Origin of the sequence: Acidovorax sp. A1169 (genome assembly GCF_030704685.1) — a bacterium.
Lineage (GTDB): Bacteria > Pseudomonadota > Gammaproteobacteria > Burkholderiales > Burkholderiaceae_C > Acidovorax.
Genome location: NZ_JAUZDX010000008.1, coordinates 168,849 through 222,690, shown reverse-complemented (window position 1 = coordinate 222,690; position 53,842 = coordinate 168,849). Strand labels below are relative to the sequence as shown.

Below are 53,842 nucleotides of genomic sequence, written 5' to 3'. Positions count from 1 at the left end.
GCACCGCGCTGGGCGGAGATCGAGGCCAGCACCATCAAGAAGCGGGGAGTGCGGGTGATGCCGGGGGCATTCAGCACGGCCACGCGGGGAGCGCCCTTGGCGACCGTGTTGGCCTTGATGGTGGTCGCGAACTGCTGGGCCAGCGCCTGCATGTAGGCGCCACCCACCTGGGCCTGGCCTGCGGCACCACCCGCCAGGGCGGCGCTGACCGTGGCTGCGGGCAGCACCGAGCCCAGCACGGCAGCATAGGCCTGGCCATTGTCGGTAGCCGCCCGAAGGTAGGCGCCGACCAGGTCCGCCGCATCGTTGCCGCCCCCATCGACCAGCACCAGATCCGAGGCGGTGTAGCCGCCGTTGCCCAAGTCCTTGAGCTGCTGGATGATGGACACGGGCGAGGTGGGCGCAGTGAAGTTGTTGATGCGCCCGCCGCCCACGGCGTAGTTCGAGCAGGCGGCATTGGCGGAAAACGCCGTGCCGTTGAAGACGTAGTGCGCGCACAGCGACTGGCCATAGCTGGTGGCCACGCGCTCGGGCCAGATCGGCGTCGATCCGGCACCGGTGGCGGCCGAGCCCTGCACGGTGAATTTGTAGCCGAAGGTGCCACTGTCGGCCAGGCTGTCACCGGCCACTTTCACCGAGGTCACGGGCGCCGCAGGCGTGCTGTCCGAGCCGCCACCACCGCATGCCGCGAGCAGGCAGGCCGTTGCCAGCACCGAAAGGGCGGCCTTGCATTGTCTTGTGTTCAAGGGAGTCTCCAGGAAAGAAGATTACAAAAAGCACGACCGTGCTTTTTGCAGCACCCATCCTAACTCCGCATGCGCTCCTTGCCCGCCCGGGAAACTACCAAGCCCTGCACCATGAAAAAAGCCGACCCGGAGGTCGGCTTTGGATGCTGGCGAGACGCTTCGCTTACTTCACGATGATGTCGAAGGCGGCGCGCGCCTGGGCATGGCAGAACGGTGGCTCATAAGTGCCATGGTAGGCACCGTAGTAGGTGGCAAAGGCCGCAGACGTCGGATCGGTAGGCGCGACGCCACCGGGGCCGAAGGTGGCCTGAATGGGCCCGTCCACATCCACCGAGATCACGTTGGTCACGCCACGGGCAGCGAAATCGGCGGCCATCACGCGCTGGTGCACGGCAGGCGGCACCGTGGGGTCGCCCGAGCCACCACACAGCAGCACGCGCGACTTAGGCGTCCAGCCGAGAAGGTCGTTCTTCTGGGCGGCCAGGTAGAGCGGGTCGTTCACGTTCGTCTGGCTGCTGGCGAGGAAGGCCGGCTGGAACAGCGCATCGCGTGCCTGGTTTGGCGTGCCGCCCGGCAGCGTGCCCGAGGTCACCAGCGTGGTGTAGTTCATCGTCGGGCTGGGCAGCAGGGTCTCGATGTAGTTGGAGTACGGTGCCTTGAAGGCCTGCTTCACATCGGAGTAGACGTTGCCATAGACCTTCTGCCAGGCCGTCACGAGGTAGGGCACGAAGAACTGCACGCCCGCGATCGCGTCCGGAATGCGCAGCGAGCCCGACAGGTTGTAGGGCCCTGCCAGGTGGGCGCCGGCCGCCACGTCGAATTCGTTGCCGTAGTCGCGCTCGGCGGCACGGTGCGCGGCCATCGAGGCATGTCCGCCCTGCGAATAGCCGGTGAACAGGATCCTGCCCGACAGGTTGGCCCCCACCGAGCCGGCGACCTTGCGTGCGGCGCGCACCGAATCGATCACCGAGGTAGCTTCAGAATCAGCGTGCAGGTAGGGGTGGTAGCTGTAGCCCGACTTGGCAAACCCGAGGTAGTCGGTGGCGACCACGGCATAGCCCTGGGAGGCGTACATGGCGGCCAGCAGGAAGGTCTCGCTGTCCTGCGGGTTGGCCAGGGTGCGGGGCTTTTGCACATCGGTGCCCTTGGCATAGGCCAGCAGGGCGGCCTTCTCGCCGTTGCAGCTGCCTGCGGGCACCAGCATCACGCCCGAGGCGTTGGTGAGTTCGCCCGCCTTGACGCCTGCCGTGTAGTAGTTGAGCGCAACGACCTTCACGTCGCACCGTGCCTTGCCGGCAAGGGCCCTGAGGCCGCTGGACGTGGTGCCCGCATCGATCTGGTCGGCAGTTAACGTGGTCAGGGTGACGGGGAGCTCTACCAGGTCGCCGCGTCCGACGTCGTCGGAGCCCCCGCAAGCGGCGAGCAGTGCCGCTACGGCGGCGATACAGGTCAGGCGAAAGTACTTCATGGTCGCAATCCTCTCTCTATGTGGGCTATGTCGGCGGATGGTAACGCAGCATCGTGCGCGCACCTGCGCCCTAGCGACCATTAGGGATAACGAGTGCCCCAGGACGCCTGGGCGACAGCTGCCTGCCCTGCGCGCCTGCGCCCTACTGGTCGCGCGCGGCCCAGTCGGTCAGCGCATCGAGCACTGGGCGGGCGGCCCCGGCGTTGGCATGGTTGACCATGGCCACCAGCACGTAGCGCCGGCCACTGGCGCCATGCACGTAACCAGCGATGGCCATCACGTCGCGCAGGCTGCCGGTCTTGAGGTGGGCCGCGCCCCGGGCTTGGCTGCGGCGCAGGGTGCCGTCCACCCCGGCGATGGGCAGGGAGGACACCAGCTCGGGCATCACCGGCGAGGCCCAGGCCGATTGCAGCATGCGCGCCAGGCCCTGGGCGGTGATGCGCGCATCGCGGGAGAGGCCGGCGCCGTTGTCGGCCACGGGCTGGTCGGCATCGCCAAAGCGCAGATGCCACCAGCGGCGCAGGGCGTCGCGCGCACCATCGAACGTGGCAGGCACACCCTTGTTCCCCAGCGCCAGCGTGAGGAACACCTGCTGCGCCATGACGTTGTTGCTGTACTTGTTCACGTCGCGCACCACCTCGGCCAGGGCGGGCGAGGTGGCCACGAAGACGGGTTTCAGCCCGGCCGGCACCTTGCCGTCGCGCACGCTGCCCGTGAGCTTGCCGCCCAGCTCGCGCCACATGCCCTCCACCGCGCGCGCCGCAAAGCCGCGCGGATCGGCCGGCGCGATGGGCCACACGCGCTCGCCGCAGCTGGCCGGGAACACGCCCTGGAAGGCAATGCGCGCCGGGTCGGAAAGCTCCGCGCGCAGGGCGCCGCGCCAGTCGCCGCAGTCCGCCCCGGGGGCGGCCAGCGCCACGGAAGCCTGGCGCTGCACGCCGGCCATCGGCGGGTCGTACTGGATGCGCGCCAGGCCTGCGGCCACGTCCGGCACGAAGGTCATCACCTGCGACTTGTAGTTCACCAGCAGCGCATCGGGCGAGGCGTTGTAGGGCCGCAGGGGCTCGTTGTCGAAGCTGCCGGGGTCCTGCTCGGGCACGTCGAAGGCGGTGCGGTCGAGCACGATGTCGCCCACGATGACCTGGATGCCCTGGCCCTGCAGGCGGCGCAGCAGCAGCCACAGCCGTTCCATCACCAGCTTGGGATCGCCCTGGCCCTGGATGTAGACGTTGCCGCGCAGGCTGCCATCCTGCACCGTGCCCTGCACGTAGACGGGGGTGTTCCAGGCATAGGCCGGGCCGAGCTGGTCGAGCGCCGCATAGGTGGTGACCAGCTTCATCACCGAGGCCGGGTTCATGGGCACCTGGGCGCGGTGCGCAAGCCGAGGCGCCTGCCGCGCACCGCCCTGGGCGTCGACCACCAGCACCGAGAGCGCCTCGCGCGGCAGGCGGGCACGGGAGAGCGCGGCCTCCACCTCGGGCGGCAGGGGCGAGGGGCTGGGCGCCTGGGCATGGGCGCCGGGAAGCGCCAGGCACCACCACAGCACGGCCAGCGGGGCGGCAAGGCGCCACGAAGGCGCGAAGGATGGCTGGGGCAGACAGGTCAACAGGCGTACGGACAACATGGGCAGGGAGTCTATCGCCCGCCACCGGCACGGCCTGCCCGACCCGCCGATAATCCCCCGATGCGCTTTTCTCCCCGGGCCAAGGGCCTGCTGGCGGCCCTGGTCACCGTCACCCTCTGGACCAGCTTCATCGTGATCGCCCGCGCCTCGGCGCAGCGCACCCTCACCCCCCTGGACATCACGCTGCTGCGCATCGTGGGCGCCAGCCTGGTGCTGGTGCCCTGGGGCTGGTGGCTGGTGCGCCGGCGCCGTGCACTGCTGGGCGCCAGCGCGCCGGCCTCCAGCCTGGCGGGCATCTCGCCGTTGCCGCTGACCACCACAGCCCTGCTGGGCATCTTCGGCGGGGTGCTGTACGCGGTGCTGGCCTACGCCGGCTTTTTCCACGCCCCGGCCACCCACGCCGCCGTGCTCATGCCCGGCAGCCTGCCGCTGTGGACCGCCCTGCTGGCGGTGATCGTGCTGCACGACCGCATCACGCCCCTGCGCGCTGCGGGCCTGGCGCTCATCGTGGCTGGCGACCTGCTGGTGGGTGGGCGCAGCCTGCTCGCGGGCTTTTCGGGCGGCGATGTGTGGAAGGGCGACGTGCTCTTCATGCTGGCCGCCGCCAGCTGGGCCGCCTACAGCGTGCAGGCCCGGCGCCTCGCCGTGGATGCGGTGCAGGCCACCATCGCCATCACGGCCTTTGCGCTGCTGGTCTACGCCCCGGTCTATGGGGTGCTGGTGGCGCTGGGCACGGTCTCCAGCCACCTGGGGCAGGCGCCGTGGCGCGAAATCCTGTTCCAGCTGGTCTTCCAGGGCGGTGGCTCGGTGGTCATCTCGGGGATTGCCTTCACGCGCATGATCCAGCACTACGGCCCCGTGCGCAGCACCATGATCACGGCGCTGGTGCCCGGGCTGTCGGCCATCGGTGCGGTGCTGCTGCTGGGCGAACCCCTGCAGTGGAACCTGGGCGCGGGCCTGGCGCTGGTGACCACGGGTATCCTGCTGGGGGTGCTGCGCAAGAGCCCCGCGCCCGCCGCCCTGCCGCCCACTTCGCCAAAATCCGCAGCCTGATGTCCCCGCCTGCCACCGCCATGAACCTGCTTGCCTTCGATACCAGCACCGATACCCTGTCCATCGCCGTGCAGCACGGGGACGTGGTGCGCGAGCACACGGGCCCTGGCGGCGCCCAGGCCTCGGCCACGCTGATTCCGGCCATCAACCGCCTGCTAGCAGATGCCGGCCTGTCGTTCGCGACGCTGGACACCATCGTGTTCGGCCGGGGCCCGGGCTCCTTCACCGGTCTGCGCACCGCCTGCGCCGTGGCTCAGGGCCTGGCCTTCGGGGCGCGCGGCGGTACAGGTGTGCCCGTGCTGCCGGTCGACACCTTGCTGGCCGTGGCAGAAGAGGCCCGCCACCAGCATGGCAGCACCCAAGTGGTGGCCGTGCTCGACGCGCGCATGGACGAGGTCTACAGCGCCCGCTGCGAATGGCTGCCCACCGAGAGCCGCTGGCTGGCCGATGCGGACTTCGGCCTGGGTGCGCCCGAAACCGTGCAAGTGCCAGCCGGCTGGAGCGTCGCCGGCAATGCGCACGCCCCCTATGGCGAGCGCCTGGCGCCCCTGGCCACGCATGTGCGGGCCCTGCCCACGGCCACCGCGCTGCTGCGCCTGGCGCCGGCCCTGCTGGCCGCAGGGGGGGGCGTGCCCGCCAGCGCTGCCCTGCCGCGCTATATCCGCGATAAAGTGGCGAAAACCACAGCCGAGCGGGACGCGTTGCGCGCTGCCCAGGCCACGCCCACCCTGCCTAGAACCGACCCTCCATCCCTATGAGCGCAGTTCCAACCCCTGGTGCCGACGCCCCCGAGGCGCGCCTGGAATCCCTCACCCTGTCACAGCTCGATGCCGTGCTGGAGGTGGAGCAGCGCGCCTACACCCACCCCTGGACGCGGGGCAACTTCATCGATGCCATGGCCTCGCGCTACGAGTGCCAGTTGCTGATGGGCGGCGACCAGTTGCTGGGCTACTTCGTGGCCATGATGGGGGTGGACGAGGTGCACCTCCTGAACCTCACCGTCGCCCCTGAATTCCAGCGCCAGGGCTGGGCCCGCGTGCTGCTGGACGCGCTGGCGCTGTGGTCGCGCGGCAAAGGCGCCCAGTGGCTGTGGCTGGAGGTGCGCGTGAGCAACCTGCGCGCCCAGCAGATCTATGAAACCCATGGCTTTCGCCGCGTGGGCGAGCGCGCGCGCTACTACCCGGCCCACCATGGCCAGCGCGAGGACGCGGTGGTCATGAGCCTGCCATTGTGAGAACCACCCCATGAGCCTTTCCCTCGATGCGCGCCAGCGCGCCATGCTGCAGGAGATGGGGGTGACCGTGTGGGCCCCCGGCGAAGCCACTGCGGCCCCGCCAGCCGCTGCCCTCGTGGCTGCGCCGGCCGACCGTGCCGTGCCAGTGCACGATGGCGCAGTGGCCACCGCGGTACGGCCCACCCCTCAGCCGCCAGCGCCTGCCGCACCCCTGCCGGCGCAGGCGAACGCCCCGGCGCCGGCGCCGGCAGCGCTGCGCAAAGCCGCAGCCACCCCACCGGTGGCTCCGGCCGCGGCGGCAGCGGCCACCGGCCTCTCGCTCCACGCGCCCCAGGCGCTGTATCCCACGGCAGACCCGGCGCGCACGCCGGCAGGCCTGGGCAGCGGCTGGCTCATCGTGGCCGAAATCCCCCACCCCGCCGAGCCGCTGTCGGGTGATGCCGGCAAGCTGCTGGACAACATGCTGCGTGCCATGCAACTGCACCACCACCCCCGTGTGTTCCTTGCAGCACTGCAGCGCGCAGCACCCGGCGGCCAGGATGGCAGCGGCAACGATGCCGACGTGGCAGGGCAACTGGCCGAGGCCGTCGCCACGCTGCAACCGGCCATGGTGCTGGTGCTGGGCCATGTGGCCGCCCGGGCCGCACTGGCGAGCACCGAACCGCTGGGCCGCATGCGCGCAGGGCCGCACACCCTGGCGGGCTGCCCGGCCGTGGTGACCTACGACCCGGCTTTCCTGCTGCGCTCGCAGGACAACAAGGCCGCCGCCTGGGCCGACCTCTGCCGGGCGCTGGCCACCGTGCGGGCGGCTGCCAACTCTTGAAGCCAGGGCGGGCGGGCCCACACCAGCGGGCCCTGTCAAAGACACGCCGGTTGCCCGGTGCGATAATCCGGCGCTTGCATTTTTTAACGGAGAAAGCTCCTTGGAAACCTACCCGAGTTGGTAGCTTTCAGCTCCCCGGCCTGCCGTGGGGTTGAAAGCAACCCCTGAACCCCCACCGCAGACGCCAATTACCAAGGGAGTGAGCACATGCTCAACATCTTTACGCTTGCCAATGGCCGGCTGTTCCAGGAAGAAATCGAATCCCTGGAAGAGCTCGCCAGGTTCCAGCCGATCTGGGTGGACCTGGAAGCCCCCACGCTCGAAGAAAAACGCTGGATCAAGCAGCACTATGGCCTGTCCATCCCCGAGGATGCGATGGACGAGGACATCGAGGAATCCGCCCGCTTCTATGAGGAAGACAACGGCGAGCTGCACATCCGCAGCGATTTCCTGATCGACGACGACGAGAACCCGCGCTCGGTGCGCGTGGCCTTCATCCTGAACCAGCACAACGCCAACCTCAAGAGCCGGGGCGTGCTGTTCTCCATCCACGACGAGGACGTGCCCGTCTTTCGCCTGCTGCGCATGCGTGCGCGCCGCGCGCCGGGCCTCATCGAGGACGCCAAGGAGGTGCTGCTCAAGCTGTTCGACGCGGATGCCGAATACTCGGCCGACACGCTGGAGAACATCTACGACGAGCTCGAAGCGGTGAGCAAGCAGGTGCTGGCCGGCGATGTGACCGATACCCGTGCCGGCGAGGTGCTGGCCGCCATCGCACGCCAGGAAGACTTGAACGGCCGCATCCGCCGCAACGTGATGGACACGCGCCGCGCGGTGAGCTTCATGATGCGCAGCAAGATGCTCAACTCCGAGCAGTTCGAGGAGGCGCGCCAGATCCTGCGCGACATAGAGTCGCTGGACAACCACACGGCCTTCCTGTTCGACAAGATCAACTTCCTGATGGACGCCACGGTCGGTTTCATCAACATCAACCAGAACAAGATCATCAAGATCTTCTCGGTGGCCAGCGTGGCGCTGCTGCCGCCCACGCTGATCGCCAGCGTGTACGGCATGAACTTCCAATTCATGCCCGAACTTACGTGGACCTACGGCTATGCCTATGGCATCGCGCTGATGGTGGCGAGCGCGGTGGTGCCCATGTGGTACTTCCGCAGGCGCGGCTGGTTGAAGTAGCCCCCTGTGGCGCTGCGCGCCTTCCCCCCCGAGGGGGGACGCCACCCCTGGACCGGCAAAGCCGGATCCACGGTGGCGCTGGTGGTTGCACTTCGGGCGCTACGCGCCCTGGTGCTGTCGAGCCGGGTATTAAGCTACTCCCATCTGTGGCGCTGCGCGCCTTTGTGCTGCCGGGTCACAACGTTTGCATGAGCACGCGCACCATGTGCTCGGCGTAGCGGCTGGCGACGGTCTGGACGAAGTGGGCGAAGTCGACGTGGGCGGTGTCGTCGGCGCGGTCGGAGATGGTGCGGATGGCGGCGAAGGGGATGGCGTAGTCCAGGCAGACCTGGGCCACGGCGGCGCCTTCCATTTCGACGGCAAGTACGTTGTGGCCAGCCAGGCCCAGGCCTTCGCTCAATTGCCGGGCTTCCTGGGCGCTGGAGACGAAGCGGTCGCCACTGGCGACAAGGCCGTGGTGCACGCGGTGCGCCCCATCATCCAGACCCGGCAGGCGGCCGGCGCCGGACAGGCAGTTGCGGGCCGCGTCCCGCAGCAGGGTGGACAAGTGCGCATCGCAGTCCAGCCGCGTGCGCGCATAGCCAGGCAGCTCCCAGCGCGGGAACAGCGGCGAGGCGTCCATGTCGTGCTGCAAAAAGGTCTCTGCCACCACCACGTCGCCCACGTTCACACCATCCCCCAGGCCACCGGCCACGCCGGTGAAGACGATGCGCGCCACGCCGAAATGCTCGATGAGCGCGGTGGCCGTGGTCGCGGCCGCCACCTTGCCGATGCCCGAGAGCGCCAGCACCACGGGCCGGTCGCACAGCTCGCCCTTCCAGAAGGAGCGGCCTGCGTGGGTGAGGCGCTGGGGGCGCCCGAGCCGGGCGACGAGGCTGGCCTGCTCGTCGGGCAGGGCGCTGAGAATGGCGGTGGTCATGGAGCTTCGGGCAAAAAGTAAAAGGGCCTGCGGCCGGGCACGCAGAATCTGCGATTATTCCAGCCGGAGGCCCTTTGCGAACCACTCGCTCCAGGTACCGGATCGCGGCACCCGAAGGTGGTTGCCTGCTACTTCTTGTCGCGCAGCTCGCGGCGCAGGATCTTGCCCACGGGGGTCTTGGGCAGCTCGGTGCGGAACTCGATCACCCTCGGCTGCTTGTAGCCCGTGAGGTTGGCCTTGCAGTATTCCTTGATCTGGGCTTCGGTGAGCCCCGGGTCCTTCTTCACGATGACCAGCTTGACGGCCTCGCCGGTCTTCTCGTCGGGCACGCCGACCACGGCGCATTCGAGCACGCCGGGGCAGTTGGCGACCACTTCCTCGACCTCGTTGGGGTAGACGTTGAAGCCACTGACCAGCACCATGTCCTTCTTGCGGTCCACGATCTTGAAGTAGCCGCGCTCATCCATGATGCCGATGTCGCCGGACTTGAAGTAGCCGTCATCGGTCATGACCTTGGCCGTCTCGTCGGGGCGCTGCCAGTAACCGGCCATGACCTGCGGGCCCTTGATGGCGATCTCTCCGGGCTGGCCCAGTGTGGTGACCTCGTTGCCTTCGTCGTCCAGCAGCTTCATCGACGTGCCGGGAATCGGCACGCCGATGGTGCCGGTATATTCCTTGGCCGTCACGGGGTTGCAGCTGGCCGAGGGGCTGGTTTCCGACAGGCCGTAGCCTTCGCAGATGGGGCAGCCGGTCTTCTCCAGCCAGAGCTTGGCCACGGCGCCCTGCACGGCCATGCCGCCGCCCACCGAGACCTTGAGGTTCTTCCAGTTGACGGTGTTGAAGTCGGGGTGGTTGGCCAGGCCATTGAACAGCGTGTTCACGGCCGGGAAGCTGTGGAAGGTGTGCTTGGACAGTTCCTTGAGCACGGCGGGCAGGTCGCGCGGGTTGGGGATCAGGATGGTCTTGCCGCCCGTGCGCATGGACAGCATCATGTTCACGGTGAACGCGAAGATGTGGTACAGCGGCAGCGCGCAGACGCTGGTGGGCTGCTCGCCCGAGGGCACCTTGGCCATCACGGGTGCGTTCCAGGCCTCGGACTGCAGCACGTTGGCGAGCACGTTGCGGTGCAGCAGCACGGCGCCCTTGCTCACGCCGGTGGTGCCGCCGGTGTACTGCAAGAGGGCGATGTCGTCGGGGCGGATGTCGGGCTTCTTGAAGCTGCCGCGCGTGCCGCGGGCCACCGCGTCGTTGAAGCGCACGGCGCCGGGCAGGTCATAGGTGGGCACCATCTTCTTGACGTTGCGCACCACGTAGTTCACCAGCGTGCCCTTGACGAGGCCCAGCTGGTCGCCCATGGCCGCCAGCACCACGTGCTTGACGGGGGTGTTGGCGATGCACTGCTGCAGCGTGCTGGCAAAGTTCTCGATGATGACGATGGCCTTGGCGCCCGAGTCCTTGAGCTGGTGTTCCAGTTCGCGCGGGGTGTACAGCGGGTTCACGTTGACCACCACGAAGCCGGCACGCAGGATGGCCGCCACCGTCACGGGGTACTGCGGCACGTTGGGCATCATGATGGCGACGCGGTCGCCCTTGACCAGGCCCAGGCCCTGCAGGTAGGCCGCAAAGGCACTGCTCAGCGAGTCGGTCTGGGCGTAGCTCACATCCCTGCCCATGAAGCTGTAGGCCACGCGGCTGGCGTACTTGCTGAACGCCTCATCCATCAGCGCGACGAGCGAGGGGTACTGCGAGGTATCGATATCGGCGGGGACGCCTTGCGGATAGGCGGCCAGCCAGGGGCGGTCGGTCATGGTGCGTGTCTCTCCAAACTTCTCGTTGCAATGGAACCCCGGCATTGTCTCTGCCGGTACGGGTTCCGTGGGTGGTTAGTTTCCCCTAGGCTGCAGGGCTTTTGCCTTTGCGCCAGAAGGGTCTTTCACCGGGGGGAAAGGGCTTACTCGATGGCCTTGCCGATGTCCTCGACGACCTTCTTTGCATCGCCGAAGACCATCATGGTCTTGTCCATGTAGAACAGTTCATTGTCCAGGCCGGCATAGCCTGCGGCCATGGAGCGCTTGTTCACGATCACGGTCTTGGCCTTGTAGGCCTCCAGGATGGGCATGCCGTAGATGGGGCTGCCCTTGGTGTGGGCGGCGGGGTTCACCACGTCGTTGGCGCCGAGGATGATGGCCACGTCGGCTTGGCCGAACTCGCCATTGATGTCCTCCATCTCGAACACCTGGTCGTAGGGCACCTCAGCCTCTGCCAGCAGCACGTTCATGTGGCCGGGCATGCGTCCGGCCACGGGGTGGATGGCGTACTTCACCGTCACACCCCTCTCGGTCAGCTTGGCGGCCAGTTCCTTGACCGCATGCTGGGCGCGCGCCACGGCCAGGCCATAGCCGGGCACGATGACCACGGTTTCGGCATTGCCCAGCACGAAGGCCGCGTCGTCGGCGCTGCCGGTCTTGACCGGACGCTGCTCCTTGGCGCCGCTAGTGGCCGTGGCCGCCTCGCCGCCGAAGCCGCCCAGGATCACGTTGAAGAACGAGCGGTTCATGGCCTTGCACATGATGTAGCTCAGGATCGCGCCCGAGCTGCCCACCAGCGAGCCGGCGATGATCAGCATCGAGTTGTTGAGCGAAAAACCGATGCCCGCCGCCGCCCAGCCCGAGTAGCTGTTGAGCATGGACACCACCACCGGCATGTCGGCACCGCCGATGGGGATGATGATCAGCACGCCGAGGATGAAGCCGAGCGCGATCACCAGCACGATGTCGATCCAGCTTTGCGAATGCCAGAAGCCGAAGCAGAAGAACAGCACGGCCAGGCCCAACACCAGGTTGAGCTTGTGCTGCCCCGGGAACTGCACCGGCGCGCCCTGGAACAGGCGGAACTTGTATTTGCCCGAAAGCTTGCCGAAGGCAATGACCGAACCGCTGAAGGTGACGGCGCCGATGAAGGCCCCGAGCGCCAGCTCGATGCGGTTGCCGCCGGGGATGGGCGCATCCTTGGGCACGATGGCAAAGGCCCAGGGCTCGGCCACCACGGCGACGGCGATGCACACCGCTGCCAGGCCGATCATGCTGTGCATGAAGGCCACGAGTTCGGGCATCTTGGTCATCTCGACCCGGTTGGCCATGATGGCGCCGGCCGCGCCGCCGACCACCAGGGCCCCCAGCACGTAGACCATGCCCTGCGCCTTGCCGCCCGACAGCTCGACGATGAGCGCGGCGGTGGTAAGCACGGCGATCGCCATGCCCGTCATGCCGAAGACATTGCCGCGGATCGAGGTCGTCGGGTGCGACAGCCCCTTGAGCGCCTGGATGAAGCAGACGCTGGCCACCAGGTACAGCAGCGTGACGAGGTTCATGCTCATGCCTGGCCTCCTTCAGTCTTGGGGGCGGCTTTCTTTTCCTTCTTTTTGAACATCTCGAGCATGCGGCGCGTCACGAGGAAGCCGCCGAACACGTTGACCGCGGCCAGCGCCACGGCCAGCACGCCCATGCTCTTGCCCAGCGTGGTCTCGGTGAGTGCAGCAGCCAGCATGGCGCCCACGATGACGATGGCAGAGATGGCGTTGGTCACCGCCATCAGGGGCGTGTGCAGCGCGGGCGTCACCGTCCAGACCACGTGGTAGCCCACGTAGATGGCCAGCACGAAGATGATGAGGTTGATGAGGGTGGGAGAGACGGCATCCATGGAAAGGTGTCCTTCTTCAATTGGCGTTAGGTTCCGGCAGACCAGGGGCCTTTGGCGGCATTCTTCTTGGCGAAATAGGCATCCACAGCGTCGATCAGCTGCTGCTGGGCCGCGTTGATGGGCGGCTCGATCAGAGCTGCCGATCGCATCACGGTCTTGAGCGTTTGCACGTGGTAATCGGTGAACTTGTCGGCGCTGCGCGCCAGCACCTCGGGCAGCTCGGAGAGCGCCAGTGCGCGGTTGCGCAGCAGGTGCGCGCTGGCCACCCAGAGGTTGCCGGCATCACCATCGGTCAGAGCCAGGTGTTCGCGCAGCAGCGCCTGCACACCGGTCTTTTGCTGCACGGTGATGGCGCCCGTGGTCTGCACCGTGGCCAGGGCCAGCACGGCGACCACGTCGACCGGGTGGTCGAGCGCGTAGAGCGGTGGCGTGGTGACCTTTTTCCGCCAGGCACGCCGGTGGAAGAAGGTCAGCGGGTTGAGCCAGCCTACGTCGATGCCGAAGCGCCGCAGGGCCTCCATGGCCATCGTGAAGGTGATGACCAGGCCCAGGATTTGCAAAATGATCCCCATGTTCCGTGCCTCCCTTGGCTTTTTTATTGGGGCAGTGCGGCGGGGAAAGGCGGCACGGCCAAGAATCCATCCATCATGCCGACGCTCATGCGTGCGGCGCGGGCCATCTGCTGGCTCCATGCCTCGGCCGGCACGCCGGCGCGCAGGTAATCGGGCGTGTTGCCTACGGGCAGCTTCAGCAGGCGCAGGTCCACCAGGGCATTCACCTCGATGTAGGCGCCGCCCTCGGTGGCATAGCGGTAGTTCAGGTGCGAGTAGGGCTGTGCCAGCGCGGCGCCCCGCTCATTCACCCAGCGGACCAGGCCAGGGTGGGCCCTTTCCATGAAGCGGTCACTGGTGTGGGCCCAGCGCTTGAAGCGCAGGCAGTCCACGCGCACGGGGCTGCCCGCAGCGGCGTCCTGCACCCAAAGGCCCTGCTCTTGCCTGCAGGAAGCCGTCCACAGGGTGCGGTCGCGCGGGTCGCTGCGCTGGTGGGATTGCACCAGCATCACCGCCAGCACTTCGTTGCGGGCACCGCGCAGTGCCACGGCACGGGTCTGCAAGGGCACGTGGGCGGGCGGCGGCAGTGCCAAGAGGGTCTCGTCGAAGCTGCCCAGGTCTTCCCAGGCCGAGGAGGGCAGCACCACGCGCGTACGCCCGGCGCTGAACTCGGCCGGGCCGGCGGGCATGGGGGCACAGGCGGAAAGAACGGCCAGCGCTGCTGCGGCAGCCAGCAGGCGGGACAACAGGTGCCTCATGCGCGCTTCACCGTGCCTTCGTGGGCCATCAGACAGGCGGCCACGATGTCGTCCTGCAGGTCCATGTGCAGGGCACCTTCCTTGTTGATGATGAGCTTGAGGAAGTCGAGCACATTGCGTGCGTACAGCGACGAGGCATCGGCAGCCACCAGGGCCGGCAGATTGGTCTCGCCCACCAGCGTCACGCCGTGCTTGACCACCGTCTTGCCAGGCTCGGTGAGCGGGCAATTGCCACCCTGGGGTGCGGCGATGTCGACGATCACCGAGCCGGCCTTCATGGATTGGACCATCTCCTCGGTCACCAGCACGGGCGCTGCGCGGCCAGGGATCAGGGCGGTGGTGATGACCACATCGGCCTGGGCCACGCGCTTGGCGACTTCGGCCTTCTGGCGGTCGAGCCAGCTTTGCGGCATGGGGCGGGCATAGCCGCCCACGCCCTCGGCGGCGTCCTTTTCTTCCTGCGTCTCGTAGGGCACGTCGATGAACTTGCCGCCCAGCGATTCGACCTGCTCCTTGACGCTGGGGCGCACGTCCGACGCCTCGATCACGGCGCCCAGGCGCTTGGCCGTGGCAATCGCCTGCAGGCCCGCCACGCCCACGCCCAGGATCACCACGCGCGCGGCCTTCACGGTGCCGGCGGCGGTCATGAGCATGGGGAAGAAGCGCTGGTAGCGGTCGGCAGCGATCATCACGGCCTTGTAGCCCGCGATGTTGGCCTGCGAGGACAGCACGTCCATGCTCTGGGCGCGCGTGGTGCGCGGTGCGGCTTCGAGCGCATAGGCCGTCACGCCGGCCGTGGCCAGGCGCTGCAGGCCTGCGGCATCGAAGGGGTTGAGCATGCCGACAAGCGTGGTGCCTGCGCGCAGGCGCGGCGCCTCGGCCTCGGAGGGGCAGCGCACCTTGAGCAACAGGTCGGCGCCCCAGGCGCCCGCCGCATCGGTGATCTCGGCACCGGCGGCATCGTAGGCTGCGTCGGTGACGCTGGCGGCAATGCCGGCACCGGCCTCGATGCGCAGGGTATGGCCCTGGGCCTTGAGTTTCTTGACCGTCTCGGGCGTCACCGCGACCCGGGTCTCTCCGGCCATGGACTCTGCAGGCACACCAATCAGCATGTCGTCTCCTTGCTCAGGGGTAAGGTCAGTGGAATTACTTACTTGCTGACCATGAGCTTACATGAAGAAACTTTGATGCCCGCCGCTTTCGCCTGATGTAGAGGGAACTCCCCATCGCAAAGGAGACACTTCGGGCAAGAAAAAAGCCCGCGAGCGCAGGGCTGGCGGGCTTTGCGGGGGCGGGACCGGATCAGTGCACGACCTGGGCCAGTGTGCCAGCGGCGTACTGCTGGGCCACCTGCTGCAGGCTCAGGCCCTTGATCTTGCTGCCCTGGCCTTCGCAACCGAATTCCAAGTAGCGGGCCTTGCAGACCTGCTTGGCGGCTTCGCGGGCGGGCTTGAGCCACTCGCGCGCGTCGAACTTGTCGGGGTTCTCGGCCAGGAACTTGCGCACCGCGCCGGTCATGGCCAGGCGGATGTCGGTGTCGATGTTGATCTTGCGCACGCCGTGCTTGATGGCTTCCTGGATCTCTTCGATCGGCACGCCGTAGGTTTCCTTCATCTTGCCGCCGTACTGGTTGATGATGGCCAGCAGCTCGGCGGGCACCGACGAGGAGCCATGCATCACCAGGTGGGTGTTGGGGATGCGCTGGTGGATTTCCTTGACGCGGCTGATGGCCAGGATGTCGCCCGTGGGCTTGCGGCTGAACTTGTAGGCGCCATGGCTGGTGCCGATGGCAATGGCCAGGGCGTCGAGCTGCGTGGCCTTCACGAACACGGCGGCTTCCTCGGGGTCGGTCAGCATCTGGCTGTGGTCGAGCTTGCCTTCGGCGCCGATGCCGTCTTCCTCGCCGGCTTCACCGGTTTCCAGGTTGCCCAGGCAGCCGAGCTCGCCTTCCACGGTGACGCCGACCTTGTGCGCCATGTCGACCACCTTGCGGGTCACTTCCATGTTGTATTCGAAGGACGAGGGGGTCTTGCCGTCTTCCATCAGCGAGCCGTCCATCATCACCGAGCCGAAACCCAGGTCGATGGCCCCCGAGCAGATCTTGGGCGAGGTGCCGTGGTCCTGGTGCATCACCAGGGGAATGTGCGGGAAGGCTTCGACGGCGGCCTGGATCAGGTGCTTGATGAAGGGCTCGCCGGCATACTTGCGTGCGCCTGCACTGGCCTGCAGGATCACCGGTGCACCCACCTCGTCGGCGGCCGCCATCACGGCCTGGACCTGTTCCAGGTTGTTGACGTTGAAGGCGGGGATGCCGTAGCTGTTGGCAGCGGCGTGGTCGAGCAGTTCGCGCATCGAGACGAGGGGCATGGTCGTGAGGTCCGTTCAGGGTTGATGGGGCGCCATGGATACAGGCAGCTGGCGGTGGTAACCGCTTGGTAACCCTGATTTTACCCGGCCGTCGCCACCGGCGTTGCGGCGAATTCCAGCCGGTAGCAGGTGGTAAAGGGCACAGGAGCCGGTGCAGGCCCGAAATGCGCGCCGTGGGCTTCAGCCACCCGGCGTACGATCTCGTGCCCCAGGTGCAGGCTGTCCGCCGGTCGCACAGCACGCTGAGAACCTGGGCCGCTGGCACCGTCGTCACAGACCTGGAACCATGCGGCGCCGGAATCGGTAAACCCCATCTGCACAGCGATGCGTGTGCCCTCGGGAGTGTGCTTGAGGGCGTTCTCCAGCAGGTTGCGCAGCGCCAGGTCGAGCAGCACGGAATGGCCCAGCACGGCCACCTGCTCCGGCCCGGCCAGTGCGATCTCGTCGCCCCGCTGCCAGGCGGCCTGGGCGTAGTCGGCGCACACCGCCCGGCCAATGGCGGCCAGGTCCAGCGGCGCCTTGGCGTCGTGCAATTCGGCCCGGCTGGCGCGTGCCAGGGCCAGCAGCTGGTTGAGCACGTGGCCGGCTCGCAGGGCATCCTGCCCGATGCGCGCCACGGCCTGCGCCTGTCCATCCGCGTCGAGTCCCTTGCCGAGGGCGCCGGCCTGCAGCGCAATCGACGACAGTGGCGTGCGCAGCTCATGCGCCACCTCGTTGGCCAGGCGGCGCTCGCGCGCCAGCATGGCCTGCTGGCGCTCCAGCAAGGTGTTGATGGAGGCCACCACCGACTCGAACTCGCTCCATGCATGGCGCGTGGTCAGGCGCTCGGCACTTGCGGGGTCGAGCACCGCGACATCCCGCGAGAGGTCGTACAGCGGCCGCAGCCCCCTGCGGATGGCCAGCCCCAGCGCAATGGCCACGACCGGCAACAACCACAGCCCGGGCTCGATCAGTTGCTCGGCAATGTCCTGCGCCAACTCGTCCCGCTCGCGCAATTCCAGCAGGACCATGATCTTTCTGTCCTTGGCTGCATCCCATTGTGAAAAGCTGCGCCATATAGACCCGTTGGCCCCCAGGGCCAGATTGGCAAAACCCTCACTGGCGCTGAAGCGGGGCTCGGGCGCGCTTCCGCTCAAGGCCAGCAGCCGCCCTTGCGCATCCCACTGCACCACGCTGATCGACTGCTGGTAATCGTGGGCCTTGAGCCAGGGCATGGCTGTCCGCTCGGTGATCTGGGGCCCGGCCATGGCCTCGGTGGCACGCAGGTTGAGCAACAAAGCCGCCACGCTGGCCAAATGGCCATCGGTCAGCTCATCGGCTTCGTGGACACCCGTTTGATAGCCCAGAAACACGAAACTGCCCCACACCAGCGCCAGCGCGCCCAACGACCACAGCAACAATTGCCGCGTCAATGAGGACCCTCTCGACCTTTGCCTAGAGGTCACGGCGGAGATCTCTGCTCCGCGAGATGCTATGCCGGTTTGCTCCGTGCGGCCTGGCGCGCCGCTCATGGCGCCTCCTGGGGCATGAAGTAACCAACTCCACGCATGGTCTGGATGCAATCGCTACCCAGCTTGCGGCGCAGGTGGTGGATATGGACCTCCACCGCATTGCTCTCGATCGCCGCATCCCAGCCATACAGCCGCTCTTCGATCTGCTGGCGCGACAGCACGCGCCCCTTGGCGTCCAGCAGCACCTGCAGCACCGAAAACGCCCTGGGCGATACGTCCACTGGCTTGCCCGACTGGCGGATCGTGCGGGCAGCCGGATCGAGCTCGATGTCACCATATCGGACGGTCGGCGACGCCCTGCCCGCCGCACGGCGCAACAAGGCACGCAGACGCGCATCCAGTTCATCCACGTCGAAGGGCTTGACCAGGTAGTCGTCCGCACCCTGGTCCAGCCCTGCGATGCGCTGGTAGATCTGGTCGCGTGCGGTGACGATGAGCACCGGCGTGGCCGGGTCCGGAAGTACAGGTGTAGAGGACGCACCGGGCGCCGGACTCAGGCGCAGGCGGCGCAGCAGATCGCTGCCATCGCCATCGGCGAGCCCCAGGTCCAGGAGCACCGCATCAAAACGCTCCGCACGCAGCGCCGCCCAGGCTCCGGCCACACCATCGCACACGTCCACCGCATAGCCGCGCTGCAGCAGGTTGGTGCGCAGGCCACTGGCAATGCCGGCATCGTCTTCGACCACGAGTATTCGCATGGGCCCATTGTCGCCGGGCCAGGCGGCCACCGCCAGGGCATTAAGACGGGGTTAAGTGCCGGCTTTTATGTTCCACGCCATGCAAGCCGCCCCCACCCCATCCCATCGCACCGCCTCCTCGCTTCACCGCAACGCATTCATGTGGACTCTTGCCCTGCTGGTTGGCGTGGCCGCATGGGATGTGCTGGGGCAAGATCTCACGCTGGCGCATGCCTTTGGCGACTCCACCGGTTTCCCCTGGCGCGACCAGTGGTTCTTCGTGCACGTGCTCCATGAAGGCGCACGCCGCCTGGGCTGGGTGCTGGTGCTGCTGCTGGCGTTGAGTGTGTGGTGGCCCAGGGGCGTACTGCGGCGCATCGACGCCAGTGAGCGGCTGCAGATGGCCCTCAGTGCACTGCTGGCACTGGCAGTGGTCAGCATCGCCAAGAACCTCAGCGCCACCAGCTGCCCCTGGGATCTGTCCGAGTTCGGCGGTATCGCGCGCTATGCATCGCACTGGGCCTGGGGCGTACTCGACGGGGGCGGCGGCCGTTGCTTTCCCGCCGGCCACGCTTCCGCCGGATTTGCATTCGTCGGCGGCTACTTTGCGCTGCGCCGCAAGCAACCCACCGCCGCACGCTGGTGGCTGGCCGGTTCACTGCTGGCGGGCCTGATTCTGGGTTTGGCCCAGCAGGTCAGAGGCGCTCATTTCATGAGCCACACCCTTTGGACGGGCTGGCTGTGCTGGACCACCGGTTGGCTGTGCGACCTGGCGATGTCCAGCTTGCGCCCTCGCCTGGGGCAGTTCTCTCACTCATTGCCCGCAGAGGAGTCCTCCCATGCTGCCTCTTGAGCTCGACTTGTTCCAGTCGCTGAATGCCAGCGTGGATACCCCTGCGGGCGTGGTGGCGGCTGCCCGCTGGATATCCCAATCACTGCCACTGGCAATGGCTGCGTGGCTTGCGGCCATCGTGGCCCTGGGGACAGGCCGGCAGCGACGCGCCGTATTGAGTGCATTCGCGGGCATGGCGCTGGCGTGGGTGGGCGCACAGGCGCTGCGCCATGGCATTCAGGCCCCACGACCAGCCCAGTTGGGGCTGGGCATGCAATGGATCGATCACGCCGCTCGGGCGGGTTTTCCGAGCCTGCATGCAGCAGGTGCTTTTGCACTGGCAGCAGCCATGTCACTGGGCCGGATGCCATGGGCAGCTGGCGTGGCATGGGCCGCCGCGCTGGCCATCGCCTGGAGCCGCGTCTGCCTGGGCGTGCATTTCCCGTCCGACGTGCTGGCAGGTGCACTCACCGGAATGCTGGGCGCCTGGGCCGCCCATCGCGCAGGGATGGCACTGGACGGCTTTCGGACAGAGACCATCGGCAGCGCAGCCCTGCTGCAACAAGGGCCGCTCTTGCCGCGCGTGCCCGCCGCGGAATGCCACGAGAGCGAGCGGTGAGCCACTACGGCAGGCCTGGAGGCCTGGAGCCCTGGCGCCAGGACCTGTTCAGCTCGCCCGGCAGATCTTGAGCATGTTGGTGCCACCCGGCGCACCCATTGGCTCGCCGCAGGTGATGGCGTAGACGTCGCCCTTCTGCACGATGTTGCGCGTCTTGAGGTGGCCTTCGGCCTGCTCCAGCGCGGTGTCGCGGTCGGCGCTGGTGTCCATCAGCAGCGGGCGCACGTTGCGGTACATGGCCATCTTGCGCTGCGTGGCCACCTTGGGCGTGAGGGCGTAGATGGGGATGTGGATGCGGTGGCGGCTCATCCACAGCGCCGTGGCGCCGCTGTCGGTCATGGCCACGATGGCCTTGGCGCCCAGGTGGTGCGCCGTGAACAGCGCGCCCATGGCAATGGACTGGTCGATGCGGCCGAAGGTCTGGCCGGTGAAATCGGCGTCCAGCGGGTGGTCCTCGGCGGCCTCGGCGGCGGCGCAGATGGTGGCCATCTCCATCACCGTTTCCAGGGGGTACTTGCCAGCCGCGGTTTCGGCGCTGAGCATCACGGCATCGGTGCCATCGAGCACGGCGTTGGCCACGTCGCTGACCTCGGCGCGCGTGGGCACGGGGTTGGTGATCATGCTCTCCATCATCTGCGTGGCGGTGATCACGACCTTGTCCAGGTCGCGCGCCATGCGGATCATCTTCTTTTGCAGCGCTGGCACCGCCGCATTGCCCACTTCCACGGCCAAGTCTCCGCGCGCGACCATGATGCCGTCGCTCACGCGCAGGATGGCTTCCAGGTGCGGGATGGCCTCGGCGCGCTCGATCTTGGCGATCAGGCCCGGCTTATGGCGGTACTCGGAGGCCGCCACGTTGCACAGTTGGCGCGCCATCTCCATGTCGGTCGCGTTCTTGGGAAAGCTCACGGCCACGTAGTCGGCCTGGAAGCTCATCGCGGTGCGGATGTCCTCCATGTCCTTTGCCGTGAGGGCCGGCGCCGTGAGACCGCCGCCCTGCTTGTTGATGCCCTTGTTGTTGGACAGTTCGCCGCCGATCTTCACGGTGGTGAGCACCTCTTCACCACGCACGGCATCGACGGTGAGCACGATCAGGCCGTCGTTGAGCAGCAGCACGTCACCGGCTTTCACGTCGCGCGGCAGCTCCTTGTAGTCGAGCCCCACGCCATCGTTGTCACCCGGCTCGGTGCGCGAGGCATCGAGCACGAACGGGGCGCCCGACACCAGCTGCACCTTGCCCTCGGCAAACTTGCCGACGCGGATCTTGGGGCCCTGCAGGTCGGCCATGATGGCCACCTCGCGCCCTGCACGCTGGGCAGCGGCGCGCACGGTGGTGGCCCGGTCGATGTGGTCCTGCGCCTTGCCATGGCTGAAGTTCAGGCGCACCACATTGACGCCCGCGCGGATCATCGCCTCCAGCAGTTGCGGATCGCTCGATGCGGGGCCCAGAGTGGCAACGATCTTGGTGGCGCGGCGGGTTTGCATGGCTTGTCTCTTTCGTCGGTTATGTAATCGAATTTCAATTTTCACACGAAAGCGGTTACATGCCGATTACCAGCGGGCTGGCCGGGCCAATCGCCTGGGCGCTGCGCAGGGATGCCTGCCAGGATGGTGGGCTGCAGAACACGCCTGACTGTTTCCAAAACTGGAACAGTCAGTTCGCGACCGGGTGGTTTTTCTTTGATCACCTGCGGCGTACAGTTCAACCCATCGATGAGCCGAACCCGCAAGGCGACTCACCGAACCCGGTTCGAAATGGTTTTTGCTCCGGTTTTTTGAGTCACTTTTTTCTTCCAAGGATTTCATCATGAACACGACCGCACGCTTCCTCTCCATCGCCGCTGTTGCCGCTTTCGCTTCTTTCGGTGCCCAGGCCGACGAAGCCGATGCTTCGCAATTTGCCACGAAGTTCGAAACTAACCGCACCCGCGCCGAAGTGGCCGCTGAAGCCGCCACCGTGGCCCAGACCCGCAGCATCGAACCCGCTGGTTCGCGTGTCGTGACCTACAAGTCCACCGCCGACCGCGCTGCCGTGCGTGCCCAGGCTGCCGATGCCGTGCGCACCGGCCAGATCTCTTCCGGCGAAATCGGCGCACTGTAAGCCGCCCCGGATCGAACTGAACTGACCTGACCCCCTATCAAACCCAACAAAGAATCGAGATCATCATGAACAAGACCGCACGTTTCCTCTCCATCGCTGCCGTGGCGGCTTTCTCCGCTTTCGGTGCCCATGCCGACGAAGCCGACTCTTCGCAGTTCGCCCTGAAGTTCGACACGAACCGCACACGCGCCGAAGTGGCTGCTGAAGCCGCCACCGTGGCACAGACCCGCAGCCTGGAACCCGCTGGTTCGCGCGTCGTGACCTACAAGTCCACCGCCGACCGCGCTGCCGTGCGTGCCCAGGCTGCTGAAGCTGTTCGCACCGGCCAGATCTCCTCGGGCGAAATCGGCTCGATGTAATTCGCTCTGGGTGGGCTGCTGTCCCCCGCAGCAGCAGCCTGCCACCATGCAAAAAGGCCGGAGCCCCCTGAAGGGTTCCGGCCTTTTTGCATTGGTGATGCACCGCTTTCACTCCACCACGTCGAAGTGGAACACCTTGCTCACAATCTGCCAGCGCCCATCGAGCTGTACCAGCGTCAGGAAATCGGTGAAGAAGCGCGGCGCAATCGCGCACTCCACCCGCGCAAAGGCCGTGACCGGGCCTGCAAACTCGATGGACAGGATGCGGTCGCGCCGGGCCTGCCCACGGCTGGCAGGTGACGGGCGCTGGTCCACGATGGGAAAGTACTCTGCCATGCTCCGATGCAGCAATGCTCCCTCAGTGGCGCAGCAGTAGATGGCCTGCGGATGAAAGACCTGCGCCAGCCTACCCGTGTCGCTGTGGTACAGGCCATCGAAGTAGGTGTGCAGCGCAGCGGTGACGCCGCTGAAATCGGGGGCTGCGCTCATGGCTTGCGCTTTCGGAACTCGGCCACGGGCAAGCCGCCCACGCCCCAGTTGTCGAGGTCGACTTCATCGATCACCACGTGCGTGGTCGCGGGGTTCTTGTGCAGCACGCGCACCAGCAGCTCGGTGACGCCGGCGATGAGCTCGGCCTTCTGTTCGCATGTCACTCCTTCGCGGGTGACCTGGATGTTGACGTAAGGCATTGCCAATCCTTTCAGCCGATGCGGCCGGCAACTTGCGCAATGCGCTCGCCGAACGCCCGGGCGGTCACCAGGTCGCCCGCCACCATCTCGTCGGGCGTTGCGTCGGAGGGCGTGGCGGTCATCAGCCCGGCGAAGGAGGCCAGGTAATTCAGGTCGTTGCGCACGGCGGCCTTGGTGTTGCTCGGCATCATGGCCGTTCCCGCCCAGAGCATGCCGTGCTGCTGCGACAGCGAAAACAGGGTGTAGAGCGTGGTGAGCTTGTCGCCGTTGATCCCGGCACTGTTGGTGAAGCCTGCGGCCAGCTTGTCCCGCCACCCCTGGCGGGCCCAGACGGCGGAGCTGGCATCCACGAAGCGCTTGAACTGCCAGCTCACGTTGGCCATGTAGGTCGGCGAGCCAAACACAATGGCGCGCGAAGCATCGAGCTGCGCCCACCCTTCGGGGCTGAGTTCGCCCTGGTCGTCAATGGCGAGCAGCGACCCGCCACTGCCCGCAGCGACCGCTGCCGCGACCTGGCGGGTATGGCCGTAGCCACTGTGAAACACGATGGAGATGGGAGAGGTCATGGGGCGTCCTTGCCAACAAAAAGAGGAAGCCCCAGGTTATTGACTACACACGAATCGATAAACAGACCCACAATCACTTCATTCATTACATGGAGTAATTCATGGCCCGCGAGTTTGGCGACGTGATGCTCGGAAGCATCGAACTCTTCTGCATGGCCGCCGAGGCCCAGAGCTTCACGGCCGCCGCCCAGTTGGCGGGACTGACCCCTGCGGCGGTGAGCCGCTCCGTTGCGCGGCTGGAAGAGCGCTTGCAAGTGCGGCTTTTCGTGCGCAGCACGCGCAAGATACGCCTGACCGATGGCGGCCGGACCTACTTCGACCAGTGCCGGCAGGCACTCAACCGCCTCAGCGAGGCCGAGCGGGAGCTGACCGGCACGCAGGCCGAGCCTGCTGGCAAGCTGCGCATCAGCGTGCCCACCACGCTGGGGCACTGCCGTGTGCTGCCGGCGCTGGTGGGTTTTCGCGCGCGCTACCCCAAGGTGCAGGTCGAGGTGCAGTTGAGCAACCGCAATGTGGACTTCACGGCCGATGGCTTCGACCTGGCTGTGCGGGCACGGGCGCAGGCCGACTCAGGCCTGGTCGCCCGAAAGCTGATGGATGCGGAACTGGTCGTCGTCGCCACGCCGGGATACCTGCAGTCGGCGGGCGTGCCCCGCAGCCTCGGCGACCTGGCGGCCCACGAGTGCATCCAGTTCGTGCTGCCCAGCACCGGGCAGACGGTGCCCTGGGTCTTTCGCCAGAATGGCCAGGACACGGAAGTCGGCACCTCCGGCAGCCTCACTTGCTCGGACGACCTGCTGGGCGTGGTCACCCTGGCGCGCCACGGCGCAGGGCTGCTGCAGACCTACCGCTTCATCGTGGAGGACGACCTGCGGCAGGGCACCCTGGTGGAGGTGCTGCAGGGCCTGGGTGGCCGCTCCCGGCCGTTTTCGATCCTCTACCCGGCCACGCGCCACATGCCATTGCGTGTGCGGGCCTTCATCGACCACCTCATCGCCAACGTATAGCGCCAGCGGCGCCTGGCGCCGGCGCGCCGTCAGGCCCGCATCAGCGCCTCGATCTCGTCCGCATCCACCGGCACGCCACGCGTGATCAGCTCACAGCCGGTGGCAGTAACGATGGCATCGTCCTCGATGCGGATGCCGATGCCATGGAACTGCGCGGGCACTCCCTCGGCCGCGCGCACGTACAGGCCCGGTTCGATGGTCAGCACCATGCCCGGCTGCAGCACGCGGCTCGGGCGGTTGAGGATGGTTTCTCCCGAGAGCGGGTCCTTGCGCTCGGTGGTCCGGTCGGCCTCACCGGGCTCCACGTAGCTGCCGCAGTCATGCACGTCCATGCCCAGCCAGTGGCTGGTACGGTGCATGTAGAACGGGAAGTAGGCGCGCTTGTCGATCACGTCCTGCACCGTGCCCACCTTGTTGGCGTCGAGCAGGCCCAGGTCCAGCAGGCCCTGCGCCAGCACCGCAACGGTGGCGTCGTGCGGGTCGTTGAAGCGGGCACCGGCACGGGTGGCGTCCACGGCCGCCACCTGGCTGGCCAGCACCAGGTCGTACAGCGCGCGCTGCGGCCCGGTGAAGCGGCCATTGGCCGGGAAGGTGCGCGTGATGTCGCTGGCATAACCGTCGAGCTCGCAGCCGGCGTCGATCAGCACCAGTTCGCCGTCGCGCACCGGAGCGGCATCGGCCCGGTAGTGCAGCACGCAGGCGTTGGCACCGGCCGCCACGATGGAGCCGTAGGCCGGGTACTGCGAACCGCCATCGCGGAAGGCGTGCAGCAGTTCGGCGTCGAGGTGGTACTCGCGCACGTCCTCGCCGGCACGCAGCATGCGGGCCGAGCGCTGCATGGCGCGGATGTGGCCCTGGGCGCTGATCTCGCTGGCGCGGCGCATGATGTCCTGCTCGTGCGCGTCCTTGATGAGACGCATCTCGTCGAGCGGACCGCACAGGTCCTGCTGCACGGCAGGGCACTGCGCGCCGTAGCGCACCCGCGCCCGCACGGCATTGAGCCAGCCTTCCACGCGCGCGGCCAGGCCGTTGTGGATGGCATGCGGGTACCACACGCTCTGGCGGTTCTCGAGCAGGCGGGGCAGTTGTGCATCGAGCACAGCGCTGGAATAGGCCGCGTCCATCCCGAGCACACCAGGCGCCGCTTCCGGGCCCAGGCGGTAGCCGTCCCAGATCTCGCGCTCCAGGTCTTTGGGGCGGCAGAACAGCGTGCTCTTCCCCTCGGCCGTGATCACCAGGCAAGCCCCCGCTTCGGCAAAACCGGTCAGGTAGTAGAAGTAGCTGTCGTGCCGGTACAGGAAATCGGTATCGCGGTTGCGCGGGTACTCAGGGGCCGTGGGGACGATGGCGATGCCCCCCGCACCCAACTGGGCAGCGAGGCGCGCGCGGCGCTGGGCGTAGATGGAATGCGAGGAAGGTGAATTCATTCGCCATTTTTATCGCGAATCCACGTCCCCTCGCGGCCACAGGCCATCCGCCTTGCAAACAATTCCAGAAACCCAACGAACCATGGGTTTGTTGACAAACGTATTCATATGAATACCATTGCATCCAACCCCACTTCGGATGGACGCCATGGTCACCACCTCCACCACGATGGAGCCCCTCTCCGCACGCATACCGAGCGATCTCTACCTCTGGCTGGCGCAGCTGCAGGTGGAGGGCGCCACCACCAACAGCGACAAGCTGCGGGTGCTGCTGGGCCAGCTCAAGCGCCACCATGACGGTGCGCTGGACTACGTGGCCGCCCATGCCTGGGCACGCGACATCACGGGCCGGCTGCGCGAATCGCTGGTACGCACCGAGGGCCAGACGGGCCGGCATTCGGACGTGCTCAACGCCATGCTCGACCATGTCACGACCTGCCTGGCCATCGTGGTGAGCAACGCCCCCACCTCGGAGCAGGAGGCCGCGCGGCTCGAAGACCTGCTGGTGCGCCGGGGCTTTGCGCTCAGTGAGATGCTGCTGCGCCAGGCAACCACCACGCAGGCCAGCGCGTACGATCCTGGCGTCGTGCAACGCCACGCCGCAGCGACGCTGGAGCTGGCCCAGTCGATTCACACCCCTCTCTCGAAAGGAGCCTGAGATGGCAGATTCGCTCAAGACACGTGTCGGCCGCATCATCGCCGGCAGCGTACATGCACTGGTGGACCACCTGGAGAACCACGCGCCGCTGGCAGTGATGGAGCAGTCGCTGCGCGAGGCCGACACCGTGATCGGCGAGGTGCGCCACGAGCTGGGCCGCACCAGTGCCAACCGGCACCTGGCCCAGCAGCAGCATGCCCACCTCAACGGGCAGCACGGCAAGCTCGCGGAGCAGATCGACCAGGCGCTGGCCGCCGGCCGCGAAGACCTGGCGCGCGCTGCGGTGGCGCGCCAACTCGACATCGAGGCGCAGATCCCGGTGCTGGAGACCACCCTGGCCGACTTAGCCCGGCAGGAGAGCGAACTCACGGGCTATGCGGCCGCCCTGCTGGCCAAGCAGCGCGAGATGGCCGATGCGCTCGAAGGCTTTCGCCAGAGCCGTGCCAATGCGGCGCAAGCCCCCGCTGCAGCAGCACCGGGCAGCGCCAGCCCCGCCAGCCGCATGGACGCCGTCACCGGCGCCTTCGACCGCCTGTATGCGCGCCAGACCGGCCTGTCGGGCACCGACCGCAGCCACACGCTGGACCAGGCCGCCAAGCTCAAGGAGCTCGATGACCTGGTGCGCGACCACAAGATCGCCGAGCGCATGGCGCGCCTGAAGACGGGCCAGCCGTGATCGTCGGCCTGTTCACCGCCCCAGAGACCTGGCCCTTCGGCGTGGCCTTTGCGCTCATTGTCGGCATCGCACTGATCGAAGGCCTGGGCATGCTGGTCTCGCTGAGCCCGAGCAACTGGCTCGATGACCTGCTGCCCGACATCGACGGCGACACCGGACTGGACCGGGTGCTGGGCTGGCTGTATATCGGCAAAGTGCCCTCGCTGGTGCTGCTGGTGCTGTTCCTCATGGGCTATGCCATCTTCGGCTATAGCCTGCAGAAGGTGGCCCATGGCCTGCTGGGCGGCTACCTGCCTGTGTGGCTGGCGGGCCTGGCGGCCGTGGCGCCCGGCATGGCCACGGTGCGCAGCCTGGGCGCGCTGATCGCCCACATCATCCCGCGCGACGAGACCTCGGCCGTGAGCGAGATGTCGCTGATCGGGCGGCACGGCGTTGTCTCCGCCGGGGCGGCGCGCCGAGGCCTGGCGGCCCAGGCGCGCGTGCGCGATGCCCATGGCCGCACCCATTACCTGATGGTGGAGCCCGACCTGGACGACGAGGTCTTCGACGAAGGCGCGCAGATCCTCATCGTGCGCAAGGCCGGGGCCTTCTACCGCTGCATTGCCAACCCGCATCCGGGCTTGATGTAGCCGCACATTCCCATCACCATACCAACACCAACCGAGGGAGCCACCGAGAAATGACCAACCTGTTCGAACTGGGCGTAATCGCCGCCATTGCCCTGCTGGCGCTGCTGACCATAGGCATCGTCCTTGCGCGCCTGTACAAGCGCTCCACCAAGGAGACCGCCTTCGTGCGCACCGGCCTGGGTGGCCAGAAGGTCATCATGGACGGCGGCGCCATCCTGCTGCCGGTGTTCCACGAGCGCGTGCTGGTGAACATGAACACCCTGAAGCTCGAAGTGGTGCGCCGTGCCAAGGAAAGCCTGATCACCAAGGACCGCATGCGTGTGGACGTGACGGCGGCCTTCTTCGTGCGCGTCAAGCAGACCGAAGAGGCCGTGAGCATCGCCGCCCAGACCCTGGGCGCGCGCACCATGAGCCCTGAGGAACTCAAGGCGCTGGTGGAGGACAAGTTCGTGGATTCGCTGCGCGCCACGGCCGCCACCATGACCATCCAGGAACTGCAGGACAAGCGCCGGGATTTCGTGCAGGCCGTGCAGAACGCCGTGGCCGAAGACCTGGAGAAGAACGGGCTGGAGCTCGAGTCCGTGTCGCTGACCAGCCTGGACCAGACCGACAAGCAGTTCTTCAACCCCAACAACGCCTTCGACGCCGAGGGCCTGACGCGCCTGACCGAGCAGACCGAAGCCCGCCGCAAGCAGCGCAACGACGTGGAGCAGGACACCGAAGTGCAGGTGCGCACCAAGGACCTGGAGGCCACGCGCCAGAAGCTCACCATCGAGAAGGACCAGGAGTTCGCTTCGCTGTCGCAAAGGCGCGAGATCGAGAACACCCGCGCCGAGCAGGCCGCGCTGATCGCCACGCAGCAGGCCGAGCGCAGCCGCGAGGCCGAGGCCTCCAAGATCGAGGCCGAGCGCCAGGTGAGCCAAAAGCGCATCGAGGCCGAACGCGAGATCAAGGCCGCCGAGATCGAGAAGAACCTGGTGATCCAGACGCGCGAGATCGAACTGGAGCGCCACACCGAGACCAAGCGCGCCGAACAACGCAAGCAGGTGGAGATCGCCCGCCAGGACACGCAGATCGCGATTGCCAACAAGTCGCGCGAGCAGTCCGACGCCGACGCCGCCGCCAACCTGGCGCGCGCCGAGGCCGTGAAGGCCGAGGAAGCCGTGAACACCGCGCGCCAGGTGGCCGTGGCCGAGCGCGACAAGAACATCCAGCTGATCGAGGCATCGAAGGACGCCGAGCAGAGCGCCATCTCGGTCAAGGTGTCCGCATCGGCCGAGAAGGAAGCGGCCCTGGACCGCGCCGAGGCCATCACCATCGAAGCCCGCGCACGCCAGGCGGCGGCCCTGGCCGAGGCCGAAGGCAAGCGCGCGCTGAACGAGGCGCTCAACACGCTGTCGGCCGCACAGGTGGACCTGCAGGTGCGAACCCTGCTGCTGCAACAGCTGCCGCTGATCATCCAGCAGGCCGTGCGCCCCATGGAGAAGATCGACTCGATCCGCATCGTGCAGGTCGGCGGCCTGCCCGGTGGCTCGGGAGGCCAGGGCACGGGGCAGCAGGGCGGCAGCGGGGCCCAGGGCACCTTCCCCGAGCAGGTCATGAACTCGGCCCTGCAGTACCAGATCGCCAAACCCATCGTGGACGCGGTGATGAAGGACGCGGGCCTGTCCAACGAGGGCATTACCGGCCTGGCGCACAGCCTGGCCGGCATGCTGGGCAACCCGCCGCAGGCCGCGCAGGCGCCTGCCAGCCACGCCGCCGAGTGATCTGGTGCCCGGCTTGGCCGGGCTTGGCCGGGCTTGGCCGGGCTTGGCGCACAGCCCGCGTGGCTTGCGCGCCACGCCAGGCCCGGCAGCCAGGCTACCCAGCCCACGGGCGTGGCAGACTCAAGCACCATGCTCAACCTGCTTGCGACCCTGCTGAATTTCATCCTGGCCATGCTGCTGCCCTTGCTGGGCCTGGTCCTGACGGCAGCCTTGCTGGCCTACGGCGTCTACGCACGCTGGGTCAACGTACCGCACAAGTGGCTGCTCACCCGGCGTGCGCTCCAGGTGCTGTGTGCAGTGGCCTTCCTGTGCAATGCACTGATCGTGCTGCAGTGGTACCTGGCGAACAGCGCCCGGCAGGCGCGGCTGGACGGAGCCGTAGTCCGTGCCAGCAGGGAGCGGTTCGTGCTGCCGCAGGACTTTCAGTACGGCGAACTGCTGATCCCGGCGGGCAGCCTCGTCAACCGCAACGATCCGTTCGACAAGGGCGAGCCTGGCAAGCCGGTTGCATTGCATGGATTGGAATCGGTGCGCTTTGCGCAGCCCGTGGAGATTGCCGGGGCCTGGGCGAGCGCGCTGCAGACCACCCCCATGCGTCTGGAGCTGGCGCAGGACCAGACCCTGGGCCCCGTCTATCGGTTCGACAGCAACACCCAGGGTTGGGTGGTGCACAAGCTGGTGCCCGCACTGGCCTGCCGCAAGGGGCAGGTGGCCGTGTTCCAGGTACCGCCTATCCCCTACGACGTGCAGGCGGAAGTCGGCAAGCCCGCGCCCGATGGGCCTGACGCGCGTTTTCGGCCCAGCGAATGGCTGCTGCGTGCCTGCGAGAACGGCCCGGCCATCACCGTGCAACCCGCCCATGCGGGAACCCCCAGCCCGGGGCTGTGAGCCTCTCGTTCAGCGGTTGAGTTCTGCCAGCCGCTCGGGGGTGCCCACGTCGGTCCAGCGGCCGGTGTAGAGCGAGGCGCCCACACGGCCCGCGTCCATGGCCCGGCGCAGCAGCGGCGCCAGGGCCGCCTTCTCACCGCCGGGGTTGCCGACCGGAATGTCGCACCAGGGTGTGAAGAACAACTCTGCATGCAGCAGCGCGATGGTGCTGTAGGTGTAGCGCGGTGCCGGGTCATTGGCCGGCAGGTTCAGCGCCAGCCCCTCGGGCGACATGCCGAAATCGCCGCGCGGGTGGTGCTCAGGGTTGGGCACCAGCCACAGGTGAGCCAGTTGCCTGCTGGCCTTGAAGGCCTGCACTGCCTTCGCATCGAACACGAAGTCCGGCACGTACACATCCCCGGCCGCGAGCCAGAACACGTCCGACTCCACCAACGGCAGCGCGCGCGCGATGCCGCCCGCCGTCTCCAGCGCGCCGCCGAAATCGCGGCCTTCGCGGGAGTAGGCGATCTCGATCCGGTGGTTGCCCCGGCGTGAATGGTGCGTGCCGAAGGCGGTGCCACAGTGGGCTTCGATCTGCTCGCCCAGCCAGGCGGTGTTGATCACCACCTCGCCCACGCCGGCCTCGGCCAGGGCCTGCAGGTGCCATACCAGCAGCGGCTGGCCCTGCACCGGCAGCAGGGGCTTGGGGGTGGTGTCGGTCAGCGGGCGCATGCGCTCGCCGCGGCCGGCAGCCAGCAGCAGGGCCGGGACCTGGGCTGCGGCGCTCATGCGGAGCCCTCCATCGCGGCGACACCCACGGCACCGCGCTGCAGCGCATGGCGCTGCACGCTGGCGGGCTCGAACAGGGCCAGCAGCGCATCCATGAGCGCGCGCGCCTTGCCCGAATGGTCGGCGCCGAAATTGCAGACGTAGACGTCCAGCGTCACGGCGCGCTGCTCGGGCCAGGTGTGCACGCACAGGTGCGATTCGGCCAGCAGCACCGTGGCGGTGACCCCGCCCGGCCCCTGCTGCGTGGCGGGAAACCCATGGAACAACTGGCCCACGGGCTGCAGGCCCGCAGCGCGCACGGCGTCCGTGCAGGCACGGCCCAGGGCGGCGGCGTCCAGCAGCCATTCGGGGGCGCAGCGGCAGCCATGGAGATCGGCGGTGAGGTGCAGTCCTTGCATGGCTTGCACTGTAGTGCATTGGCGCTTGCCGTGGCCGGTTGGCGGGGCTTCCCGGAGGCCTGCCGGCGGGCCCCGGGGCGCGCACCGGTAAAATGCCGGGTTTCCCCTGAACCTCCCCCACCCGGAGCCGCCCTTCCATGGCCAACACCCTGCAAAACCAACCAATGGCAAACGCGATCCGCGCGCTGGCCATGGACGCCGTACAACAAGCCAACTCAGGCCACCCCGGCGCCCCGATGGGGATGGCCGACATGGCCGTGGCCCTGTGGGGTCGCCACCTCAAGCACAACCCGACCAACCCACAGTGGTTCGACCGCGATCGCTTCGTGCTGAGCAATGGCCACGGCTCCATGCTGCTGTACGCGCTGCTGCACCTCACGGGCTACGACCTGCCCATCGGCGAACTCAAGAACTTCCGCCAGCTGCACAGCAAGACCGCCGGCCACCCCGAAGTGGGCATCACGCCCGGCGTGGAAACCACCACCGGCCCGCTGGGCCAGGGCATCACCAATGCCGTGGGCTTTGCGCTGGCCGAAAAGCTGCTGGCTTCTGAATTCAACCGCGAAGGCCATGCCGTCGTGGACCACAACACCTACGTCTTCCTGGGTGATGGCTGCCTGATGGAAGGCATCAGCCATGAGGCCGTGTCGCTGGCCGGCGCCTGGAAGCTCAACAAGCTGATCGCCCTGTACGACGACAACGGCATCAGCATCGACGGCCAGGTCGCCCCCTGGTTCGCGGACAACACGCCCCTGCGCTTCGTGGCCAGCGGCTGGAACGTGATCGGCCCCATCGACGGCCACGACGCCGAAAAGGTCACCGCCGCCATCGCCGAAGCCAAAAAGCAGGGCGAACGCCCCACCCTGATCGTCTGCAAGACGCACATCGGCAAGGGCAGCCCGAACCGCGCCAATACCGCCAAGGCCCACGGCGAGCCCCTGGGTGCCGAGGAAATCGCACTGACCCGCGAAGCCCTGGGCTGGAGCCACGAACCCTTCAGCATTCCAGACGACGTGTACGCCGCCTGGAACGCCAAGGACACCGGCCAGGCCGCAGAAGCCACCTGGAACGAGCGCTTTGCCGCCTACACCGCGGCCTTCCCCGAGCTGGCGGCCGAGCTCACGCGCCGCATGCAGGGCCAGTTGCCCGCCAACTTCGCCCAGGTGGCCGTGGACACCGTGGTCGCCGCCCACACCAAGGGCGAGACCGTGGCCAGCCGCAAGGCCAGCCAATTGGCCCTGGAAGCCTTCACCTCCGCCCTGCCCGAATTGCTGGGCGGCAGCGCCGACCTGACCGGCTCCAACCTCACCAACACCAAGAGCACGCCCAACCTGCGTTTCGACATGCAGGGCAACGTGGTCAAGACCGAAGTGGCCGAAGGCCAGAAGATCGGCGGGCGCCACATCAACTACGGCGTGCGCGAGTTCGGCATGGCCGCGATCATGAACGGCATTGCGCTACATGGCGGCTTCATCCCCTACGGCGGCACCTTCCTGACCTTCAGCGACTACAGCCGCAACGCCATCCGCATGGCCGCGCTGATGAAGCAGCGCGTGATCCACGTGTTCACGCACGACTCCATCGGCCTGGGAGAAGACGGCCCCACCCACCAGTCGGTGGAGCATGCCGCCAGCCTGCGCCTGATCCCGAACCTGGACGTGTGGCGCCCGGGCGATACGGCCGAAACCGCCGTGGCCTGGAGCGTGGCGCTGACGAACAAGGACAAGCCGACTGCACTGCTGCTGTCGCGCCAGAACCTGCCCTACGCACCCAAGCGCGACCTGGGCGACATCAGCCGCGGCGCCTATGTACTGAGCGAGCCGGCCGATGTGGGCCTCAAGAAGAAGGCCGTGGCGGTGATCATCGCCACCGGCTCCGAAGTGCAGCTGGCGCTGAAGGCCCAGCGCCTGCTGGCCGATCGCAAGATCGCCGTGCGCGTGGTCTCCATGCCGAGCACCACCACCTTCGACCGCGAAGACGCCAAGTACAAGAAGTCTGTGCTGCCCGCGGGCATCCCCCGCGTGGCGGTGGAAATGGGCGTGACCGATGGCTGGTGGAAGTATGGCTGCGCCGCCGTCGTGGGTCTCGATACCTACGGCGAATCTGCCCCGGCACCCGTGCTGTTCAAGCACTTCGGCTTCACCGAAGAGAACGTGGCTGCCACCGTGCAGGCCGTGCTCAAGGGCGGCCGCTGACAGCGCGCGGCGGAGCGGAAACGTAACATTGTGCAAACAAGCAGAGGTTTCGCGTGACTTACCGCACGTTGCAGCCTCTATGCCTGCTTGACGCCGTTGCATGGGACCGGCACGCTAGTCGTTTTCATTGACGTCCCCCCTCTGCAAGGAGCTGCCATGATCCCGACCCTGTTCCCCCGCAAGTCGCTGGCCGCATTGGCCGTGCTGTCGCTGGCCTGCTTGTCGGCCCAGGCCCAGGTGGAGATCACCGATCCGCCGGCGGGCCACAATTTCGGCAAGGTCCCGCTCAATGCCACGTTTGCCACGCAGTACTTCTCGGTGTTCAACCGCAGCAGTGCGCCGCTACAACTGGGCACGGTGATTTCCAGCGGTGCGGCCCTGGCGACCTGCGCCGGCATTGGCTGCCCGGTCGTGGCGCAGGGGGACTTCCTGATCCCGGCCGGCTCGGACGGCTGCTCCAGCGCCGTGCTGCGGCCCAACCAGGGCTGCTCGACCCTGGTGGCCTTCACCCCCAGCGCACCGGGGGCGCGCATCTCCCAGCTGATCGTCCAGTCGCCCACCGGTGGAGCGCTTGCGACCTATCCGCTGCACGGCACCGGCACATCGACGCCGCTGGACTGCGTGCTCGATTGGGCCGAGCAGAGCTTCCCGCAGCTGCTGACCACGCCCACCGGCACGGCCACCGTATCGCCCTTCCAGTTGCGCTGCTATGCCAACGGCACGATGTGCCTGGGTGCCGACACGGCTGTACCCACTTTCGACCAGCCCAGTGTCTACTTCTACCAGACGCAGCCCACACCCTCGGTGCAGCGCCTGGGATACCTCTCGACATTCGCGCAGGCGGCGCAGTGTCAGCCCTGATTCCTTAACGTTTGGAGAACCTTGGAAATGACGATCAAGATTGGCATCAACGGCTTTGGCCGCATCGGCCGCAACGTGCTGCGCTCCGCCATCCAGAATTTCAGCGACATCGAAGTCGTTGCGATCAATGACCTGCTGGAGCCCGAGTACCTGGCGTACATGCTGCAGTACGACTCGGTGCACGGCCGCTTCAAGGGCGAAGTCTCGGTGGAAGGCAATACCCTGATCGTCAACGGCAAGAAGATCCGCCTGACGCAAGAGCGTGACCCTGCCAACCTCCAATGGAACGAGGTCGGCGCGGATGTGGTGATCGAATCCACGGGCCTGTTCCTGGACAAGGTCACGGCACAGAAGCACCTGGATGCTGGCGCCAAGAAGGTCATCCTGTCGGCTCCCTCCAAGGACGACACCCCCATGTTCGTGTACGGCGTGAACCACACGAGCTACAAGGGCGAGGCCATCGTCTCCAACGCATCATGCACCACCAACTGCCTGGCCCCCGTGGCCAAGGTGCTCAACGACAAGTGGGGCATCAAGCGTGGCCTGATGACCACGGTGCACGCTGCCACCGCCACGCAAAAGACGGTGGACGGCCCCTCCAACAAGGACTGGCGCGGCGGCCGCGGTATCCTGGAGAACATCATCCCCTCGAGCACCGGCGCTGCCAAGGCCGTGGGCGTGGTGATTCCGTCACTGAACAAGAAGCTCACCGGCATGTCCTTCCGCGTGCCCACCAGCGACGTCTCCGTGGTCGACCTGACGGTGGAGCTGGAAAACGCAGCTACCTACGAAGAAATCAAGGCCGAAATGAAGGCCCAGTCCGAAGGCGCGCTCAAGGGCGTGCTGGGCTACACCGAAGACAAGGTGGTGGCCACCGACTTCCGAGGCGACACCCGCACCTCGATCTTCGACGCCGACGCGGGCATCGCCCTGGATGGCACCTTCGTGAAGATCGTCAGCTGGTACGACAACGAATGGGGCTATTCGAACAAGTGCCTGGAAATGGTGCGCGTGGTGGCAAAGTAATCAGGGCCTGGCCCACGGCAAAGGCCGGCCACCCGCAAGGGTTGCCGGCTTTTTTCTAGTGCGGTGACCCGCCATTGCGCACCGAAGTCTCCAGCCCGCAGTGCACGCCCCCTTTAATACGCAGGCTGGCGTGATCTACAGCACGCCAGTGCGTGGCAACCGACTTGACGCCGTCGGACGGCAGAGGCACGCTTGGAGTCTTCCCCGACTTCTTCCCAAGGAATTGCCATGATCCCACCCCTGTTCTCCCGCAAGTCGCTGGCCGCAATGGCCCTTCTGTCGCTGGCAGCCGTGTCGGCGCAAGCGCAGGACGTGCTGATCTCCGACCCGCCGCAGGACCACACCTTTGGCAAGGCCGCGCTCAACTCCACCTTCGCGACGCAGTATTTCTCGGTGTTCAACCGCTCCAGCGCAGCGGTGCAATTGGGTGCCGCCGGTGTGGACAGCGCCCTGGCCACCTGCGCAGCCCTGGGATGCCCCACCATTGCCCCAGCCGACTTCACGATCCCGGGCGGCTCCGATGGCTGCAGCAACGCCGTGCTGCAGCCGGGCCAGGGCTGCTCCACCCTGGTGATCTTTTCCCCCAAGCAGCCGGGCTCCCGCGTGGCGCGCCTGGTCTTCCCAGTGCGCGGCGCAACTGCCGTGACCCGCACGGTGACGGGTACAGGTCTGGCCCAGCCCACCGACTGCGTGCTGGACTGGGCAGAAAATTCCTTCCGCTCCATTTTGACCAGCCCGACGAGCACCATTACTGCGCCGCCCTTCTACCTGCGCTGCTACGCCAACGGCGCGATCTGCCTGGGAGCCGATGCCGCAGTGCAGTCACTTGACCAGCCCAGCGTGTACATCTACCAACCGCAAGCAACGCCAGCGATTCAGCGCCTGGGGTTCCTCTCGACATTCGCACAGGCGGCGCAGTGCCCGTGACCCCGGCAGCCGCTTAGCAGCCCCCAGAACAAGCAAGCCGGTCACGCCCTCCAGGGCCGGCCGGCTTTTTTCTTGCCGCTACCGGCAGCCTCCTCAGGCCCTACCGTGCAGCAGCCGCTCGAAGAGAGCATCAGACCCCATCTGCCCCCCTTGAGCATGATCTCCAGTCCGTCGAGCGCCAGGTGGTCGCTATGCAGCTGGCACAGCGCCACGTCAGGCGACAACGAGGCCCGGTACGACAGGCCCCAGGCTGCGAACGACTGCACCGCGAGGCTGGAGGTGTCGCCCCCGGCGATGCCGATGCGTCGCAGCGGCACCTGTGCCAGCACGCGGGCCAGCACGCGCCCGCTGGCCTGCGCCACGGCGTGTGCCGTGGCACCGCCGGATGCGCTGCCCGCAGTCACCGCCAGCACGCTGCGACCGGCCCGGAGCAAGGCACCCAAGCGGTCGGCCATGGCCTGTGCAGCGGCATCGCCGCCCTCGACCAGGCTTGACACATCGGCGGGTACCGTCTCGAACGAAACGGCCATTCGCACCTGTTGCGCCGTCACCGGCGACTGGCTGCCCGCCAGCACGAAGACAGGACCCTGGGCCGCAGCCAATGGCGGTGCGTCCATCGCAGCCGCTCGGAGCCACTGCGTCGCCAGCGCCTGCACCACGCTGCTCGGTCCCACCGCCAGCAGCCGCGCCTGCTGCGCACGGCGCCATACCAGTTGGCCCACGGCCTGCAGGTCTTCGGGGCGGCTGGCGTCCATCAGCACGGCAGCGGGGTGCCCCGCTAGCATGGCATCAAGCGCCGCCTCCTGGTGGGCCAGCGGCTGGGCGTACAGCAGGTAGTCGAAGCCAGGTACCGGTTGCAGGGCCTGCTGCGCCAGGTGCAGCGCAGGTCGCTCTCCTGCATGGGCGTGACCGGGTGGCGGCTCATGGTGGGGTGGCGGTCGATGCGATGCACCGAGGGGGCGCTGCCTGCACGCGCGAACAGGTTACCGAACACGCAGTAGCGCCCCAGGCTGGGCTGGCCGCCGACGATGGGGACGAAGCCGTTCTCCACATGCTGGCGCAGCGTGTGCACGGCCACGCCGATACCGCCCACCTGCGGCGCGCTGTCGAAGGTGGAACACACCTTGTAGTGCAGCACCGGCACGCGCATCTGCGCGAAGAAGCGGCCCACGGGTTGCAGCTCGACGCGCATGGTCTCGGGCGCCATGGCGCGCGCCGCGCCGGCGATGCCGATGGCATCGAGCGGGCCTGCGCGATGCAGTTGAACAGACGTAGGCACGCCCATGGCAGGCCGCGGGTGAACTGGGCTACCTGCCGGCAGACGGCCTGGCCGCCACGCTGGCACCCGCGCCCCTGCGCGTGATGTTCCTGCTGCCGCGCAACACCAGCCGCTTTCTCACCATGCTGGGCGACATGGTCAGCTACTCGCAGGAGCACTGGGCGCCCTTCCATGTCAAATGCCGCGCCGAGACGGTGGACAGCTTCAATCCCGAGGCGCTGGCCCAGGCACTGCTGCACCACGGCAAGCGCTACGATGGCCTGGTGATGATGGCGCTGGAGCACCCCCAGGTGCGCGAGGCCGTGGCCACCCTGGCCGGGCGCGGCGTGCCCGTGATCACGGTGATCTCGGACCTGGGCAACTCGCAGCGCGTGGGCTACGTGGGGCTGGACAATCGCGCTGCGGGACGCACGGCGGGCTACCTGATCGGCCGCTTCATCGGCGCGCGCGACGCCAAGGTGGCCTTGGTCGCGGGCAGCCTGCGCTACGCGGCGCACCAAGAGCGCGAGGCTGGCTTCCTCCACGTGCTCGAAGAGCTGTTTCCCCAGCTCACCGTGGTCGGCCTGCGCGAGGGGCTCGACGACACCGAGAAGAACTACCGCCAGACACGCACCCTGCTGGAGCGCCACCCGGACCTGGCCGGCATCTACAACATCGGCGGCGCCTCCGACGGCATCGCCCGCGCGTTGGAGGACTGCGGCATGCAGCACAAGGTGGTGTTCATCGGCCACGGCCTGACACCCGACACACGCGCCCAGCTCATCGACGGCAGCATGGACGCGGTGATCACCCAGAACCCCTTGAGCACCATCACCAGCTGCGTGCGCATCTTCGCCAACCTGCGCGACGGGCGTCCCGCCTTGTCCGGTGTGGAGACCACACGCAGCCAGGTGGTCTTTCGCGAGAACCTGCCCTGACCCTGGTGCCTGCGGGTACCTGGCCTGCGCGCCTGCGTCGGCCCGCAACAGCACCTGACACGTAAGCCGATGTAAGACCTGGCCCACAGGCGAACTGAGGCAGGGACTACGCGGCCTGCAGGTCGCTGCACGAACAATGCACCTGTACCAGCACCGTCTCCTGGTCGCCCCCTCGCCCGGCTTGCCGGCATCGGGGAGGGCAGATCCCATCCCCCTCCACAGGAGTTCAGAACACCATGCCTTCATCCGCACCCATTCGCCTTGCCATCGCCGTCCTCGCCCTTGGCGCCCTGGCCGCCTGCTCCTCCACGCCGCCACCCACGGAACAGATGGCCGTGAGCCGCACCACGCTGACCCGCGTGTCCGCAGCACCCAGCGTGACCGCGACCGCACCCGTTGAACTGCAGCGTGCCCGCGACAAGCTCATGGCGGCCGAGAAGGCCATGGGCGCGCAGGACTACACCGCCGCCCGCCGCCTGGCTGCCGAGGCCGAAGTGGACGCCCGGGTTGCAGAGACCCGCGCCGATGCCGAGCGCAATGCCGCCAGTCTGGCCCAGGTGCAGGATGGTATCCGCGCATTGCAGGAAGAAATCAACCGCCGCGCCGCGCCCGCCCGCTGATCGCTTCAGCCCCACTGCGCCTGCCGTCACGCTCCGTGACCCCGAATCTTGAAGGAATACCCACCATGCACCCCATTCTTCGCCGTACCACTGCCCTGGCCACCAGCCTGATCGCTGCGGGCCTGCTGGCCGCCTGCGCCAGTACTGCACCTTCCGCCGCACTGGAGCAGGCCCGCACGGCGGTGAGCCGTGCCGGCACGGATCCCGCCGTCGCCCAATACGCCCCCCTGGAGCTCAAGCAGGCCAGCGATGCCCTGGCCCGTGCCGACCGCTTCTGGGCCGACAAGCACGATGAGGCCGAGACCAACCACCTGGCTTATATCGCCTCCCAGCGCGCCGAGATCGCCAACAACGCGGCACGGGCCCGCATGCTCGATGCCAGCATCCAGAGCGCCAGTTCCGAAGCCGACCGCATCCGCCTTCAGGCCCGCACCCGCGAGGCCGACGAAGCGCGCCTGCGTGCCGACGCCCAGGCCCGCAACGCACAGATCGCCCAGGCCCAGGCCTTGAGTGCCGAACAGCGCGCGGCCCAGCAGCAGATGCAGGCCAATGCGGCCCTGGCCCAGGCCAGCGCCGCCCAGGACCGCGTGCGCATGCTCGAAGCCCAGTTGCGCGAAATGGAGGCACAGCAGACCGAACGCGGCCTGCTCGTGACCCTGGGTGACGTGCTGTTCGCCTTCAACAAGGCCGAGCTGTCTGCGCAGGCCGGGCCTCGCCTGGACAAGCTGGCCGATTTCCTCAAGCAGTTTCCCGAGCGCAAGCTGCTGATCGAGGGTTACACCGACAGCGTGGGCTCGGACGTTTACAACCAGGAGCTGTCGGCACGCCGTGCCGGCGCCGTGCGCGATGCGCTGGTGGCGCGGGGCGTGGACGCGAATCGCATCACGGCACGCGGCTACGGCAAGGTCTACCCGGTGGCCGACAACGCCTCGCCCGAAGGCCGGGCCATGAACCGCCGCGTGGAGATCGTGATCGCCGACGACAAGGGCAACCTCAAGGGCCGCTGAAGCCCCTCCAGGGCGGCCTGCCGCCCCGGTACCCCACCCCAGACCGCGCCGCTCACGCCGCGCGGTCTTTTGCATGTCTGGCGCGCCCGCACCGGTATGGCAATCGTGGGGCCAACGCTTCATCCAGAAAGGTGAACCCATCTAAGTGAGCATTCACACACATGTAACATCTGGGACTTTACCTGGGTGCATTGGATTGGTGCCCGCTCAGGACCCTGGCAACGGCAATACCCCACCAGGGTAAGCCCCATGCGGCGCGGCACAGGTTTTGCTGTTCAATTTCTGCCACGGGCGGGTCATATGCATTTGTTACATATGAAACCTATGCAGACCTGCTTACCAGAGTCCTTGAAGGAAACAGCCACCATGCATCCCATGCTTCGCAGCACCACCGTTCTCGCCATCAGCGCGATGGCCGCAGGGTTTCTTTCCGCTTGTGCCACGGCCCCGTCCATGGCCCTGGAGCGGGCCCGCACGGCCGTAGGCACCGCCAGCGCCGACCCGGCAGTGGCCCGGCACGCAGCCCTCGAACTGAAACAGGCTACCGAAGCCCTGGCACAGGCCAACAGCATCTGGAGCAAGACCAGCGACGAGGCGGAAACCAACCACATCGCCTACATGGCGGCGCTGCAGGCCGAGGCCGCCACCAATGCGGCACGCGCGCGCATGCTGGCGGCCAACATCCGCACCGCCAACTCCGGCACCGCCCAGATCAGCCTGCACACCGAAGCGCAGACACGCCGCTGATGCGACCCGCCCTGCAACGGTGCAGGGCGTGCATTGTTTCAGGCAAACGTCTCGGTATCCACCTCGCTCGCGCTCTGCGCGCTGTAGCGGGGGCCCACGACGTTCCGCTGGTTGATGGCGCCGTCAAGCGCGGCCATGGTCGCCGCGTCGATTTGCACCGCAGCGGCACCCAGGTCGTCATGCAGGTGCTCCACGCTGGTTGTGCCCGGGATCGGGATGATGTGCTCACCCTTGTGCAGCAGCCAGGCCAGCGCCAGTTGCGCGGGGCTGCAGCCGACCTGGCGGGCTATCGCAAAGTAGCTGTCCAGTAGCGCCAGGTTGGCCGCGTAGGCCTCGGGGGCAAAGCGCGGCATCGCACGGCGGATGTCCTTGGCGTCCAGTGCGGACACATCTTTCAGATCGCCACACAGGTAGCCACGCGCCACGGGGCTGAAGGCGACGAAGGCCACGCCCAGCTCACGGCAGGCTTCGAGCACCGCGATCTCGGGGTTGCGCGTCCACAGCGAATACTCGGTCTGCACGGCAGCGATGGGGTGCACCGCATGCGCGCGCCGCAGCGTGGCGGCCGACACTTCGGACAGGCCGATGCTGCGGATCTTGCCCGCGCGCACCAGGTCGGCGAGCGCACCCACGCTGTCCTCGATAGGCACCTGCTTGTCCCAGCGGTGCAGGTAATACAGGTCGATCACGTCGGTCTGCAGGCGGCGCAGGCTGTCCTCGCAGGTCTGGCGCAGGGTGGCGGGGCGCCCGTCGATCACGCGCACCAGTTTGCCGTCGCCGGCCACGTCCACGCCCTGCATGCCGCACTTGCTGGCCAGGGTGAAGCGCTGGCGGTGCGGCTTCATCACACGGCCCACCAGGGTCTCGTTGGCGCCGAAGCCGTAGAGCGTGGCCGTGTCGAACAGGGTCACGCCTGCGTCGAGCGCGGCCAGCAGCACACGCTCGCCCTGCTCGGGCGAGACGGGGGCGCCGTAGGCGTGGCTCAGGTTCATGCACCCGAGGCCGATGGCGCTGACTTCAAAGGGGCCGAGTTGGCGTGTCTGCATGGTGGTCATTGCTCCATGAAAAACGCCCGCAGCGTTCCATCTGCGGGCGGGTTGTGGGTGTCTGCAGGCGGATCTTACTGAAGCTGCTGCTCCAGATCGTGCAGCACCTGGTAGCAGGCCAGTACGCTGGCCACGCTGGAGTTGGGCTCGCGGCCTTCGCGGATGGCGGCAAAGAACTCGCGGTCCTGCAGCTCGATGCCGTTCATCGACACGTCGACATGGCTCACGTCGATCTTCTCGTCCTTGCCGTTGTACAGGTCGTCGTAGCGCGCCAGGTAGGTCGCGGTGTCGCCGATGTAGCGAAAGTAGGTGCCCAGCGGGCCATCGTTGTTGAACGAGAGCGACAGCGTGCAGATGGCGCCGTTGGCGGCCTTGAGCTGGATGCTCATGTCCATGGCAATGCCCAGCACGGGGTGGATCGGGCCCTGCACGGCGTTGGCTTTCACGATCGGGCTGCAGGCTTGGTACGCGAACAGGTCCACGGTGTGGGCTGCATGGTGCCACAGCAGGTGGTCCGTCCAGCTGCGGGCCTGGCCCAGCGCATTGGTGTTGGTGCGGCGAAAGAAGTAGGTCTGCACGTCCATCTGCTGGATGTTGAATTCGCCGGCCTGGATCTTCTTATGCACGTACTGGTGGCTGGGGTTGAAGCGGCGCGTGTGGCCGCACATGGCCACCAGGCCGGTCTCTTTCTGCAGCGTCACGACGTCCTGCGCGCCCTTGAGGCTGTCGGCCAGGGGGATCTCGACCTGCACGTGCTTGCCGGCCTTCATGCAGGCGATGCTCTGCTCGGCGTGCATCTGGGTGGGCGTGCACAGGATCACGGCGTCCACCTCGGGCAGGGCCAGGCTGTCGGCCAGGTCGGTGGTGACGTGGCCGATGCCGTACCTAGCCGCCACTTCCCTGGTCTTGTCGAGGTCGCGGCTGATCAGAGAGACGACCTCCACGCCGTCGATGTTCTTGATGCCGTCCAGGTGCTTGATGCCGAAGGCACCGGCGCCCGCCAGGGCGACCTTGATGGTCTTGTTCGTAGTCATTTCAGGAATTCTCCAGAATCAGGTGGCCCACGGCCGTGTTGGATGCGGGCACATGGTAGAAGCGGTGCACGAGCCTGGGCGGCTTGCCACCGGCCACGTCGGCCATGGCGCCGCGTGCGATGAGCCACATCACGAGCTCGATGCCCTCGCTGCCGGCCTCGCGCACATAGTCGATGTGCGGGATGCAGGCAGCGGCATCAGGATCGCTGATGAGCTTGTCGAGGAAGGCGTTGTCGAAGTCCTTGTTTATCAGGCCGGCGCGCGGGCCCTGCAACTGGTGGCTCATGCCGCCCGTGCCCCAAATGTGCACGTTGAGGTCTTCGTCGTAGCTCTCCACGGCCTTGCGGATCGCCTGGCCCAGGTTGTAGCAGCGCCGCCCGCTGGGCACGGGGTACTGCACCACGTTCACCGCGAACGGTATCACCGGGCAAGGCCAGGCGCCGGCCACCGGGTCGGGCTGGCCACACATCAGCGACAGAGGCACCGTGAGGCCGTGGTCCACGTCCATGCGGTTGACGATGGTCAGGTCGAAGTCCTGCTGGATCACCGACTGCGCGATGTGCGAGGCCAGGTCGGGATGGCCGATGACCTTGGGCACCGGGCGCGGGCCCCAGCCTTCGTCGGCCGGCAGGTACTCGGCCGCCGTGCCGATGGCAAAGGTCGGGATCATCTCCAGGCTGAAGGCTGTGGCATGGTCGTTGTAGACCAGGAAGACCACGTCGGGCTTGTTGTCCTTCATCCACTGCTTGGAGAAGTCGTAGCCGGCGAACAGCGGCTTCCAGTAGTCCTCTTGCGTCTTGCCCAGGTCGAGCGCGGCGCCGATGGCGGGCACGTGCGAGGTGAAGACGGAGGCGGTGATACGCGCCATGTTCAGTTTCCTTTCTTTCCCGCAGCACCCTGCGGCTGACGGTGCGCCTGGGCATCGCCGTCTTCGCCGATGACGCGGTTGCCCACGGCCGAGCGGCCACCACCGATCATCATGGCGCGGTATTCGTCTTCGGTCATGCCGGTCATGGAGCCGGCCATCTGCTGGAAGCTCTTGCCATCGGTCGCGCCGATCTTGGCCAGGAAGTAGATGTTGCCGCCCAGGCGGATGCACCAGTTGAGGTCGCGCGCGAGCACGGCCTCTTTCTGCTCTTCGGTCATCGCCCATTCGTCGAGGTAGAGGCGTTCATTGGCCTTGAAGCGGGCGCGGTTGTCCGCCTTCATGAGGCTCATGCAGAACTGGTTGAGCCAGTAGCCCTTGCGGCTCTGCTCTGCGTCGAAGATGGTCGTGCCGGGCACGTCCAGGTAGGGTTTGTCGAGGGACATGGCTTCAGCCTTTCGCTTCCTCAGGCCAGTAAAGGCGCATGGGATTGTCCACCAGGAGTTTGCGCTGCCGCTCGGGCGTCGTGGCGATGTGGGGAATGAAGTCCACCAGCAGGCCGTCGTCGGGCATGTGGTCCTTGAGGTTGGGGTGCGGCCAGTCAGTCCCCCAGAGCACGCGGTCGGGGAACTCCTCGACCACGCGGCGCGCGAACGGAACCACGTCGCGGTAGGCGGCCTGCTCGCCGTCCAGGGCCTTGGGTCCGGCCACGCTCAGGCGCTCGGGGCAGCTGACCTTGCTCCACACATTGGGGTGCTGGCGCATGAATTTCAGGAACAGTTCAAACTCGGGGCCATCGACGGGTTGGGTCACATCGGGGCGGCCCATGTGGTCCACCACCACGGTGGTGGGGAGCTGGGTGAAGAAGTCCCACAGCTCTGGCAGGTCCACCGCCTCGAAGTAGATCACCACATGCCAGCCGAGCTTGTGGATGCGCGCGGCGATCTCCATCAGCTCATCCTTGGGCGTGAAGTCCACCAGGCGCTTGACGAAGTTGAAGCGCACGCCGCGCACGCCGGCGGCGTGCATGGCCTGGAGCTCTTCGTCCGTCACCGAGCGGCGCACGGTGGCCACGCCACGTGCCTTGCCGCCCGAGTGCACCAGCGCATCGACCATGGCGCGGTTGTCGGCACCGTGGCAGGTGGCCTGCACCACCACGTTGCGCGCAAAGCCCAAGTGGTCGCGCAGCGCATACAACTGCGCCTTGCTGGCGTCGCAGGGCGTGTACTTGCGTTCGGGTGCGTAGGGGAATTCGGCACCGGGACCGAACACGTGGCAGTGCGCGTCCACGGCGCCTGCGGGCACCTGGAAGCGGGGCTTGCTCGGGCCGGCGTACCAGTCGAGCCAGCCAGGGGTTTTGGTGAATTCACTCATGCGGTGTACTCCTTGATGATCAGTCGAGCGAGACGTTGGCCTTCTTGATCACGTCGCCAAAGCGCTGGCTCTCGTCCTTGACGAACTGTGTGAACTGCGCGCGCGTGGTGGGAAATTGCTCGTAGCCGAAGGTCTTGAACTTCTCGGCCACGTCGGGCCCTGTCAGCGCCTGCTCGATGTCGCGCTTGATCTTGTCGGTGACGGCGGCGGGCAGGCCAGGCGGCACGGCAATGGCGTTCCAGCCGGTGACGGCGAAGTCCTTCGGGCCACCCGCTTCGGCCACGGTGGGCACGTCGGGGAATTCGGCCGAGCGCTTTGGGCCTGCAAAGGCCAGCAGGCGCAGCTTGCCAGCGCGGTACAGCGGGCCTGCCGTGGCGGCGCTGCCCAGTGCGAAGTCGATCTCGCCCGTGGCGACCGAGGTGTAGAGCTGCGTGGTCTCCTTGAAGATCACATGCTCCATCTGCGTGCCGGTGGCGGACTCGAACAGCTCGGAGCCCAGGTGCACGGGGTTGCCTACCGACCACGAGCCGTAGTTGAGCTTGCCCGGGCGGGCCTTGGCATCGGCCACGATGTCGGCCACGGTCTTGTACTTGCTGTCCGTGCCCACGGTGAAGAAGAAGTGGGTCTTGAACAGCGGCAGCAGCGTGTCGAAATCCTTGGCCACGTCGTACGGCAGCTTCTTGAACAGGCTGGGGTAGGCGGCCAGGTGCACGTTGTCGAGCACGAGCAGGTCATGCCCGTCCTTGGCACCGCGCTTGAAGGCGTCGATGGCGATGAAACCGTTGCCGCCCGGGCGGTTCTCCACCACCACGGGCTGGTTCCAGGCACGGCCAAGCTTCTCGGCCACTATGCGGGCCACGCCGTCCGGGCCGCCGCCCACCGGGAAGGGCGTGATGATGCGCACGGTCTTGGTGGGGAACTGCTGGGCGGCAGCCAACTGCGGTGCCAGGCCGGCGGCTGCGGCCACGCCCAGGGCGAGGGCGGCGCGGCGAGAGAGGGAGGAAGAAAGAAGGCGCATCGTATGTCTCGTCAATAAAAGTGGGGCTGCGCCGTGCGCAGCGGTGCGGCGTCCGCCGCATGGCTGACGTCGCTTTGGCGGGTGCCGCATGGGACGGTCAGTCGATGTACTTGAGCCCGGCCTTCTCCAGACCAGGGCGCATGCTGTACATGTCGAGGCCGAGCACGCCCGAGGCGAGCTTGGCGCGCTTTTCGCCCTCGAAGCTCTCGCGCTTCTGTGCGGCTTCGAGCGTGGCGGCGGCACGCGCGGCGGGCACGCAGACCACGCCGTCGTCATCGGCCACGATCACGTCGCCCGGAGTGACCCACATGCCAGCGCAGACCACGGGGATGTTGACCGAGCCCAGGGTGGCCTTGATCGTGCCCTTGCTGGAGATTGCGCGGCTCCACACGGGGAAATTCATCTCCTGGAGCGTCTTCACGTCACGCACGCCAGCGTCGATGATGAGGGCCCGCGCACCGCGCGACTGGAACGAGGTGGCCAACAAGTCGCCAAAATAGCCATCGGTGCATTCGGAGGTGACGGCTGCCACCACCACGTCGCCGGGCTGTATCTGCTCGGCTGCCACATGCATCATCCAGTTGTCGCCGGGCTGCAGCAGCACGGTTACCGCCGTACCCGACACCTGCTGGCCGGGGTAGATGGGGCGCATGTAGGGCTTGAGCAGGCCCACGCGGCCCATGGCCTCGTGCACGGTGGCCGAGCCCAGTGCGGCCAGGCCGTCGGCGGCTGCGCGGTCTGCGCGGGTGATATTGCGGTGGACAACGCCTAGTTCGTACATGTCAGAGCCCCTTTGCCTTCAGGCGTGAATCGAGTCGGGAGAACACGCGGCGCACGTTGCCTTCGTAGATCTGGTGCTTGTCGTCGCCGCTCAGGATCTTGCTGGCCTCGATGTAGCGCTTGGTGTCGTCGTAGTAGTGGCCGGTGGTGGGGTCGATACCGCGCACCGCGCCGATCATTTCCGAGGCGAAGAGCACGTTCTTTACCGGGATCACGGTGTTCAGCAGGTCGATGCCGGGCTGGTGGTACACGCAGGTGTCGAAGAAGATGTTGTTCAGCAGGTGATCTTCGAGCAGGGGCTTCTTCATCTCCTGCGCCAGGCCACGGAATCGCCCCCAGTGGTAGGGCACGGCACCGCCGCCATGCGGGATGAGGAACTTGAGCGTGGGGAAGTCCTTGAACAGGTCGCCCTGGATGCATTGCATGAAGGCCGTGGTGTCGGCGTTCAGGTAGTGCGCGCCCGTGGTGTGAAAGCATGCGTTGCAGCTGGTGCTCACATGGATCATGGCGGGCAGGTCGTACTCCACCATCTTCTCGTAGATGGGGTACCAGTGGCGGTCGGTCAGTGGCGGGCTGGTCCAGTGGCCGCCCGAAGGGTCTGGGTTCAGGTTGATGCCCACGGCACCGTATTCCTTGACGCACTTTTCGAGCTCGGGGATGCAGGTCGCGGGGTCCACGCCCGGGCTTTGCGGCAGCATGGCCACAGGCACGAAGTGCTCGGGGAACAGCGTGGAGACGCGGTGGCACAGCTCGTTGCAGATGGCCGCCCAGGTGCTGGAGACGTTGAAGTCGCCGATGTGGTGGGCCATGAAGCTCGCGCGCGGCGAGAACAGCGTGATGTCGCTGCCGCGCTCCTTCATCAGGCGCAGCTGGTTGGCCTCGATGGATTCGCGCAGTTCGTCGTCGCTGATCACGAGGTCGGCCACCTTGGGCATGGCGGCCGGGTCCTGGATGCCGGCGATCTGCTGGTTGCGCCAGTTCTCCAGCGCCTTGGGTGCCGTGGTGTAGTGACCATGGCAGTCGATGATGAGGCTCATTGCTTTGTGCTCCTTGGATCTTGGTATGCGGTGGTATCAGGCGGGGTCCATGCCCTGGCGTTGCTTGGCCTCGGTGGCGGCCGAGGAGGCCAAAAAGTCGAGCAGCGCCTTTGCAGCCACGGGTTGCTTGCTGGCAGTGCCCACGCCCGACGAGAAGATGGTGGTGATCTGGATGGCCGGCGGCAGCGGGCCCACCACGGTGATGCTATCCACGTTCAGCAACTCGCTCAGTTGCTGGAAGCCGAGTTCCACATCGCCGCGCGCCACGAGCGAGCCCACGGGCACCCCAGGCGGCGCCTGCACCATGCGGCCTGCCACCTCGTCGGCAATGCCCCAGCGCTCGAACAGCCTGGCCAGCGCCACGCCGCTCGGGCCGGTGGAGTAGCTGATGCTGCGCGCGGCCAGCACGGCACTGCGCACCGCGTCTTCGCAGCCGATGTCGGGCAGCGGCGCACCGGCGCGCACGGCCACGGCGACGCCGGAGCGCACCCAGTCGGTCTTGCTCGCGGCATCGATGGTGCCTGCGGCGATGAGCTTGTCAATGGCGTCGGAAGCCAGCACCACCACGTCGAAGGCCTCACCGGCCTGCACGCGCTTGGCGGCGTCCACGCCGCCCACGGCTTCGATGACCGCGCGCTGGCCGGTCTGCTGCTCGTAGGCCACCAGCAGTTCGGCTAGCACCTGGCGCGTGGCCATGGACGAGATTCCACGAAGGGTGGGCGCAGTCATGGGAGGGTGGCAGTCGCTGTATACATGCCGCCGATTGTGGGCAGTGCAGGCCCCGACATAAAGCCGGCAGGGGCACTACCAGATATATCATTCTTCTATTGTCGAATTCGAGCTATTGCAAATAGCGGAGAGCACACCCCCATGGACCTCAAGCAGATCGAGTACTTTGTGCGCGTGGCCGAACTGGGCAGTTTCACCCGCGCCTCGGTGGTGCTGGACATCGCCCAGCCGGCCCTGAGCCGCCAGGTGCGCCTGCTGGAGGTGGAACTGCGCCAGAACCTGCTGGTGCGCAATGGCCGCGGGGCCATACCGACCGAGGCGGGCAAGCTGCTGCTGGAGCACGGGCGCGGCATCCTGCACCAGGTGGAAAGGGCCCGCGAGGAGCTTGGGCGTGTGCGCGGCGCGCTGGCCGGCCGTGTGGCCATCGGCCTGCCGCCGACCATGGCCAAGGTGCTCACGGTGCCGCTCACGCGCGCCTTTCGCGTGCAGATGCCCGATGCCGCCCTGGCCATCAGCGAGGGTCTGACGGTGGCCATGCGCGAATCGCTGACCACCGGCCTGCTGGACATCGCCCTGCTCTACAACACGCCGGCCTCGCCGGGCATCGAGATCACGCCCTTGCTGGAGGAAGACCTGTTCCTGGTGCAGCGCCGCCCCATGGGGCAGAGCGACGCCGAGGCCGACGCCCAGGCCCAGGAGCCCGTGGCGCTCGAAGAGCTCACGCGCTTTGCGCTGGTGATTCCCACGCGGCCCAATTCGATCCGCATGCTGGTGGAGTCGGAACTGGCGGCCCTGGGCCTCAGGCCCCAGATCAGCCTGGAGATCGACGGCGTGGCCGCCATCCTGGACCTGGTGGCCGATGGCGCGGGCAGCGCCGTGCTGCCCATGAATGCGGTGACCACCTCGGGCAAGCCCGAGGTCTTCGGCACCCGCCCGATCGGCCAGGCCGGCGAGCCCCGGCTGCGCAGCAAGCTGTCGATGGCCGTGAGCTCGCAGCGCCCGGCCACGCTGACCCAGCAGGCCATGGCGGAGCTGATCCGCAGCACCCTGCAGACGATCTACAAGGCGCCCTGATCTTTCCCAGGCGCAGCAATGTGCGCCAGCAGCCGGTCGGCATAGTCCTGCCACGGCGCATCCTTGGGCAGGCCGGCGAAGACACCTTTGCGCGCCATGGCGGCGACAGAGGCCTGCTTGTGCGCAACGGCACTGGCCATCAGCGGCTCCACGCCGGCCTCGCGCACGGTGCGGGCGGCCTCGTGCATCTCCTCGGACCGGCGCTGGCCGTGCTGCACCACGCGGCTGAAGAAATAGCTCCCCTGCTTTTCCCAGTCGATGGAAGGGAACGTTTCGGCCAGCGTGGGCAGCACATGCGCTTCCACGCCGTACTGGCGGGCTGTGGCATAGCTTTCGATAACCAGGGCTTCGAGCCCCTTGATCATCACGCTGCGGCACATCTTGATGGCGCTGGCCACGCCCAGCTGTTCGCTGACCGGCGTGGCATCCATGCCCCAGCCCTGCAGCACGGCGGCCAGCGCAGCGGCCTTGCCACCACCGAGCAGCATGGGCACACGGATGCCATAGGGCGGCACCGAGGTCATGACGCCCGCCTCCACATAGTGCGCGCCGCGCGCCTCGATCAGCGCAGCGGCATGCTGCTTGGTGCCGGGCGAGGCCGAATTGAGGTCCAGGAACACCGTGCCACGGCGCAGGTGGGCAGCTGCTTGCTGCGCCACCTCCAGCGTGTGCGATGCGGTGACTGCGGAAATCACCAGGTCGCTCGCGGTGCACAGCGCTTGCGCCGAAGCATGGGCCGTGACCCCGTGCTGCGTCGCGTGCACCAACTCGGCGTCGCGCGTGCCGGGCTGCGTGAACTTCAGATCCCACGCGCCAACGCCGGCCACGCCGGGCTGCGGCAGCAGCCCCAACGCAAAGGTTTTGCCGACTTCGCCGTAGCCAATCAGGCCGATGTGCTGCAGGTCCATGGTGTGCCCGGGTTGTGGGATCGCTCGCTACCGGGCCACGCCCAGCAGCCGGTCCAGCAGCTCGGGCTGCGCAGTCAGATCCGCCGCGGTGCCGGTGTGTACCACCGTGCCCCGGTCGAGCACGGCGGCATGGTCCGAGATCGCCAGGATGGCCTGCGGGTGCTGCTCCACCAGGATGGCTGACAGCCCCTCCTCGCGCGTGATGCGGCGGATGGCGCGCAGCAGCTCCTCCACGATGATCGGGGCCAGACCCTCCAGCGGCTCATCAAGCAGCAGCAGGCGCGGGTTGAGCACCAGTGCCCGGCCCACGGCCAGCATCTGCTGCTCACCACCCGAAAGCTGCGTGCCTAGATTGGTCTTGCGCTCGGCAAGGCGCGGGAACATCGCATACACCTTGTCGGGGGTCCACGGGGCTGCCGTGGCGCCCTTGCGGCCGGGCCGCGCCACGGCGGTCAGGTTCTCGTGCACGGTGAGCGACTTGAAGATGTTGCGCTCCTGCGGCACCCAGCCGATGCCGGCAGCCGCGCGCTCGTGCGATGGCAGGCGGTGCAGCGCCACGGTGCCCAGTGCCACCGTGCCCGCATGCTGGCGCGTGGCACCGGCCAGGGTGTTGATCAGCGTGGTCTTGCCGGTGCCATTGCGGCCCAGCAGGGCCAGGGTCTCGCCCTCGGCCAGCGACAGAGTGACGCCCTGCAGTACCACGGCCTCACCGTAGCCCGCGCTCAGCCCTTCGATGCGCAGCAGCTCAGCCATGGTGGCCTCCCTCTGCCATATCGCCATGCCCCAGGTACACGGCCTTGACCTGCGGGTCGTTGGCGATGGTGTCGGGGTCGCCCTCTGTGAGCACGGTGCCGTTGACCAGCACCGTCATGCGCTTGGCGAAGCTGAAAACCAGGTCCATATCGTGTTCGATCAACAGCACAGAGACATCGGCGGGCAGAGCGGCCACGGTCTGCAGCAGCTCTTCGCGTTCCCCGGCCGGCACGCCGGCCACGGGCTCGTCGAGCAGCAGCACGCGCGGCTCGCAGGCCAGGGCAATGGCGATCTCCAGCAGGCGGCGCTTGCCGTAGGCCAGCACCTTCGTCGGTTCGGCCATCACCGCTGTCAGGTGGAATTGCTCCAGCAACTGCTCGCAGCGCTCGTTCACCGCGCGCTGCGCACCCAGCGGCTGCCACCACTTGCCGCCAAAGCCGCGCTGATGCGAGACTGTGAGCGCCAGCGTCTCCAGCGGCGTGAGCGAGTCGAACAGCTGGTTGATCTGGAAGGTGCGCACCATGCCGCGCTGCACGCGCTGGTGCGGTGCCAGGCGCGTGATGTCCTGGCCTTCGAGCACGATGGAGCCCTCGGTAGGCTCCAGCACGCCCGTGAGCAGGTTGATCAGCGTGGTCTTGCCTGCGCCGTTGGGGCCGATCAGCGCATGCCGTGCGCCCTGGCGCAGGTTCAGCGTGACGTTGTTGGTCGCGGTGATGCCGCCGAAGCGCTTGACCAGTCCCTGCGCGGCCAGCACCACGGGTGCTTCATTGCCCACCGGGGCTTCATGGTTCATGGCGGTGGCGTTCATGCCTTGCGCCCTCCGAACCAGGTCCAGGGGCGGATCAGGCGCTCGCGCCCCACCAGCACCAGCACCACCAGGAACAGGCCGATCCAGAAGGTCCAGTACTGCGGCGTCACGGCAGAGATCACGTCTTGCAGCAGCTTGAAGCCGATGGCACCGACCACGCCGCCATAAAGCCAGCCCACGCCGCCGATCACCAGGATCAGCATCACGTCGGCCGAGCGGTGGAATTCGAACAGGTCCAGCGAGGCAAAACCCGTGGTCTGCGTGAGCAGCGCGCCCGCCGCCCCCGCGAGCGCGGCCGCCAGCGTGTAGACCTGGGCCAGCTTGGCGGTCACCGGGATGCCGATGGCCATGGCGCGCAGCCGGTTGTCGCGGATGGCCTTGAGCGTGGCGCCGAAGGGCGACTGCACGACACGCCGCGCGAGCACGAACAGCACCAGCAGCACGCTCAGCGAGTACCAGGCCGCCGTGCGCCCGAACAGGTCGAACTCAAACCTGCCGAGCACCGGGCCCATGACCACGCCCTGCAGCCCGTCGGCACCGCCGGTCAGCCAGTCGAGCTTGTTGGCCAGCTCCAGCATGATCAGGCCCACGCCCAGCGTGACCATGAGGCGCGTGAGATCGGTGCCGCGCATGACGGTGAAAGAGGCCACCGCACCCAGCACCGTGGATGCAGCGATGCCCACCGCCAGCCCCACCATCGGATCGGGCATCACATGCTTGGCGAACAACGCCGCCGCATAACCGCCCATGCCGAAGAAGGCCGCATGGCCCAGCGAGACGATGCCGGTGTAGCCCAGGATCAGGTCCAGCGAAATCGCGAACAGCGCCAC

At 67.3% G+C, this 53,842-nt stretch carries 59 protein-coding genes and 1 pseudogene (2 of these 60 only partly in view); 25 read left to right on the top strand and 35 right to left on the bottom strand.

Annotation, left to right across the window (positions count from 1 at the left end; translation table 11 throughout):
- The 3 genes from QYL93_RS15705 to dacB form a co-directional block, all read right to left on the bottom strand.
- On the bottom strand, nt 1–746 hold the 5' portion of the coding sequence (locus tag QYL93_RS15705) for an SGNH/GDSL hydrolase family protein (protein ID WP_305744508.1). 400 nt of this gene lie to the left of the window's left edge; only the first 746 of its 1,146 coding nucleotides appear in the window; its start codon is at nt 744–746; its stop codon lies beyond the left edge, outside the window.
- A 163-nt stretch (nt 747–909) separates the two neighbouring features.
- Nucleotides 910–2,214 (bottom strand): lipase family protein, encoded by a 1,305-nt coding sequence (locus QYL93_RS15700; protein ID WP_305744507.1) that lies wholly within the window; start codon nt 2,212–2,214, stop codon nt 910–912.
- Nucleotides 2,215–2,356: 142 nt separating this feature from the next.
- Entirely contained in the window at nt 2,357–3,838 is a 1,482-nt protein-coding gene (gene dacB, locus QYL93_RS15695; protein WP_305744506.1) for a D-alanyl-D-alanine carboxypeptidase/D-alanyl-D-alanine-endopeptidase, read from the bottom strand.
- A 60-nt stretch (nt 3,839–3,898) separates the two neighbouring features.
- Between dacB and QYL93_RS15690 the strand changes: the two genes are divergently transcribed.
- From QYL93_RS15690 to corA, 5 genes are all read left to right on the top strand, one after another.
- Nucleotides 3,899–4,891: a DMT family transporter gene (locus QYL93_RS15690; RefSeq protein ID WP_305744505.1), complete on the top strand. Its 993-nt coding sequence runs from the start codon at nt 3,899–3,901 to the stop codon at nt 4,889–4,891.
- A gap of 20 nt (nt 4,892–4,911) precedes the next feature.
- On the top strand, nt 4,912–5,649 hold the full coding sequence (gene tsaB / locus QYL93_RS15685) for a tRNA (adenosine(37)-N6)-threonylcarbamoyltransferase complex dimerization subunit type 1 TsaB (RefSeq protein WP_305744504.1): 738 nt from the start codon (nt 4,912–4,914) through the stop codon (nt 5,647–5,649).
- The gene (gene rimI, locus QYL93_RS15680) at nt 5,646–6,125 is read left to right on the top strand and encodes a ribosomal protein S18-alanine N-acetyltransferase (RefSeq protein WP_305744503.1); all 480 of its coding nucleotides are present in this window, start codon (nt 5,646–5,648) and stop codon (nt 6,123–6,125) included. The genes tsaB and rimI overlap by 4 nt, the downstream gene beginning before the upstream one ends.
- A gap of 10 nt (nt 6,126–6,135) precedes the next feature.
- Nucleotides 6,136–6,948, top strand: a complete 813-nt coding sequence (locus QYL93_RS15675; protein ID WP_305744502.1) for a uracil-DNA glycosylase family protein — start codon at nt 6,136–6,138, stop codon at nt 6,946–6,948.
- A gap of 207 nt (nt 6,949–7,155) precedes the next feature.
- Nucleotides 7,156–8,142 (top strand): magnesium/cobalt transporter CorA, encoded by a 987-nt coding sequence (corA, locus tag QYL93_RS15670; RefSeq protein ID WP_057200757.1) that lies wholly within the window; start codon nt 7,156–7,158, stop codon nt 8,140–8,142.
- A 175-nt stretch (nt 8,143–8,317) separates the two neighbouring features.
- Here corA and QYL93_RS15665 read toward each other — a convergent pair whose 3' ends face one another.
- The 10 genes from QYL93_RS15665 to QYL93_RS15620 all read right to left on the bottom strand — a co-directional run bounded on the left by QYL93_RS15665 (nt 8,318) and on the right by QYL93_RS15620 (nt 18,645).
- Nucleotides 8,318–9,061 (bottom strand): 5'-methylthioadenosine/adenosylhomocysteine nucleosidase, encoded by a 744-nt coding sequence (locus tag QYL93_RS15665; protein WP_305744501.1) that lies wholly within the window; start codon nt 9,059–9,061, stop codon nt 8,318–8,320.
- A 128-nt stretch (nt 9,062–9,189) separates the two neighbouring features.
- Entirely contained in the window at nt 9,190–10,869 is a 1,680-nt protein-coding gene (locus QYL93_RS15660) for a long-chain-fatty-acid--CoA ligase (protein ID WP_305744500.1), read from the bottom strand.
- A gap of 143 nt (nt 10,870–11,012) precedes the next feature.
- Complete coding sequence (locus QYL93_RS15655; RefSeq protein WP_305744499.1) at nt 11,013–12,437, bottom strand: NAD(P)(+) transhydrogenase (Re/Si-specific) subunit beta; 1,425 nt, start codon at nt 12,435–12,437, stop codon at nt 11,013–11,015.
- Nucleotides 12,434–12,760: an NAD(P) transhydrogenase subunit alpha gene (locus QYL93_RS15650; protein WP_305744498.1), complete on the bottom strand. Its 327-nt coding sequence runs from the start codon at nt 12,758–12,760 to the stop codon at nt 12,434–12,436. The genes QYL93_RS15655 and QYL93_RS15650 overlap by 4 nt, the downstream gene beginning before the upstream one ends.
- Before the next feature lie 26 nt (nt 12,761–12,786).
- Nucleotides 12,787–13,332 (bottom strand): phenylacetic acid degradation protein, encoded by a 546-nt coding sequence (locus QYL93_RS15645; protein ID WP_305744497.1) that lies wholly within the window; start codon nt 13,330–13,332, stop codon nt 12,787–12,789.
- A 23-nt stretch (nt 13,333–13,355) separates the two neighbouring features.
- Entirely contained in the window at nt 13,356–14,069 is a 714-nt protein-coding gene (locus QYL93_RS15640; RefSeq protein ID WP_305744496.1) for a hypothetical protein, read from the bottom strand.
- On the bottom strand, nt 14,066–15,181 hold the full coding sequence (locus QYL93_RS15635) for a Re/Si-specific NAD(P)(+) transhydrogenase subunit alpha (RefSeq protein WP_305744495.1): 1,116 nt from the start codon (nt 15,179–15,181) through the stop codon (nt 14,066–14,068). The genes QYL93_RS15640 and QYL93_RS15635 overlap by 4 nt, the downstream gene beginning before the upstream one ends.
- Nucleotides 15,182–15,371: 190 nt before the next feature.
- Nucleotides 15,372–16,436, bottom strand: coding sequence for a class II fructose-bisphosphate aldolase (fba, locus tag QYL93_RS15630; RefSeq protein ID WP_305744494.1), 1,065 nt, complete (start codon nt 16,434–16,436; stop codon nt 15,372–15,374).
- Nucleotides 16,437–16,516: 80 nt separating this feature from the next.
- Nucleotides 16,517–17,848 (bottom strand): histidine kinase dimerization/phospho-acceptor domain-containing protein, encoded by a 1,332-nt coding sequence (locus QYL93_RS15625; protein ID WP_305744493.1) that lies wholly within the window; start codon nt 17,846–17,848, stop codon nt 16,517–16,519.
- A gap of 95 nt (nt 17,849–17,943) precedes the next feature.
- Nucleotides 17,944–18,645, bottom strand: coding sequence for a response regulator transcription factor (locus tag QYL93_RS15620; protein WP_305744492.1), 702 nt, complete (start codon nt 18,643–18,645; stop codon nt 17,944–17,946).
- Nucleotides 18,646–18,724: 79 nt separating this feature from the next.
- On the opposite strand from QYL93_RS15620, the gene QYL93_RS15615 reads away from it, so the two are divergent.
- Both QYL93_RS15615 and QYL93_RS15610 read left to right on the top strand, forming a co-directional pair.
- Nucleotides 18,725–19,477, top strand: coding sequence for a phosphatase PAP2 family protein (locus tag QYL93_RS15615; protein ID WP_370876980.1), 753 nt, complete (start codon nt 18,725–18,727; stop codon nt 19,475–19,477).
- Nucleotides 19,464–20,075 (top strand): phosphatase PAP2 family protein, encoded by a 612-nt coding sequence (locus QYL93_RS15610; RefSeq protein ID WP_305744490.1) that lies wholly within the window; start codon nt 19,464–19,466, stop codon nt 20,073–20,075. Before QYL93_RS15615 ends, QYL93_RS15610 begins: the two co-directional genes overlap by 14 nt.
- A gap of 48 nt (nt 20,076–20,123) precedes the next feature.
- Here the strand turns inward: QYL93_RS15610 and pyk are convergent, their stop codons facing one another.
- Nucleotides 20,124–21,560 carry a pyruvate kinase gene (gene pyk, locus QYL93_RS15605; protein ID WP_057200747.1) on the bottom strand — a complete coding sequence of 479 codons (1,437 nt, stop codon included), beginning with the start codon at nt 21,558–21,560 and terminating at the stop codon, nt 20,124–20,126.
- A gap of 59 nt (nt 21,561–21,619) precedes the next feature.
- Here pyk and QYL93_RS15600 point away from each other — a divergent pair, with 59 nt between their 5' ends.
- The 3 genes from QYL93_RS15600 to QYL93_RS15590 all read left to right on the top strand — a co-directional run bounded on the left by QYL93_RS15600 (nt 21,620) and on the right by QYL93_RS15590 (nt 22,535).
- Nucleotides 21,620–21,886: a hypothetical protein gene (locus tag QYL93_RS15600; protein ID WP_305744489.1), complete on the top strand. Its 267-nt coding sequence runs from the start codon at nt 21,620–21,622 to the stop codon at nt 21,884–21,886.
- Nucleotides 21,883–22,176, top strand: coding sequence for a DUF4148 domain-containing protein (locus QYL93_RS15595; RefSeq protein ID WP_145699468.1), 294 nt, complete (start codon nt 21,883–21,885; stop codon nt 22,174–22,176). The genes QYL93_RS15600 and QYL93_RS15595 overlap by 4 nt, the downstream gene beginning before the upstream one ends.
- A gap of 65 nt (nt 22,177–22,241) precedes the next feature.
- Nucleotides 22,242–22,535, top strand: a complete 294-nt coding sequence (locus QYL93_RS15590; RefSeq protein ID WP_305744488.1) for a DUF4148 domain-containing protein — start codon at nt 22,242–22,244, stop codon at nt 22,533–22,535.
- 108 nt (nt 22,536–22,643) lie between these two features.
- Here QYL93_RS15590 and QYL93_RS15585 read toward each other — a convergent pair whose 3' ends face one another.
- From QYL93_RS15585 to QYL93_RS15575, 3 genes are read right to left on the bottom strand one after another with little or no spacing between them, the layout of a single operon-like run.
- Nucleotides 22,644–23,024 carry a nuclear transport factor 2 family protein gene (locus QYL93_RS15585; RefSeq protein WP_305744487.1) on the bottom strand — a complete coding sequence of 127 codons (381 nt, stop codon included), beginning with the start codon at nt 23,022–23,024 and terminating at the stop codon, nt 22,644–22,646.
- Nucleotides 23,021–23,224 carry a 4-oxalocrotonate tautomerase family protein gene (locus QYL93_RS15580; RefSeq protein ID WP_305744486.1) on the bottom strand — a complete coding sequence of 68 codons (204 nt, stop codon included), beginning with the start codon at nt 23,222–23,224 and terminating at the stop codon, nt 23,021–23,023. Before QYL93_RS15580 ends, QYL93_RS15585 begins: the two co-directional genes overlap by 4 nt.
- A gap of 11 nt (nt 23,225–23,235) precedes the next feature.
- Entirely contained in the window at nt 23,236–23,790 is a 555-nt protein-coding gene (locus QYL93_RS15575; RefSeq protein WP_305744485.1) for a flavodoxin family protein, read from the bottom strand.
- A 101-nt stretch (nt 23,791–23,891) separates the two neighbouring features.
- Between QYL93_RS15575 and QYL93_RS15570 the strand changes: the two genes are divergently transcribed.
- Nucleotides 23,892–24,797 (top strand): LysR family transcriptional regulator, encoded by a 906-nt coding sequence (locus tag QYL93_RS15570; RefSeq protein WP_305744484.1) that lies wholly within the window; start codon nt 23,892–23,894, stop codon nt 24,795–24,797.
- Nucleotides 24,798–24,826: 29 nt separating this feature from the next.
- On the opposite strand, the gene QYL93_RS15565 is transcribed toward QYL93_RS15570, so the two are convergent.
- Nucleotides 24,827–26,224, bottom strand: a complete 1,398-nt coding sequence (locus QYL93_RS15565) for an aminopeptidase P N-terminal domain-containing protein (RefSeq protein ID WP_305744483.1) — start codon at nt 26,222–26,224, stop codon at nt 24,827–24,829.
- Between the two features lie 148 nt (nt 26,225–26,372).
- On the opposite strand from QYL93_RS15565, the gene QYL93_RS15560 reads away from it, so the two are divergent.
- The 5 genes from QYL93_RS15560 to QYL93_RS15540 all read left to right on the top strand — a co-directional run bounded on the left by QYL93_RS15560 (nt 26,373) and on the right by QYL93_RS15540 (nt 30,841).
- Nucleotides 26,373–26,882, top strand: coding sequence for a hypothetical protein (locus tag QYL93_RS15560; RefSeq protein ID WP_305744482.1), 510 nt, complete (start codon nt 26,373–26,375; stop codon nt 26,880–26,882).
- 1 nt (nt 26,883) lies between these two features.
- A complete protein-coding gene (locus QYL93_RS15555) occupies nt 26,884–27,558 on the top strand; it encodes a PspA/IM30 family protein (protein ID WP_305744481.1) in 675 nt (224 codons plus the stop codon).
- Nucleotides 27,555–28,187, top strand: a complete 633-nt coding sequence (locus QYL93_RS15550) for a YqiJ family protein (RefSeq protein WP_305744480.1) — start codon at nt 27,555–27,557, stop codon at nt 28,185–28,187. The genes QYL93_RS15555 and QYL93_RS15550 overlap by 4 nt, the downstream gene beginning before the upstream one ends.
- Nucleotides 28,188–28,237: 50 nt before the next feature.
- On the top strand, nt 28,238–29,953 hold the full coding sequence (locus QYL93_RS15545) for a flotillin family protein (protein WP_305744479.1): 1,716 nt from the start codon (nt 28,238–28,240) through the stop codon (nt 29,951–29,953).
- A 129-nt stretch (nt 29,954–30,082) separates the two neighbouring features.
- A complete protein-coding gene (locus QYL93_RS15540; RefSeq protein ID WP_305744478.1) occupies nt 30,083–30,841 on the top strand; it encodes a hypothetical protein in 759 nt (252 codons plus the stop codon).
- Between the two features lie 9 nt (nt 30,842–30,850).
- Here the strand turns inward: QYL93_RS15540 and QYL93_RS15535 are convergent, their stop codons facing one another.
- Both QYL93_RS15535 and QYL93_RS15530 read right to left on the bottom strand, forming a co-directional pair.
- Nucleotides 30,851–31,609: a nucleotidyltransferase family protein gene (locus QYL93_RS15535; RefSeq protein ID WP_305744477.1), complete on the bottom strand. Its 759-nt coding sequence runs from the start codon at nt 31,607–31,609 to the stop codon at nt 30,851–30,853.
- Nucleotides 31,606–32,007 (bottom strand): S-adenosylmethionine decarboxylase family protein, encoded by a 402-nt coding sequence (locus QYL93_RS15530; RefSeq protein ID WP_305744476.1) that lies wholly within the window; start codon nt 32,005–32,007, stop codon nt 31,606–31,608. The genes QYL93_RS15535 and QYL93_RS15530 overlap by 4 nt, the downstream gene beginning before the upstream one ends.
- 137 nt (nt 32,008–32,144) lie before the next feature.
- Between QYL93_RS15530 and tkt the strand changes: the two genes are divergently transcribed.
- From tkt to QYL93_RS15510, 4 genes are all read left to right on the top strand, one after another.
- A complete protein-coding gene (gene tkt / locus QYL93_RS15525; protein WP_305744475.1) occupies nt 32,145–34,202 on the top strand; it encodes a transketolase in 2,058 nt (685 codons plus the stop codon).
- Between the two features lie 156 nt (nt 34,203–34,358).
- Nucleotides 34,359–35,063: a hypothetical protein gene (locus QYL93_RS15520; protein ID WP_305744474.1), complete on the top strand. Its 705-nt coding sequence runs from the start codon at nt 34,359–34,361 to the stop codon at nt 35,061–35,063.
- 27 nt (nt 35,064–35,090) lie between these two features.
- Entirely contained in the window at nt 35,091–36,089 is a 999-nt protein-coding gene (gap, locus tag QYL93_RS15515; RefSeq protein WP_305744473.1) for a type I glyceraldehyde-3-phosphate dehydrogenase, read from the top strand.
- A 228-nt stretch (nt 36,090–36,317) separates the two neighbouring features.
- The gene (locus QYL93_RS15510; RefSeq protein ID WP_305744472.1) at nt 36,318–37,016 is read left to right on the top strand and encodes a hypothetical protein; all 699 of its coding nucleotides are present in this window, start codon (nt 36,318–36,320) and stop codon (nt 37,014–37,016) included.
- Nucleotides 37,017–37,057: 41 nt separating this feature from the next.
- Here the strand turns inward: QYL93_RS15510 and QYL93_RS15505 are convergent, their stop codons facing one another.
- Nucleotides 37,058–37,846: a nucleotide-binding domain containing protein gene (locus QYL93_RS15505; RefSeq protein WP_305744540.1), complete on the bottom strand. Its 789-nt coding sequence runs from the start codon at nt 37,844–37,846 to the stop codon at nt 37,058–37,060.
- Entirely contained in the window at nt 37,795–38,295 is a 501-nt protein-coding gene (locus tag QYL93_RS15500) for a four-carbon acid sugar kinase family protein (protein ID WP_370876982.1), read from the bottom strand. The genes QYL93_RS15505 and QYL93_RS15500 overlap by 52 nt, the downstream gene beginning before the upstream one ends.
- Between QYL93_RS15500 and QYL93_RS15495 the strand changes: the two are divergent.
- The 4 genes and pseudogenes from QYL93_RS15495 to QYL93_RS15480 all read left to right on the top strand — a co-directional run.
- Nucleotides 38,295–39,212 (top strand): annotated as a pseudogene (locus QYL93_RS15495) (substrate-binding domain-containing protein); the annotation flags it as partial. The gene QYL93_RS15500 and the pseudogene QYL93_RS15495 overlap by 1 nt on opposite strands.
- 236 nt (nt 39,213–39,448) lie before the next feature.
- The gene (locus QYL93_RS15490; RefSeq protein WP_305744471.1) at nt 39,449–39,832 is read left to right on the top strand and encodes a DUF4398 domain-containing protein; all 384 of its coding nucleotides are present in this window, start codon (nt 39,449–39,451) and stop codon (nt 39,830–39,832) included.
- Nucleotides 39,833–39,897: 65 nt separating this feature from the next.
- A complete protein-coding gene (locus QYL93_RS15485) occupies nt 39,898–40,839 on the top strand; it encodes an OmpA family protein (RefSeq protein WP_305744470.1) in 942 nt (313 codons plus the stop codon).
- Between the two features lie 366 nt (nt 40,840–41,205).
- On the top strand, nt 41,206–41,586 hold the full coding sequence (locus QYL93_RS15480; RefSeq protein WP_057200729.1) for a DUF4398 domain-containing protein: 381 nt from the start codon (nt 41,206–41,208) through the stop codon (nt 41,584–41,586).
- Nucleotides 41,587–41,624: 38 nt separating this feature from the next.
- On the opposite strand, the gene QYL93_RS15475 is transcribed toward QYL93_RS15480, so the two are convergent.
- From QYL93_RS15475 to QYL93_RS15435, 9 genes are all read right to left on the bottom strand, one after another.
- Nucleotides 41,625–42,632, bottom strand: coding sequence for an aldo/keto reductase (locus QYL93_RS15475; RefSeq protein ID WP_305744469.1), 1,008 nt, complete (start codon nt 42,630–42,632; stop codon nt 41,625–41,627).
- A gap of 74 nt (nt 42,633–42,706) precedes the next feature.
- A complete protein-coding gene (locus QYL93_RS15470; protein WP_305744468.1) occupies nt 42,707–43,666 on the bottom strand; it encodes a Gfo/Idh/MocA family oxidoreductase in 960 nt (319 codons plus the stop codon).
- A 1-nt stretch (nt 43,667) separates the two neighbouring features.
- Nucleotides 43,668–44,534: a class III extradiol dioxygenase subunit beta gene (locus QYL93_RS15465; RefSeq protein WP_305744467.1), complete on the bottom strand. Its 867-nt coding sequence runs from the start codon at nt 44,532–44,534 to the stop codon at nt 43,668–43,670.
- Between the two features lie 2 nt (nt 44,535–44,536).
- Nucleotides 44,537–44,977: a protocatechuate 4,5-dioxygenase subunit alpha gene (gene ligA / locus QYL93_RS15460; protein ID WP_305744466.1), complete on the bottom strand. Its 441-nt coding sequence runs from the start codon at nt 44,975–44,977 to the stop codon at nt 44,537–44,539.
- A gap of 4 nt (nt 44,978–44,981) precedes the next feature.
- The gene (locus QYL93_RS15455) at nt 44,982–45,905 is read right to left on the bottom strand and encodes an amidohydrolase family protein (RefSeq protein ID WP_305744465.1); all 924 of its coding nucleotides are present in this window, start codon (nt 45,903–45,905) and stop codon (nt 44,982–44,984) included.
- Between the two features lie 19 nt (nt 45,906–45,924).
- Nucleotides 45,925–46,923, bottom strand: a complete 999-nt coding sequence (locus tag QYL93_RS15450) for a tripartite tricarboxylate transporter substrate binding protein (protein ID WP_305744464.1) — start codon at nt 46,921–46,923, stop codon at nt 45,925–45,927.
- A 97-nt stretch (nt 46,924–47,020) separates the two neighbouring features.
- Entirely contained in the window at nt 47,021–47,704 is a 684-nt protein-coding gene (gene ligK, locus QYL93_RS15445) for a 4-carboxy-4-hydroxy-2-oxoadipate aldolase/oxaloacetate decarboxylase (RefSeq protein WP_305744463.1), read from the bottom strand.
- Between the two features lies 1 nt (nt 47,705).
- Nucleotides 47,706–48,740 carry an amidohydrolase family protein gene (locus tag QYL93_RS15440; protein ID WP_305744462.1) on the bottom strand — a complete coding sequence of 345 codons (1,035 nt, stop codon included), beginning with the start codon at nt 48,738–48,740 and terminating at the stop codon, nt 47,706–47,708.
- A gap of 36 nt (nt 48,741–48,776) precedes the next feature.
- A complete protein-coding gene (locus QYL93_RS15435; protein ID WP_305744461.1) occupies nt 48,777–49,469 on the bottom strand; it encodes a substrate-binding domain-containing protein in 693 nt (230 codons plus the stop codon).
- Nucleotides 49,470–49,610: 141 nt separating this feature from the next.
- On the opposite strand from QYL93_RS15435, the gene QYL93_RS15430 reads away from it, so the two are divergent.
- Nucleotides 49,611–50,543 carry a LysR substrate-binding domain-containing protein gene (locus tag QYL93_RS15430; protein WP_305744460.1) on the top strand — a complete coding sequence of 311 codons (933 nt, stop codon included), beginning with the start codon at nt 49,611–49,613 and terminating at the stop codon, nt 50,541–50,543.
- Here QYL93_RS15430 and QYL93_RS15425 read toward each other — a convergent pair.
- The 4 genes in view from QYL93_RS15425 to QYL93_RS15410 are tightly spaced (at most 27 nt apart) and all read right to left on the bottom strand, a layout consistent with a single transcriptional unit that may run on beyond the window.
- Nucleotides 50,528–51,451 (bottom strand): NAD(P)-dependent oxidoreductase, encoded by a 924-nt coding sequence (locus QYL93_RS15425; RefSeq protein ID WP_305744459.1) that lies wholly within the window; start codon nt 51,449–51,451, stop codon nt 50,528–50,530. The genes QYL93_RS15430 and QYL93_RS15425 overlap by 16 nt on opposite strands.
- Nucleotides 51,452–51,478: 27 nt before the next feature.
- A complete protein-coding gene (locus QYL93_RS15420) occupies nt 51,479–52,204 on the bottom strand; it encodes an ABC transporter ATP-binding protein (RefSeq protein WP_305744458.1) in 726 nt (241 codons plus the stop codon).
- Nucleotides 52,197–53,012: an ABC transporter ATP-binding protein gene (locus tag QYL93_RS15415; protein ID WP_305744457.1), complete on the bottom strand. Its 816-nt coding sequence runs from the start codon at nt 53,010–53,012 to the stop codon at nt 52,197–52,199. Before QYL93_RS15415 ends, QYL93_RS15420 begins: the two co-directional genes overlap by 8 nt.
- Nucleotides 53,009–53,842: the 3' portion of a branched-chain amino acid ABC transporter permease gene (locus QYL93_RS15410; protein WP_305744456.1), read on the bottom strand. Its footprint extends 135 nt past the window's final position; only the last 834 of its 969 coding nucleotides appear in the window; the start codon falls outside the window, past its right edge; the stop codon is at nt 53,009–53,011. Before QYL93_RS15410 ends, QYL93_RS15415 begins: the two co-directional genes overlap by 4 nt.

Bases quoted from the DNA above. Each gene is read 5' to 3' on its own strand.
- QYL93_RS15435 (WP_305744461.1), bottom strand. From the start codon at position 49,469: ATGACTGCGCCCACCCTTCGTGGAATCTCGTCCATGGCCACGCGCCAG.
- QYL93_RS15700 (WP_305744507.1), bottom strand. From the start codon at position 2,214: ATGAAGTACTTTCGCCTGACCTGTATCGCCGCCGTAGCGGCACTGCTC.
- QYL93_RS15635 (WP_305744495.1), bottom strand. From the start codon at position 15,181: ATGCTGATTGGTGTGCCTGCAGAGTCCATGGCCGGAGAGACCCGGGTC.
- tkt (WP_305744475.1), top strand. From the start codon at position 32,145: ATGGCCAACACCCTGCAAAACCAACCAATGGCAAACGCGATCCGCGCG.
- QYL93_RS15590 (WP_305744488.1), top strand. From the start codon at position 22,242: ATGAACAAGACCGCACGTTTCCTCTCCATCGCTGCCGTGGCGGCTTTC.
- dacB (WP_305744506.1), bottom strand. From the start codon at position 3,838: ATGTTGTCCGTACGCCTGTTGACCTGTCTGCCCCAGCCATCCTTCGCG.
- QYL93_RS15585 (WP_305744487.1), bottom strand. From the start codon at position 23,024: ATGAGCGCAGCCCCCGATTTCAGCGGCGTCACCGCTGCGCTGCACACC.
- tsaB (WP_305744504.1), top strand. From the start codon at position 4,912: ATGAACCTGCTTGCCTTCGATACCAGCACCGATACCCTGTCCATCGCC.
- QYL93_RS15440 (WP_305744462.1), bottom strand. From the start codon at position 48,740: ATGAGCCTCATCATCGACTGCCATGGTCACTACACCACGGCACCCAAG.
- QYL93_RS15600 (WP_305744489.1), top strand. From the start codon at position 21,620: ATGCCGATTACCAGCGGGCTGGCCGGGCCAATCGCCTGGGCGCTGCGC.
- QYL93_RS15420 (WP_305744458.1), bottom strand. From the start codon at position 52,204: ATGGCTGAGCTGCTGCGCATCGAAGGGCTGAGCGCGGGCTACGGTGAG.
- QYL93_RS15615 (WP_370876980.1), top strand. From the start codon at position 18,725: ATGCAAGCCGCCCCCACCCCATCCCATCGCACCGCCTCCTCGCTTCAC.
- QYL93_RS15535 (WP_305744477.1), bottom strand. From the start codon at position 31,609: ATGAGCGCCGCAGCCCAGGTCCCGGCCCTGCTGCTGGCTGCCGGCCGC.
- QYL93_RS15455 (WP_305744465.1), bottom strand. From the start codon at position 45,905: ATGAGTGAATTCACCAAAACCCCTGGCTGGCTCGACTGGTACGCCGGC.
- QYL93_RS15555 (WP_305744481.1), top strand. From the start codon at position 26,884: ATGGCAGATTCGCTCAAGACACGTGTCGGCCGCATCATCGCCGGCAGC.
- QYL93_RS15570 (WP_305744484.1), top strand. From the start codon at position 23,892: ATGGCCCGCGAGTTTGGCGACGTGATGCTCGGAAGCATCGAACTCTTC.
- QYL93_RS15645 (WP_305744497.1), bottom strand. From the start codon at position 13,332: ATGGGGATCATTTTGCAAATCCTGGGCCTGGTCATCACCTTCACGATG.
- QYL93_RS15540 (WP_305744478.1), top strand. From the start codon at position 30,083: ATGCTCAACCTGCTTGCGACCCTGCTGAATTTCATCCTGGCCATGCTG.
- QYL93_RS15560 (WP_305744482.1), top strand. From the start codon at position 26,373: ATGGTCACCACCTCCACCACGATGGAGCCCCTCTCCGCACGCATACCG.
- QYL93_RS15510 (WP_305744472.1), top strand. From the start codon at position 36,318: ATGATCCCACCCCTGTTCTCCCGCAAGTCGCTGGCCGCAATGGCCCTT.
- QYL93_RS15450 (WP_305744464.1), bottom strand. From the start codon at position 46,923: ATGCGCCTTCTTTCTTCCTCCCTCTCTCGCCGCGCCGCCCTCGCCCTG.
- QYL93_RS15465 (WP_305744467.1), bottom strand. From the start codon at position 44,534: ATGGCGCGTATCACCGCCTCCGTCTTCACCTCGCACGTGCCCGCCATC.
- QYL93_RS15475 (WP_305744469.1), bottom strand. From the start codon at position 42,632: ATGCAGACACGCCAACTCGGCCCCTTTGAAGTCAGCGCCATCGGCCTC.
- QYL93_RS15655 (WP_305744499.1), bottom strand. From the start codon at position 12,437: ATGAGCATGAACCTCGTCACGCTGCTGTACCTGGTGGCCAGCGTCTGC.
- QYL93_RS15520 (WP_305744474.1), top strand. From the start codon at position 34,359: ATGATCCCGACCCTGTTCCCCCGCAAGTCGCTGGCCGCATTGGCCGTG.
- QYL93_RS15610 (WP_305744490.1), top strand. From the start codon at position 19,464: ATGCTGCCTCTTGAGCTCGACTTGTTCCAGTCGCTGAATGCCAGCGTG.
- QYL93_RS15485 (WP_305744470.1), top strand. From the start codon at position 39,898: ATGCACCCCATTCTTCGCCGTACCACTGCCCTGGCCACCAGCCTGATC.
- QYL93_RS15575 (WP_305744485.1), bottom strand. From the start codon at position 23,790: ATGACCTCTCCCATCTCCATCGTGTTTCACAGTGGCTACGGCCATACC.
- fba (WP_305744494.1), bottom strand. From the start codon at position 16,436: ATGCCCCTCGTCTCGATGCGCGAACTGCTCGACCACGCCGCTGCCAAC.
- QYL93_RS15490 (WP_305744471.1), top strand. From the start codon at position 39,449: ATGCCTTCATCCGCACCCATTCGCCTTGCCATCGCCGTCCTCGCCCTT.
- QYL93_RS15415 (WP_305744457.1), bottom strand. From the start codon at position 53,012: ATGAACGCCACCGCCATGAACCATGAAGCCCCGGTGGGCAATGAAGCA.
- pyk (WP_057200747.1), bottom strand. From the start codon at position 21,560: ATGCAAACCCGCCGCGCCACCAAGATCGTTGCCACTCTGGGCCCCGCA.
- QYL93_RS15425 (WP_305744459.1), bottom strand. From the start codon at position 51,451: ATGGACCTGCAGCACATCGGCCTGATTGGCTACGGCGAAGTCGGCAAA.
- ligA (WP_305744466.1), bottom strand. From the start codon at position 44,977: ATGTCCCTCGACAAACCCTACCTGGACGTGCCCGGCACGACCATCTTC.
- gap (WP_305744473.1), top strand. From the start codon at position 35,091: ATGACGATCAAGATTGGCATCAACGGCTTTGGCCGCATCGGCCGCAAC.
- QYL93_RS15580 (WP_305744486.1), bottom strand. From the start codon at position 23,224: ATGCCTTACGTCAACATCCAGGTCACCCGCGAAGGAGTGACATGCGAA.
- QYL93_RS15640 (WP_305744496.1), bottom strand. From the start codon at position 14,069: ATGAGGCACCTGTTGTCCCGCCTGCTGGCTGCCGCAGCAGCGCTGGCC.
- QYL93_RS15650 (WP_305744498.1), bottom strand. From the start codon at position 12,760: ATGGATGCCGTCTCTCCCACCCTCATCAACCTCATCATCTTCGTGCTG.
- QYL93_RS15530 (WP_305744476.1), bottom strand. From the start codon at position 32,007: ATGCAAGGACTGCACCTCACCGCCGATCTCCATGGCTGCCGCTGCGCC.
- QYL93_RS15690 (WP_305744505.1), top strand. From the start codon at position 3,899: ATGCGCTTTTCTCCCCGGGCCAAGGGCCTGCTGGCGGCCCTGGTCACC.
- QYL93_RS15545 (WP_305744479.1), top strand. From the start codon at position 28,238: ATGACCAACCTGTTCGAACTGGGCGTAATCGCCGCCATTGCCCTGCTG.
- QYL93_RS15480 (WP_057200729.1), top strand. From the start codon at position 41,206: ATGCATCCCATGCTTCGCAGCACCACCGTTCTCGCCATCAGCGCGATG.
- QYL93_RS15660 (WP_305744500.1), bottom strand. From the start codon at position 10,869: ATGACCGACCGCCCCTGGCTGGCCGCCTATCCGCAAGGCGTCCCCGCC.
- corA (WP_057200757.1), top strand. From the start codon at position 7,156: ATGCTCAACATCTTTACGCTTGCCAATGGCCGGCTGTTCCAGGAAGAA.
- QYL93_RS15595 (WP_145699468.1), top strand. From the start codon at position 21,883: ATGAACACGACCGCACGCTTCCTCTCCATCGCCGCTGTTGCCGCTTTC.
- ligK (WP_305744463.1), bottom strand. From the start codon at position 47,704: ATGTACGAACTAGGCGTTGTCCACCGCAATATCACCCGCGCAGACCGC.
- rimI (WP_305744503.1), top strand. From the start codon at position 5,646: ATGAGCGCAGTTCCAACCCCTGGTGCCGACGCCCCCGAGGCGCGCCTG.
- QYL93_RS15565 (WP_305744483.1), bottom strand. From the start codon at position 26,224: ATGAATTCACCTTCCTCGCATTCCATCTACGCCCAGCGCCGCGCGCGC.
- QYL93_RS15665 (WP_305744501.1), bottom strand. From the start codon at position 9,061: ATGACCACCGCCATTCTCAGCGCCCTGCCCGACGAGCAGGCCAGCCTC.
- QYL93_RS15675 (WP_305744502.1), top strand. From the start codon at position 6,136: ATGAGCCTTTCCCTCGATGCGCGCCAGCGCGCCATGCTGCAGGAGATG.
- QYL93_RS15470 (WP_305744468.1), bottom strand. From the start codon at position 43,666: ATGACTACGAACAAGACCATCAAGGTCGCCCTGGCGGGCGCCGGTGCC.
- QYL93_RS15430 (WP_305744460.1), top strand. From the start codon at position 49,611: ATGGACCTCAAGCAGATCGAGTACTTTGTGCGCGTGGCCGAACTGGGC.
- QYL93_RS15620 (WP_305744492.1), bottom strand. From the start codon at position 18,645: ATGCGAATACTCGTGGTCGAAGACGATGCCGGCATTGCCAGTGGCCTG.